Annotated in this window: 58 protein-coding genes (2 of these 58 running past the window's edge); 47 read left to right on the top strand and 11 right to left on the bottom strand. The window is 70.6% G+C overall.

Features of this window, described 5'->3' with window-relative positions; all coding sequences use genetic code 11:
* The 11 genes from secY to IPM43_06225 all read left to right on the top strand — a co-directional run.
* On the top strand, positions 1–276 hold the end of the coding sequence (secY, locus tag IPM43_06275; GenBank protein ID QQS25962.1) for a preprotein translocase subunit SecY. 1,038 nt of this gene lie to the left of the window's left edge; 276 of the gene's 1,314 nt are visible here — the last part of the coding sequence; its start codon lies beyond the left edge, outside the window; its stop codon occupies positions 274–276.
* 37 nt (positions 277–313) lie between these two features.
* A complete protein-coding gene (locus IPM43_06270; GenBank protein QQS25961.1) occupies positions 314–973 on the top strand; it encodes an adenylate kinase in 660 nt (219 codons plus the stop codon).
* A gap of 51 nt (positions 974–1,024) precedes the next feature.
* Positions 1,025–1,633 (top strand): hypothetical protein, encoded by a 609-nt coding sequence (locus IPM43_06265; protein QQS25960.1) that lies wholly within the window; start codon positions 1,025–1,027, stop codon positions 1,631–1,633.
* Between the two features lie 239 nt (positions 1,634–1,872).
* Positions 1,873–1,986 (top strand): 50S ribosomal protein L36, encoded by a 114-nt coding sequence (rpmJ, locus tag IPM43_06260; GenBank protein QQS25959.1) that lies wholly within the window; start codon positions 1,873–1,875, stop codon positions 1,984–1,986.
* Between the two features lie 40 nt (positions 1,987–2,026).
* Positions 2,027–2,407 (top strand): 30S ribosomal protein S13, encoded by a 381-nt coding sequence (gene rpsM, locus IPM43_06255; protein ID QQS25958.1) that lies wholly within the window; start codon positions 2,027–2,029, stop codon positions 2,405–2,407.
* Between the two features lie 3 nt (positions 2,408–2,410).
* Entirely contained in the window at positions 2,411–2,809 is a 399-nt protein-coding gene (rpsK, locus tag IPM43_06250) for a 30S ribosomal protein S11 (GenBank protein QQS25957.1), read from the top strand.
* 4 nt (positions 2,810–2,813) lie between these two features.
* Positions 2,814–3,431 (top strand): 30S ribosomal protein S4, encoded by a 618-nt coding sequence (gene rpsD / locus IPM43_06245; GenBank protein QQS25956.1) that lies wholly within the window; start codon positions 2,814–2,816, stop codon positions 3,429–3,431.
* A 30-nt stretch (positions 3,432–3,461) separates the two neighbouring features.
* Positions 3,462–4,394, top strand: a complete 933-nt coding sequence (locus tag IPM43_06240; GenBank protein ID QQS25955.1) for a DNA-directed RNA polymerase subunit alpha — start codon at positions 3,462–3,464, stop codon at positions 4,392–4,394.
* Between the two features lie 36 nt (positions 4,395–4,430).
* Positions 4,431–4,802, top strand: coding sequence for a 50S ribosomal protein L17 (gene rplQ / locus IPM43_06235; GenBank protein QQS25954.1), 372 nt, complete (start codon positions 4,431–4,433; stop codon positions 4,800–4,802).
* A gap of 28 nt (positions 4,803–4,830) precedes the next feature.
* Positions 4,831–5,640, top strand: a complete 810-nt coding sequence (gene truA / locus IPM43_06230) for a tRNA pseudouridine(38-40) synthase TruA (protein ID QQS25953.1) — start codon at positions 4,831–4,833, stop codon at positions 5,638–5,640.
* A 77-nt stretch (positions 5,641–5,717) separates the two neighbouring features.
* Positions 5,718–6,425, top strand: coding sequence for a response regulator transcription factor (locus IPM43_06225; protein QQS25952.1), 708 nt, complete (start codon positions 5,718–5,720; stop codon positions 6,423–6,425).
* On the opposite strand, the gene IPM43_06220 is transcribed toward IPM43_06225, so the two are convergent.
* Complete coding sequence (locus IPM43_06220; GenBank protein QQS25951.1) at positions 6,404–7,774, bottom strand: HAMP domain-containing histidine kinase; 1,371 nt, start codon at positions 7,772–7,774, stop codon at positions 6,404–6,406. The two genes, IPM43_06225 and IPM43_06220, sit on opposite strands and share 22 nt — an antisense overlap.
* A gap of 161 nt (positions 7,775–7,935) precedes the next feature.
* Here IPM43_06220 and IPM43_06215 point away from each other — a divergent pair, with 161 nt between their 5' ends.
* The 19 genes from IPM43_06215 (at position 7,936) to IPM43_06125 (ending at position 26,524) form a co-directional block, all read left to right on the top strand.
* On the top strand, positions 7,936–8,259 hold the full coding sequence (locus IPM43_06215; protein ID QQS25950.1) for a hypothetical protein: 324 nt from the start codon (positions 7,936–7,938) through the stop codon (positions 8,257–8,259).
* Positions 8,256–9,683 (top strand): trehalose-6-phosphate synthase, encoded by a 1,428-nt coding sequence (locus tag IPM43_06210; protein QQS25949.1) that lies wholly within the window; start codon positions 8,256–8,258, stop codon positions 9,681–9,683. Before IPM43_06215 ends, IPM43_06210 begins: the two co-directional genes overlap by 4 nt.
* Positions 9,680–10,441 carry a trehalose-phosphatase gene (gene otsB / locus IPM43_06205; protein QQS25948.1) on the top strand — a complete coding sequence of 254 codons (762 nt, stop codon included), beginning with the start codon at positions 9,680–9,682 and terminating at the stop codon, positions 10,439–10,441. The genes IPM43_06210 and otsB overlap by 4 nt, the downstream gene beginning before the upstream one ends.
* Positions 10,442–10,547: 106 nt before the next feature.
* A complete protein-coding gene (rplM, locus tag IPM43_06200) occupies positions 10,548–10,994 on the top strand; it encodes a 50S ribosomal protein L13 (protein ID QQS25947.1) in 447 nt (148 codons plus the stop codon).
* A 22-nt stretch (positions 10,995–11,016) separates the two neighbouring features.
* Positions 11,017–11,409, top strand: a complete 393-nt coding sequence (gene rpsI / locus IPM43_06195; GenBank protein ID QQS25946.1) for a 30S ribosomal protein S9 — start codon at positions 11,017–11,019, stop codon at positions 11,407–11,409.
* A 40-nt stretch (positions 11,410–11,449) separates the two neighbouring features.
* On the top strand, positions 11,450–12,772 hold the full coding sequence (glmM, locus tag IPM43_06190) for a phosphoglucosamine mutase (GenBank protein QQS25945.1): 1,323 nt from the start codon (positions 11,450–11,452) through the stop codon (positions 12,770–12,772).
* A 63-nt stretch (positions 12,773–12,835) separates the two neighbouring features.
* On the top strand, positions 12,836–16,282 hold the full coding sequence (locus IPM43_06185; GenBank protein QQS25944.1) for an SIS domain-containing protein: 3,447 nt from the start codon (positions 12,836–12,838) through the stop codon (positions 16,280–16,282).
* A gap of 10 nt (positions 16,283–16,292) precedes the next feature.
* Positions 16,293–16,658, top strand: coding sequence for a holo-ACP synthase (locus tag IPM43_06180; GenBank protein ID QQS25943.1), 366 nt, complete (start codon positions 16,293–16,295; stop codon positions 16,656–16,658).
* Between the two features lie 49 nt (positions 16,659–16,707).
* Positions 16,708–18,069, top strand: a complete 1,362-nt coding sequence (locus IPM43_06175; GenBank protein QQS25942.1) for an NAD(P)H-hydrate dehydratase — start codon at positions 16,708–16,710, stop codon at positions 18,067–18,069.
* On the top strand, positions 18,066–19,226 hold the full coding sequence (gene alr / locus IPM43_06170; protein QQS25941.1) for an alanine racemase: 1,161 nt from the start codon (positions 18,066–18,068) through the stop codon (positions 19,224–19,226). Before IPM43_06175 ends, alr begins: the two co-directional genes overlap by 4 nt.
* Positions 19,227–19,281: 55 nt before the next feature.
* Complete coding sequence (gene tsaE / locus IPM43_06165; GenBank protein QQS25940.1) at positions 19,282–19,785, top strand: tRNA (adenosine(37)-N6)-threonylcarbamoyltransferase complex ATPase subunit type 1 TsaE; 504 nt, start codon at positions 19,282–19,284, stop codon at positions 19,783–19,785.
* On the top strand, positions 19,779–20,480 hold the full coding sequence (gene tsaB / locus IPM43_06160; protein QQS26354.1) for a tRNA (adenosine(37)-N6)-threonylcarbamoyltransferase complex dimerization subunit type 1 TsaB: 702 nt from the start codon (positions 19,779–19,781) through the stop codon (positions 20,478–20,480). Before tsaE ends, tsaB begins: the two co-directional genes overlap by 7 nt.
* A complete protein-coding gene (gene rimI, locus IPM43_06155; GenBank protein QQS25939.1) occupies positions 20,477–21,019 on the top strand; it encodes a ribosomal protein S18-alanine N-acetyltransferase in 543 nt (180 codons plus the stop codon). The genes tsaB and rimI overlap by 4 nt, the downstream gene beginning before the upstream one ends.
* Positions 21,016–22,068, top strand: a complete 1,053-nt coding sequence (gene tsaD / locus IPM43_06150; GenBank protein QQS25938.1) for a tRNA (adenosine(37)-N6)-threonylcarbamoyltransferase complex transferase subunit TsaD — start codon at positions 21,016–21,018, stop codon at positions 22,066–22,068. Before rimI ends, tsaD begins: the two co-directional genes overlap by 4 nt.
* The gene (gene dusB / locus IPM43_06145; protein ID QQS25937.1) at positions 22,065–23,222 is read left to right on the top strand and encodes a tRNA dihydrouridine synthase DusB; all 1,158 of its coding nucleotides are present in this window, start codon (positions 22,065–22,067) and stop codon (positions 23,220–23,222) included. The genes tsaD and dusB overlap by 4 nt, the downstream gene beginning before the upstream one ends.
* Positions 23,219–23,830 carry a septum formation protein Maf gene (gene maf / locus IPM43_06140; GenBank protein ID QQS25936.1) on the top strand — a complete coding sequence of 204 codons (612 nt, stop codon included), beginning with the start codon at positions 23,219–23,221 and terminating at the stop codon, positions 23,828–23,830. The genes dusB and maf overlap by 4 nt, the downstream gene beginning before the upstream one ends.
* A gap of 140 nt (positions 23,831–23,970) precedes the next feature.
* Positions 23,971–24,264 carry a co-chaperone GroES gene (groES, locus tag IPM43_06135; GenBank protein ID QQS25935.1) on the top strand — a complete coding sequence of 98 codons (294 nt, stop codon included), beginning with the start codon at positions 23,971–23,973 and terminating at the stop codon, positions 24,262–24,264.
* Between the two features lie 4 nt (positions 24,265–24,268).
* On the top strand, positions 24,269–25,900 hold the full coding sequence (gene groL / locus IPM43_06130; GenBank protein ID QQS25934.1) for a chaperonin GroEL: 1,632 nt from the start codon (positions 24,269–24,271) through the stop codon (positions 25,898–25,900).
* A gap of 144 nt (positions 25,901–26,044) precedes the next feature.
* The gene (locus IPM43_06125) at positions 26,045–26,524 is read left to right on the top strand and encodes a hypothetical protein (protein QQS25933.1); all 480 of its coding nucleotides are present in this window, start codon (positions 26,045–26,047) and stop codon (positions 26,522–26,524) included.
* A 33-nt stretch (positions 26,525–26,557) separates the two neighbouring features.
* Here the strand turns inward: IPM43_06125 and IPM43_06120 are convergent, their stop codons facing one another.
* Positions 26,558–32,779, bottom strand: a complete 6,222-nt coding sequence (locus tag IPM43_06120) for a DUF11 domain-containing protein (protein QQS25932.1) — start codon at positions 32,777–32,779, stop codon at positions 26,558–26,560.
* Between the two features lie 316 nt (positions 32,780–33,095).
* A complete protein-coding gene (locus tag IPM43_06115; protein QQS25931.1) occupies positions 33,096–34,409 on the bottom strand; it encodes an MFS transporter in 1,314 nt (437 codons plus the stop codon).
* Between the two features lie 68 nt (positions 34,410–34,477).
* On the opposite strand from IPM43_06115, the gene IPM43_06110 reads away from it, so the two are divergent.
* Both IPM43_06110 and IPM43_06105 read left to right on the top strand, forming a co-directional pair.
* A complete protein-coding gene (locus IPM43_06110; GenBank protein ID QQS25930.1) occupies positions 34,478–34,648 on the top strand; it encodes a hypothetical protein in 171 nt (56 codons plus the stop codon).
* 59 nt (positions 34,649–34,707) lie between these two features.
* Positions 34,708–35,373, top strand: coding sequence for a CoA pyrophosphatase (locus IPM43_06105; GenBank protein ID QQS26353.1), 666 nt, complete (start codon positions 34,708–34,710; stop codon positions 35,371–35,373).
* A 25-nt stretch (positions 35,374–35,398) separates the two neighbouring features.
* Here IPM43_06105 and IPM43_06100 read toward each other — a convergent pair whose 3' ends face one another.
* Positions 35,399–36,823, bottom strand: coding sequence for an aspartate aminotransferase family protein (locus IPM43_06100; GenBank protein QQS26352.1), 1,425 nt, complete (start codon positions 36,821–36,823; stop codon positions 35,399–35,401).
* 84 nt (positions 36,824–36,907) lie between these two features.
* Here IPM43_06100 and IPM43_06095 point away from each other — a divergent pair, with 84 nt between their 5' ends.
* Positions 36,908–37,876, top strand: coding sequence for an alpha/beta hydrolase (locus IPM43_06095; protein QQS25929.1), 969 nt, complete (start codon positions 36,908–36,910; stop codon positions 37,874–37,876).
* A 9-nt stretch (positions 37,877–37,885) separates the two neighbouring features.
* Here IPM43_06095 and IPM43_06090 read toward each other — a convergent pair whose 3' ends face one another.
* Positions 37,886–38,269: a hypothetical protein gene (locus tag IPM43_06090; GenBank protein ID QQS26511.1), complete on the bottom strand. Its 384-nt coding sequence runs from the start codon at positions 38,267–38,269 to the stop codon at positions 37,886–37,888.
* On the opposite strand from IPM43_06090, the gene guaA reads away from it, so the two are divergent.
* The 4 genes from guaA (at position 38,196) to IPM43_06070 (ending at position 43,063) form a co-directional block, all read left to right on the top strand.
* Positions 38,196–39,935, top strand: a complete 1,740-nt coding sequence (guaA, locus tag IPM43_06085; GenBank protein QQS25928.1) for a glutamine-hydrolyzing GMP synthase — start codon at positions 38,196–38,198, stop codon at positions 39,933–39,935. The two genes, IPM43_06090 and guaA, sit on opposite strands and share 74 nt — an antisense overlap.
* 84 nt (positions 39,936–40,019) lie before the next feature.
* Positions 40,020–41,246: a C40 family peptidase gene (locus tag IPM43_06080; protein QQS25927.1), complete on the top strand. Its 1,227-nt coding sequence runs from the start codon at positions 40,020–40,022 to the stop codon at positions 41,244–41,246.
* A gap of 27 nt (positions 41,247–41,273) precedes the next feature.
* On the top strand, positions 41,274–42,302 hold the full coding sequence (locus IPM43_06075) for a phosphotransferase family protein (protein ID QQS26351.1): 1,029 nt from the start codon (positions 41,274–41,276) through the stop codon (positions 42,300–42,302).
* An 11-nt stretch (positions 42,303–42,313) separates the two neighbouring features.
* Positions 42,314–43,063 carry a dienelactone hydrolase family protein gene (locus tag IPM43_06070; GenBank protein QQS25926.1) on the top strand — a complete coding sequence of 250 codons (750 nt, stop codon included), beginning with the start codon at positions 42,314–42,316 and terminating at the stop codon, positions 43,061–43,063.
* Positions 43,064–43,067: 4 nt separating this feature from the next.
* Here IPM43_06070 and IPM43_06065 read toward each other — a convergent pair whose 3' ends face one another.
* The 4 genes from IPM43_06065 to yaaA are packed head-to-tail and all read right to left on the bottom strand — an operon-like array spanning position 43,068 to position 46,635.
* Positions 43,068–44,258, bottom strand: a complete 1,191-nt coding sequence (locus tag IPM43_06065; protein ID QQS26350.1) for a cytochrome P450 — start codon at positions 44,256–44,258, stop codon at positions 43,068–43,070.
* Between the two features lie 49 nt (positions 44,259–44,307).
* A complete protein-coding gene (locus IPM43_06060) occupies positions 44,308–45,096 on the bottom strand; it encodes an ABC transporter permease (protein QQS25925.1) in 789 nt (262 codons plus the stop codon).
* A gap of 7 nt (positions 45,097–45,103) precedes the next feature.
* Positions 45,104–45,862, bottom strand: a complete 759-nt coding sequence (locus IPM43_06055) for an ABC transporter ATP-binding protein (protein QQS25924.1) — start codon at positions 45,860–45,862, stop codon at positions 45,104–45,106.
* A 41-nt stretch (positions 45,863–45,903) separates the two neighbouring features.
* The gene (gene yaaA, locus IPM43_06050) at positions 45,904–46,635 is read right to left on the bottom strand and encodes a peroxide stress protein YaaA (protein QQS25923.1); all 732 of its coding nucleotides are present in this window, start codon (positions 46,633–46,635) and stop codon (positions 45,904–45,906) included.
* Positions 46,636–46,759: 124 nt separating this feature from the next.
* On the opposite strand from yaaA, the gene IPM43_06045 reads away from it, so the two are divergent.
* From IPM43_06045 to IPM43_06015, 7 genes are all read left to right on the top strand, one after another.
* Positions 46,760–46,957: a ferredoxin gene (locus IPM43_06045; protein QQS25922.1), complete on the top strand. Its 198-nt coding sequence runs from the start codon at positions 46,760–46,762 to the stop codon at positions 46,955–46,957.
* A 12-nt stretch (positions 46,958–46,969) separates the two neighbouring features.
* Positions 46,970–47,788, top strand: a complete 819-nt coding sequence (locus IPM43_06040; protein ID QQS25921.1) for a methyltransferase domain-containing protein — start codon at positions 46,970–46,972, stop codon at positions 47,786–47,788.
* Positions 47,789–47,831: 43 nt separating this feature from the next.
* On the top strand, positions 47,832–48,518 hold the full coding sequence (locus IPM43_06035) for a response regulator transcription factor (GenBank protein ID QQS25920.1): 687 nt from the start codon (positions 47,832–47,834) through the stop codon (positions 48,516–48,518).
* A gap of 4 nt (positions 48,519–48,522) precedes the next feature.
* Positions 48,523–49,899 (top strand): HAMP domain-containing histidine kinase, encoded by a 1,377-nt coding sequence (locus IPM43_06030; GenBank protein QQS25919.1) that lies wholly within the window; start codon positions 48,523–48,525, stop codon positions 49,897–49,899.
* A 75-nt stretch (positions 49,900–49,974) separates the two neighbouring features.
* The gene (locus tag IPM43_06025; protein ID QQS25918.1) at positions 49,975–50,475 is read left to right on the top strand and encodes a hypothetical protein; all 501 of its coding nucleotides are present in this window, start codon (positions 49,975–49,977) and stop codon (positions 50,473–50,475) included.
* Positions 50,476–50,600: 125 nt separating this feature from the next.
* Positions 50,601–52,868 (top strand): DNA helicase PcrA, encoded by a 2,268-nt coding sequence (gene pcrA / locus IPM43_06020; protein ID QQS25917.1) that lies wholly within the window; start codon positions 50,601–50,603, stop codon positions 52,866–52,868.
* A gap of 10 nt (positions 52,869–52,878) precedes the next feature.
* Complete coding sequence (locus IPM43_06015; protein ID QQS25916.1) at positions 52,879–53,307, top strand: flavodoxin family protein; 429 nt, start codon at positions 52,879–52,881, stop codon at positions 53,305–53,307.
* Between the two features lie 13 nt (positions 53,308–53,320).
* Here IPM43_06015 and IPM43_06010 read toward each other — a convergent pair whose 3' ends face one another.
* Positions 53,321–54,685 carry a serpin family protein gene (locus IPM43_06010; GenBank protein ID QQS25915.1) on the bottom strand — a complete coding sequence of 455 codons (1,365 nt, stop codon included), beginning with the start codon at positions 54,683–54,685 and terminating at the stop codon, positions 53,321–53,323.
* Positions 54,686–54,733: 48 nt separating this feature from the next.
* Positions 54,734–55,261 carry a hypothetical protein gene (locus IPM43_06005; protein QQS25914.1) on the bottom strand — a complete coding sequence of 176 codons (528 nt, stop codon included), beginning with the start codon at positions 55,259–55,261 and terminating at the stop codon, positions 54,734–54,736.
* Positions 55,262–55,356: 95 nt separating this feature from the next.
* Here IPM43_06005 and IPM43_06000 point away from each other — a divergent pair, with 95 nt between their 5' ends.
* The 3 genes in view from IPM43_06000 to sucD are tightly spaced (at most 3 nt apart) and all read left to right on the top strand, a layout consistent with a single transcriptional unit that may run on beyond the window.
* Positions 55,357–55,764 (top strand): cobalamin B12-binding domain-containing protein, encoded by a 408-nt coding sequence (locus IPM43_06000; protein ID QQS25913.1) that lies wholly within the window; start codon positions 55,357–55,359, stop codon positions 55,762–55,764.
* A gap of 3 nt (positions 55,765–55,767) precedes the next feature.
* Positions 55,768–56,922: an ADP-forming succinate--CoA ligase subunit beta gene (sucC, locus tag IPM43_05995; protein QQS25912.1), complete on the top strand. Its 1,155-nt coding sequence runs from the start codon at positions 55,768–55,770 to the stop codon at positions 56,920–56,922.
* 1 nt (position 56,923) lies between these two features.
* Positions 56,924–56,948, top strand: the start of a protein-coding gene (sucD, locus tag IPM43_05990; protein ID QQS25911.1) for a succinate--CoA ligase subunit alpha. 875 nt of this gene lie beyond the right edge of the window; 25 of the gene's 900 nt are visible here — the first part of the coding sequence; it begins with the start codon at positions 56,924–56,926; the stop codon falls past the right edge of the window.

The raw sequence follows: 56,948 nt of genomic DNA, 5'->3' as shown, positions 1-56,948 counted from the left end.
CAGATCCGCCGCCAGGGCGGCTTCATCCCCGGCATCCGCCCCGGCCCCCAGACCGAGCGCTACCTGGCCAAGGTGGTCAACCGGATCACCCTGCCCGGCGCGCTGTTCGTCGCTGCGATCGCGATCCTGCCCTACATCGTGCTCTGGGTGGGCGACGTGAACAGCTTCCCGTTCTCCGGCACGACCGTGCTGATCGCCGTCGGCGTGGCCCTCGAGCTGATGCGCCAGATCGACAGCCAGCTGATGTTGCGCAACTACGAGGGCTTCCTGAAGTGATCGTGCCCCGGCGGACCGACGCACGCCGGAACTGACGATGATTCCCGGTGCTCGGCTGATCATCGTGGGCCGTCAAGGCGCCGGGAAGGGCACGCAGTGCGTGCGCTTGTCGCGCCACTACGTCGTGCCCCACATCTCGACCGGCGACATGCTGCGCGCCGCGGTCAGGGAAGGGTCCGAGCTCGGTCGCACGGCGGCCGAGGTGATGGACTCCGGCAGCCTCGTGTCCGACGAGATCATGATCGGCATCGTGCGTGAGCGGCTGGGCCGCGACGACGCCCGTACCAGGGGCTACATCTTGGATGGCTTCCCGCGCACCGTCGCCCAGGCCGAGGCGCTCGACGAGATAACGGCCGAGCGTCCGATCCAGTGCGTGATCGACCTGAACGTGCCGCGCGACCTGGTGCTGCAGCGCATCTCCAGCCGGCGGGTGTGCCGCGACTGCGGCACGAACTACACGACGACCGGCAAGGAGAAGCAGCCCTGGCTGTGCGACGTGTGCGGCGGCGACGTCGTGCTGCGCGACGACGACACCCCCGACGCCGTCAACCGCCGACTCGACCTGTACGAGTCCCAGACCCGGCCGCTGATCGAGTACTACAGCCGCCGTGACCGCCTCGCGGTGATCGACGGCGTCGGTCATCCAGACGAGGTCTTCGCCCGCTTGACCGCAGCCGTCGAGGCCGCCCGCACCTAGCGCCGAGATCGGATCCGCGCCGCGCAGCCGTGCGTGGGTAAGACTTGAACGGTGAGCATTCCGCCGCCGCCCGGATCGCCTCCTCCTCCGCCGCCCGGAGCGGTACCGCCGCCACCGCCTGGCTATGGGGCGACGCCTGGCTACGCGAGCCAGCCGTACGCGCCGGGCGCGTATCCCGGCGCGCCTTACGCGCCCGGTGTCGCCCCGCCGCGCCCGCCGCGCCCGAAGGTGGTCGTCGGTGCGGTGCTCGTCGTGGTCGGCGCACTGATCTCGCTGATCGGTGTGTTCTTGCCGTGGCTCTCGGGTGCCGCCGGCGAGACGGGCAACGGGCTCGACGACTACTTGTTCGAGAACGCCGATAGCGAGCTCCAGATCATGGAGAGCCCGGGAAGGGCGGTGATCGTCGGCGCGGTGGTGCTGCTCGGTCTCGGCCTGGCGCTGCTCCTCGCCGGCCGGGTGCTGGCCGTGGCGATCATCGCCATCGTCGTCGCCGCGATCGGCGTCTTCGTCGGCCTCGGCATGCTCGGCATCGTGAGCGACACGAAGGACTTCGTAGGCGACGGCTCCATCGGCGTCGGCGCCGTGCTGCAGCCGATCGGACCCCTCGTCGCGCTCGCCGGCGCGATCGCGGCCACCGCCAAGCGACGCCGGTTCAGGTAGCGACCGACCGGTTCGACCTGGTCAGAGCGGGTCTCGGCCCGCACCGTGCCCGTGCGAGGCGCAAGGTTCCCACCCGGCGAGTTCGCCGCAGGTGGGACTTGGCGTTGCGCCGCGGGGCCGGTAGGATCGTCTCTCGGCCCATCCGGCGTCGGCGCGCCCCGACCCCGCGGCCATCAGTCGTCCCACCCACATGCGCTGTCCCTGTTCCAGGGGTCGCCGAGAAGCGAGATGTCCCCTCGATGAAGGTTCGTCCGAGCGTCAAGAAGATGTGTGAGAAGTGCAAGGTGATCCGCCGGCACGGCCGCGTCATGGTCATCTGCGAAAACCCGCGCCACAAGCAGCGCCAGGGCTGACCCCCGAAGCGCAACGGTCGAAAAGAGGAGCACCGAACGAATGGCTCGCATCGCCGGCGTCGACATCCCCCGCGAGAAGCGGCTGGAGATCGCGCTCACCTACATCTACGGGATCGGCAAGACCACCGCCCAGCGCATCTGCGCGGGTCTCGACCTCGACCCCAACACGCGGGTGCACAACCTCACCGACGACGAGGTGAACCGGATCCGCGGCTGGGTCGACCAGAACATCACCGTGGAAGGCGACCTGCGCCGTGAGGTGCAACAAGACATCCGCCGCAAGATCGAGATCGGGAGCCTGCAGGGCATTCGCCATCGCAAGGGCCTTCCCGTGCGCGGTCAGCGCACGCACACCAACGCGCGCACCCGCAAGGGCCCGAAGAAGACCGTCGCCAACAAGAAGAAGGCCGTGAGGAAGTAGACGATGGCCAAGCCGAAGCCGGGCGGTCGCCGCCCCCGCAAGCGCGAGCGCAAGAACATCACGGTGGGCGTGGCCCACATCAAGTGCTCGTTCAACAACACGATCGTCTCCATCACCGACACCGCCGGCAACGTCATCGCCTGGGCATCGGGTGGAGGCGTCGGGTACAAGGGCTCGCGCAAGAGCACACCCTTCGCCGCCCAGCTCGCCGCCGAGAAGGCTGCTCGCCAGGCGATGGAGCACGGCCTGCGGCGCGTCGAGGTCCAGGCCAAGGGCCCTGGGTCGGGGCGTGACACCGCGATCCGCTCGTTGCAGAACTCAGGGATCGAGGTGACCTCCATCAAGGACGTCACGCCGGTGCCCCACAACGGTTGCCGCAGCCCGAAGCGCAAGAGGAACTGAGTCGATGGCCCGCTACACCGGTCCCAAGGTGCGCCTGTCCCGGCGCCTGGGCACGAACATCTTCGAGAACGAAAAGGGCCGCAGGGCTCTGGAGCGACGACCGTTCCCCCCCGGGGCCCACGGTCGCACGCGTCGGCGCTCGAGTGGCAGCGAGTACCTGGTGCAGCTCCAGGAGAAGCAGAAGGCGAAGTACATCTACGGTGTGCTGGAACGTCAGTTCCGCAACACGTACGAAGAGGCGAACCGTCTCGCCGGGCCGACCGGTGAGAACCTGTTGCGCCTGCTCGAACAGCGTCTCGACAACGTGGTGTACCGCGCCGGGTGGGCGTCTTCGCGCCCCCAGGCCCGCCAGTTCGTCAGCCACGGGCTCATCCAGGTGAACGGCAAGCGCGTCAACATCCCGAGCTACCGGGTGCGCAAGGGCGAGGTCGTCTCGTTGTCGGACAAGGCCCGAGCGATGATCGTGGTCCAGCACAACATCGACGTCCTCGACCGCTCGCTGGTCGGCTGGCTCGAGGCCGGAGACGGTGCCAAGCAGGTCACTGTGCGCGACCTGCCCTCGCGCGAGCACATCGACGTGCCTGTGCGCGAGCAGCTCATCGTCGAGCTCTACTCCAAGTAAGCCCAGCAACGGATTCGAGGACCAATCGCCATGCTCGTCATCCAGCGTCCCACCGTCGAGCCCATCGACGAGGACCGCCAGGACCGTCAGCGCTTCGCCATCGGGCCGCTCGAGCCCGGTTTCGGGCACACGATCGGCAACTCGCTGCGGCGCACCCTGTTGTCGTCCATCCCCGGCGCGGCGATCACCACCGTGCGCTTCGACGACGCCCTGCACGAGTTCGACACGATCCAAGGTGTCACCGAGGACGTCACCGACATCATCTTGAACCTGAAAGACGTGGTGCTCACCTCCGAGTCCGAGGAGTCGATCACGCTGCGCATCGACGCCCGTGGCCCGACCGTCGTCACCGCCGGCGACATCAAGTGCCCGTCCGAGATCGAGATCCTGAACGGTGACCTCGTCATCGCGCATCTCAACTCCAAGGCACGTCTCGCGATCGACCTCACCGTCGAGCGCGGCCGGGGCTACCTGTCGAGCGACCGTGACGCCCAGAACCGCACCATCGGCGTGGTCCCCATCGACGCCATCTTCTCGCCGGTGCGCAGGGTGATGTTCGACGTCGAGCCGACCCGCGTCGAGCAGTCGACGAACTACGACCGCCTGGTGCTCGACATCGAGACCGACGGCTCGATCAGCCCGCGTGAGGCTCTCGCCTCGGCCGGCGCGACGTTGCGCTCTCTCGTCGATCTCGTCGCCGGCCTCTCCGACGAGCCCCAGGGGCTCGAGCTCGGCGAGGTGACGATGCCCGGGTCGGCGAGCCCCGACCTCGACCTGCCGATCGAAGACCTCGACCTCTCCGAGCGCCCCCGCAACTGCTTGAAGCGGGCGCAGATCAACTCCGTCGGTGAGCTGCTGACGAAGACCGAGGACGACCTGTTGAACATCACCAACTTCGGGCAGAAGAGCCTCGACGAGGTGAAGCAGAAGCTCGACGAGCGCGGTCTCAGCCTGCGCGGCTGACGCCCGACCACGACCCGATCCCTAAGGACCACCGCCATGCCTGCCACCCCTCGCCGTGCCCGCAACTTCGGCGGCGACGCCGCGCACCAGAAGTTGATGATGGCCAACCTCGCCGCGTCGCTCTTCGCTGCCGAGGCGATCGTCACCACCGAGGCCAAGGCGAAGGCGCTGCGCCCGATCGCGGAGAAGCTGATCACCAAGGCGAAGAAGGCCCAGGAGGGCGACTCGCTGCGGGTTCACCGGATCCGCCAGATCCAGGGCTACCTGAACGACCGCGAGATGACGGCCAAGCTCGTCGACAACGTCGCCCCCCGCTACCTCGACCGCAACGGCGGCTACCTGCGCATCTTGAAGCTCGGGCCGCGCCAGGGCGACAACGCGCCCATGGCCCGCGTCGAGCTGGTCTGAGCGCCGCGCCGGGTACCTCGCCGGCGAGATGACCTCCTCCGCCGCACCGGAGTCCGCCGAGCCCGCCGCCACCAGGCGGGCTCGCCTGCTGGTGGCCTACGACGGGGCACCGTTCCACGGGTTCGCGGAGAACCCCGGTGTCGCCACCGTGGCCGGGACCCTGCGTGAGGCGCTGGCCCTCGTCGCCCGCCGCGACGTCGAGCTGACCGGTGCCGGACGCACCGATGCCGGGGTCCACGCATGGGGACAGGTGGTCAGCGTCGACCTGCCGGCGACGATGGAGATCGACACCCTCGCGCGGCGGCTGTCGCGCATCTGCGCGCCTGCGATCGTCGTGCGCGAGGCGGCGTGGGCGCCAGAGAGCTTCGATGCACGGTTCAGCGCGTCCTGGCGTCGCTATCGGTACACGGTTCTCGCGAGCGAGGTGGCCGATCCCTTCCTTCGGGACACCGCTTGGCACGTCGCGGCGGCGCTCGATCTGCGCTCGATGCAGCTCGGCTGCGATCCCCTGATCGGCGAGCACGACTTCACCACGTTCTGCCGGCTGCCGAAAGCGGTCGTGGGTGGCAAGCCGCCGACGGCAGTGCGGCGCGTCCTGGACGCGAGGTGGGCGGAGTCGACGAGCGAACGCGGCGGCCGCCTGCTGGTGTTCGAGATCCGCGCGACGGCCTTCTGCCACCAGATGGTGCGCTCGATCGTCGGGACCCTCGTCGACATCGGGCTGGGGCGCCGCCACGCCGGCGAGGTGCTGCCCGCGATGCGGGCACGAGACCGTGCTGCCGCCGGCCAGGTGGCCCCGCCCCACGGGCTGTGCCTGTGGGAGGTCGGGTACGCGTGAGTCGGTAGGCGCCGTCTCCGGGCGCGTCGACGGTACCGTTCGACACCGCGGGCCGAAGGCAGCGAGAAGGGACCGACATGGCGAAGCTGTTGCTGGTCGAAGACGACGCTGCCTTGCGTCGCGGCCTGCGTTTCGCCCTGGAGGACGAGGGCCACGAGGTGATCGAGGCCCCCGACGCGGCGGCAGCGATGGCGGCGTTCGAGAGCGATCCCGCCGACCTGGTCCTGCTCGACCTGCGCCTGCCCGATCGGTCTGGATTCGAGGTGTGCCGCGAGATCCGCCGCGTGAGCTTCGTGCCGATCGTCATCGTCACCGCCCAAGACGACACCCACGACATGGTGGCCGGGCTGGAAGCCGGCGCCGACGACTACGTCACCAAGCCCGTATCGGCCAAGGCGCTCGCGGCCCGCGTCCGTGCCCACTTGCGCCGGGTGAGCTGGCAAGGCCTGCCCGGTTCCGAGGTGGTCGCCGGGCTCGACGCAACCCTGCTCGCCCGGGTCGACCTGGAGATCCGTGAGCTCGAAGGCGTCGTGCTGCGCCACGGCAGGCGCATCCCGCTGACGAAGACCGAGTTCCGCCTGCTGTGCGAGTTTGCCCACCACCCGAACCAGTTGCTGAGCCGCGACCAGCTGCTGGAGACCGTGTGGGGCTACGACTACGTGGGCGACGGGCGCCTCGTCGACACGCACGTGCGGCGGCTGCGCGCGAAGGTGGAAGACGATCCCGACGAGCCCTCGCTGATCGTCACCGCGCGTGGTCTCGGCTACCGGCTGTCCGTCGCCTGATCCGCGGCCGCGAGAGCAGCGCTCGGCGGCTCGTCGACGGCGAGTGAACAGACGAAGCGAGCGCCGCCGCCGGGGCGATCGGTGACTGTCAGCGTGCCGCCGAGCGCCCGCGCGTGCTGCAGCGCGATGGCCAGGCCGAGGCCCGAACCCGGTCGCCGGCGCGCGTCGTCGCCACGCGCGAAGCGCTCGAACACCCGACGGCGCTCGTTCGGCGCGACACCCGGACCGGCGTCGTCGACGACGACGAGCACCGTGTCTGCCGAGCGGTGCAACTGGATCGCGACGGCCCCGCCCCCGTGGACCTCGGCGTTGCGCAGCAGGTTGACGACGACCCGCTCCAAGCGCCGCCGGTCGATCGTCACCGGGGCACGGAGAGACTCGTCGGCGACCTCGACGACCAGGTCCGGATGCCCGTGCAGCGCGGCGAGCCTGGCCAGCAGGTCGGGGAGCACCACCGCTTCGGCGTGCGCGGCCCCGTAGCCGGCGTCGAGACGGGAGATCTCGATCAGGTCGACGACGAGGCGGTCGAAGTCGTCCACCTCCTCGACGAGCAGGTCGAGCGCTTCCTGGCCACGCTCGCCCAGCTCGTCGCGGCGTCGTTGGAGCACATCGGTGGCGGCGCGGATCGTGGCCACCGGCGTGCGCAGCTCGTGGCTGACGTCGGACGCGAACCGCTCCTCACGCGCGATCCGGCTGGTGAGCGAGTCGGCCATCGCGTTGAACGCCGTGATCAGACGGTCGAGGTCGGGATCGAGGTCGTGGGCCAGGCGGGCGTCGAGCTCGCCCTCGGTCAGGCGCTGGGCCGCTCGTGACGCGGCGCGCAGCGGCCGCAGGGCGCGCCGGGTGGACCACACCCCGAGTGCCGCGCCCCCGAGCGCGGCCACGCCGGCCCCGGCGACGAGGTTGCGCCGCAACGCCGCCAGCGACGAGTCGAGCCGGTCGAGCCGGAACAGCTCGACGTATGCGAGCGACGGACCGCCGATCGGCACCCCGACGGCGGCAAAGGGGCGGCCGTCGGCAACGAAGCGCTCCGTGTGCGCCTCGCCGGCGTCGAGGGCATCGATCAGGGCCGCCGGCAAGTCGTCGGCACCGGGGCCTTCGCCGGGCTCGACGAAGCGGCCGTCGACCCGGATCAGCACCACGGCTCCTGCCTCGCTCTCCAAGGTGGCGGCCAGCTCTGCGGCGCGGTCCGGATCGGCGGCGAGCTCGTCGGCGATCGCTCTCACGTTCGCGAAGGCCTCCCGCTCGATCGACTCCTCCCGCTGATCGATGAGGAACGAACGCACCGAGACGTACGTGACCACCGCCAGCACCGTGGCGATCAGCGCGGCCACGATTGTGCTGCTCACGGCGGCTCGGCTCTGCATGCCGAGCCGCGAGCCCCGCGGCGACGTGGTCGACTCGCTCGTCACACGATCGTCACCTTTCCGACGCGTTAGCTCGACATTGGCGTCACGTCGCTCGGACAACCTAGCCCCGGCCGGTGCCGCGACCCGGGAGGTCAAACCCCATGGTGCTGAAGGCGACAGAGGTCCACGAGCTGCTCGATCGCGCGACGCGCTCGGGTTCGATCGTCGTCGACGGTGGCGCAGGGACTTTGTCCAACTCGGGTTCGCTGCTGCGTTGCCGGGTGGTCGGTGGATGGTGGCTCGTCGACCTTCGGCGCCGCCGGCTCTGCCGCTGCGCAGAACCGCTCGACCCGACGGTGATCGCCGACCGCTACTGGGAGCGCTTCCGGCGCGTCGCGGTGTCTGCGGAGTGGGCAGTGGCTGAGCTCGTCGACGGGTTGTTCCTCCGGGCCACGGTCGCCGGCCCGGTGGCGGCTACTGCATGACGGCCGCGCCGCGGCGGCGGCCGCGACGACTGCAGCGCTCGCTGGTGCTGGCCGCGAACCGCCTGCCGGTGCAGCGTGACCTGCTTCGCCACCGTTGGGAGATCAGCCCCGGCGGCCTCGTGACCGCTCTGTCGAGCATCACCGAGCAGCACGACGTGGCCTGGGTGGGCTGGCCGGGAGAGCGCAGCCGGCGCCTCGAACCCTTCGAGCTGAAGGACAAGCTGCTCGTGCCGGTGCGTCTCGACCCGGCAGAGCTCGAGGCCTACTACGACGGGTTCTGCAACGCCACGTTGTGGCCGCTGCTCCACGACCTGCCCGTGCGGCCCCAGTACCACCGCCACTGGTGGGACCCGTACCGGGCAGTGAACGAGCGGTTCGCGGTGGAGATCGCCCGCGTCGCCGCGGCGAAGGCAGTCGTCTGGGTGCACGACTACCACCTGATGCTGGTGCCGCGCATGCTGCGTGAGATGCGCCCCGACCTGCGCATCGGGTTCTTCTTGCACGTGCCGTTCCCCGGGCCGGAGCTGTTCTTGCAGGTGCCGTGGCGCACGCAGCTGCTCGAAGGCGTGTGCGGTGCAGACCTCGTCGGCCTGCAGACCGAGCCGGACGCGCTGAACTTCGAGGAGTCCGCCGTGTTGAGCGGCGCCGTGCGGCGAAGTGCCTCGGGGATCCGCGTGGGGCGTCGCCGGGTGGAGGTGGGTGCGTTCCCGATCTCGGTCGACACGGCGAGCATCGAGGCCCAAGCCGACCGCCCGGAGATCGCCGAGCAGGCCGCGCGGCTGCGTGCCGACCTCGGTTCCCCGAAGACGGTGTTGCTCGGAATCGACCGCCTCGACTACACGAAGGGCATCTCCGTGCGGCTCTGGGCGCTGCAGGAGCTGCTCGAAGCCGGGGCGCTGTCGGGGCCCGAAGACGTCGTCTTCGTGCAGGTCGCCGTCCCGAGCCGGGAGCGACTCGGCTCCTATTCCGAGGAGCGGCGGCGCATCGCCAACTCGGTCAGCGACCTGAACGGCCGCTTCGGCAGGATCGGCCAGCCTGTCGTCCACTACCTCACCCGCAACCTCGGCTTCGACGAGCTGCTCGGCCTGTACCGGGCCGCCGACGTGATGCTCGTGACCCCGCTGAAGGACGGGATGAACCTCGTCGCGAAGGAGTACGTGGCGGCGAGCCTGCACGGCCGGGGGGTGCTCGTGCTGAGCGAGTTCGCCGGAGCGGCCCACGAGTTGCACGAGGCCGTGATCGTCAACCCCTACGACGTGGAGGGCGTGAAGCAGGCGCTGATGGCGGCGGTCGAGATGCCGGAGCAGGAACGCGCGCGCCGGATGACCGCGATGAGACGCCGGGTGGAGCGCGCCGACGTCCACGCGTGGTCGGGGGAGTTCATGGCCCGACTCGGCGGGGCAGCCTCGCCGGCGTCGCGGTGAGCGAGTCGCTCGCGGCCGCGCTCGCCAGGATCGCGGCCACGCAGTTCCTCCTCGTCGGGGTCGACTTCGACGGCACACTGGCCCCGATCGTCGCCCGCCCGGAGATGGCTCGGGCCGACAGCGACACGATGTCGGCACTCCACCGCGTGGCCGCCGCACCGGATTGCGCGGTGGCGGTGATCTCCGGGCGCCCGCTGGCCGACCTCGTCATGCGCTGTGAGGTGCCGGCGGGGGTGCGCCTCGTCGGCAGCCACGGTGCCGAGCTCGTCGGCGAGGAAGCCGACCTGCTGCCCTCCGAGCTGACCGCCCGGCGAGACCTGGTGCGCGAGCGGCTCCAGCGCCTCGCCGCCGATCTGCCCGGTTCGCTCGTCGAGCGCAAGCCGTTCGGGGCCGCCTTCCACACCCGCACCATGGCCGATCGCGACGCGGCCGGTCGTGTGCCCCTCCTCGTCGAGGGCGTCCTGGCCGACATCGCCGGGCTACATGTGCTGAGCGGGTTGGAGGTGGTCGAGGTCACCGTGGTCAGGGCCGACAAGGGAGTGGCCCTCGAGCTGCTGCGCGCCGAGCTGAGGGCGACGGCGGTGTTCTTCGTCGGCGACGACGTCACCGACGAGCGCGCTTTCGAGCGTCTCGGAGTGCACGACGTCGGCGTCAAGGTGGGCCCCGGCCCGACGGCGGCCGCGTTCCGCGTCGCCGGACGCTCCGACGTCGCTCCGCTGCTGCGTGAGCTGGCCGAGCTGCGCTCTCCCGGTGGATGACCGCCGGCGCGCCGGCGCGCTTGCCGGTTTCGCCGAGATGCCCGTATCCTTTCCCGGTTCCCGGGCGCCAGCCCCTCCGGCGGTGCCTCGCGACGAAGGAAGACGAATGCGCACGTACTCCCCGAAAGCCAGCGAGATTGAGCGCGCCTGGCACGTGATCGATGCCGACGGGCTGGTGCTCGGCCGGATGTGCACGGAGGCCGCGCGGGTGCTGCGCGGCAAGCACAAGCCGATCTTCGCGCCCCACCTCGACACCGGGGACCACGTCGTGATCGTCAACGCGGACAAGGTCGTGCTCACCGCCGGCAAGGCCGACCGCCACCTCGTCCACCGCCACAGCGGCTATCCGGGCGGGTTGAAGACCGAGACCTACGCCGAGCTGCTCGCCCGCAAGCCCGAAGACGCCGTCCGGCGGTCGGTGCGCGGCATGCTGCCCAAGGGCCCCCTCGGACGCCAGATGCTGCGCAAGCTGAAGGTGTACGCCGGTCCCGACCACCCGCACGCCGCGCAGCATCCGGTGGTGCTCGAGCTGCCCGCCGCCAAGGCCCGTTGAGCCACCCCGTACGGAGACGACGATGACCAAGCCGCTCACCCAGACCACCGGCCGCCGCAAGGAAGCCGTCGCCCGCATCCGCCTGCGCGACGGGTCGGGGCAGATCACGATCAACTCCAAGCCGATCGAGGTCTACTTCCCGACGGCTCTGCAGCGGATGACGGCCACCGAGGCGCTGCGCCTCACGGACACCGCCGAGACCTACGACGTCGACGCCACCATTCACGGCGGCGGTGTGACCGGCCAGGCCGGGGCGATGCGCCTCGCCGTCGCTCGCTCGCTCGCCGAGCTCGACCCAGAACAGCGCCCGGCGCTGAAGAAGGCCGGATTGCTCACCCGCGACGCGCGGAAGAAGGAGAGCAAGAAGTACGGCCTGAAGAAGGCCCGCAAGGCGCCGCAGTACACCAAGCGCTGACCCGAGCCACGCCGCTGTCCTCGCCCAGGCTCGCGAGCTCATGACCCTGCGCTTCGGCACCGACGGTGTCCGCGGCCTCGCCGTCGCCGAGCTGACACCCACCGACATCGTCGAGCTCGGCCGCGCCGCCGCGCGGGTGCTCGGTGGTCACCGCCTGCTGGTCGCGCGCGATCCGCGGCGCTCCGGCCCGGTGCTCGAAGGGGCGTTCTCCGCCGGTGTGGCGGCCGAGGGCGTACGAGTGGAGCTGCTCGGCGTGCTGCCCACCCCTGGCCTCGCGGTGATCGCCGCCGCGGAACGCGTGCCGGCGGCGATGATCACCGCGTCTCACAACCCCTTCGAGGACAACGGGGTGAAGCTCTTCGGCGCCGGTGGGCGCAAGCTGACCGACGCGCAGGAGCTCGCCGTCGAGCGCACCTTCGCCGAGCTCGTCCCGCCCGTGTCGCGCGGCGACGCGGTGGGCGAGATCGTGGAACGTCACGACGGGACCAGCCTTTACGAGGCGCACCTGTGCGACCGTTTCCCGGCCGGCATGCTCGCCGGCCTGCGGGTCGCCGTCGACGCCGCGAACGGAGCGATGAGCCAGGTCGCCCCGATGGTGTTGTCGCGCCTCGGCGCCGACGTCGTCGCGCTGCACGTCAGCCCGGACGGCACCAACATCAACGCCGGGTGCGGGGCGACGGCGCCGCAGTCGCTGGCTGCGGCGGTGCGTGAGCACGGGGCCGACGTCGGGCTGGCGTTCGACGGCGACGGTGACCGGGTGATCGCCGTCGATCAGCTTGGGAAGGTCGTCGACGGTGACCGGCTGATCGCGCTGTCGGCGATCGACAGGCGTGAGCGCGGCATCTTGACGCACGACACCGTCGTCGTCACCGTGATGACGAACCTCGGCTTCCACCGGGCGATGGCGGAGCGGGGGATCGCGGTGGTGACCACCCCCGTCGGGGACCGCGCGGTGCTCGAGGCGATGGAGGAGGGCGGGTTCTCGCTCGGCGGAGAGCAGAGCGGCCACGTGATCCACATCGACGAGGCGCCGACGGGCGACGGTCTGCTGGCCGGGCTGGTGCTGCTCGACCTGATGTGCCGCACCGGTTGCCCGCTCGACGAACTGGCCCAGTCGGTGATGACGTCGTACCCGCAGGTGCTCGTCAACGTGGCGGTCCGTGCTCAGCACCTCGACGTCGCGAACGCGCTGAGCGGCGAGATCGCCGCGGCCGAGCGGGAGCTCGGCGGGGAGGGGCGCATCCTCGTCAGGGCGAGCGGCACCGAACCGCTCGTGCGCGTGATGGTGGAGGCCGCCGACGATGCCACGGCCCACACGGTTGCCGCGCAGCTCGCGGCGGCCGTCCGCGAACGCCTCGGCTGAGTCGATCGCGGCGGAAGGGTCCCGACGGACCCCTGCGCCGCGGCATCGGTAGCCTCTGACGCCATGTGCGGCATCATCGCCATCCTCAGGCGTCCACCGAGCAGGCCGATGCCCGCACCCGAAGAGCTGCTCAGCCTGCTCGACCAGGCGGTGGCGGCGGCGGCGGGACCCGCGCCCGACCTGACGTCGCTCACGCGCGAAGTCACCGAGGTCGACCGGCTGCTTCACGGCGTGCCCGGGGTGCAGGTGCTCGCCGGTCGTGACGAGCTCGTCGCGGGCATCACCGCCCGGCTCGACCGCCTGGACGCCGCCGCCGGAGCCGCCGAGCGGGCGCTCGAACAGGCATCGGGTCTCGGTGCCGACGTCATCGAACAGCGCAGCAGCGAGCTGATCGCGCTCCGCGACGCGTTGTGGGCCGTGCGCCACGACCGCCTGCGCACGGCGCGCGAGGTGGCCGCGCTCGCCGGCAGCGCCTGCGGGGCCGCGGCGCTCGCCGGGTACCTGTCGGTGCAGCAGGCGCTCAGTGCCCTCGACCGTCTCGAGGTGCGCGGCCGTGACTCGGCCGGCGTGCACCTCTACGTGCACGGCCATGGGCTCCAACCCGACGACCCTGCGGTCGTCGCGCTGCTCGCCGGGCGTGATCACGATCCGCTCTTCCAGGGTGGGTCGGTGAGGCTCGTGGTCGGCGCCGGTGGTCGACTGGTGCTGAGCTTGGTGTACAAGGCGGCGGCCGAGATCGGTGAGCTCGGCGACAACACCAGGGTGCTGCGCCGGGCGATCGCCGCCGACGGGCTGCTGCGGCTCGCGCTGGCATCCCCGACGGCCGAGCTGTCCCTGGTCGGGCACACGCGCTGGGCGAGCGTCGGCATCATCTCCGAGCCGAACGCTCACCCTGTGAACAGCGACGAGCTCGGACCGATCGGCATTGGTGCGCTGCCCTACGTCGTCGGCGCGTTGAACGGCGACGTCGACAACCATTCCGACCTGAAGGTCGAGCACGAACTGCGCATCGCCGCACCGATCACGACCGATGCCAAGGTGATCCCCGCGCTCGTCGTGCGGAACCTGCCGGCCGCGAACGGCGACCTGACGGAGGCCTTCCGCCGCAGCGTGGCGAGCTTCGAGGGCTCGGTGGCGATCGCCGCCGCCGCAGCGAGCGACCCCTCGTGCCTGCTTCTCGCCCAGCGCGGCAGTGGCCAGGCCCTCTACGTCGGCCTGGCCGAGGACGCGTTCGTCGTGGCGAGTGAGCCCTACGGGCTGGTCGAGGAGACGCCGCACTACGTGCGCATGGACGGCGAGACGCCGGTCTCCCCCGACCGCCCGCAGAGCCGCGGTCAGGTGTTCGTGCTCGACGCAGCTCGCGCGGGCGAGATCGGCGGCGTGCGCCGGCTGGCTTACGACGGTACGGAGCTGCCCCTCACCGATGCCGACCTCGCGGTGGCCGAGGTGACCACCCGTGACATCGACCGCGGCGAGTTTCCGCACTACCTGTTGAAGGAGATCACCGAGTCCCCGGAGAGCCTGCGCAAGACGATCCGCGGCAAGATCGTCGAGCACGACGCCAGGCTGCGTGCGGCCGTGGGTGAGAGGGCGCTGCCCGAGGTCGTGCGCGCGCGGCTGGCCGGCGGGCACATCCGCCGGATCCGCGTCGTCGGGCAAGGCACCGCGGCCGTGGCCGGGCGCAGCATGGCGGCAGTGCTCGATGAGCTGATCGGGGGCGAGATCGACGTCGACGCGATCACCGCCACCGAGCTGTCCGGGTTCGCGTTGCAGCTCGACATGAGCGACACGCTCGTCGTAGCCGTGAGCCAGAGCGGCACCACCACCGACACCAACCGCACCGTCGACCTCGCCCGCGGCCGCGGCGCGCTCGTCCTCGGCATCGTGAACCGGCGCAACAGCGACCTGTGCGATAAGGCCCACGGAGTGCTGTTCACGAGCGACGGTCGTGACGTCGAGATGAGCGTCGCCTCGACGAAGGCGTTCTACGCGCAGGTCGCCGCCGGGGTGCTGCTGGCCTGCGCGATCTCCGAGGCCGCGGGGCTCGGTTCGGAGCAACGGCGACACGAGCTGCTGACCGCCTTGCGTTCGATGCCCGACGCGATGGTCGCCACGCTCGGCCGGCGGGACGCGATCGCGGAGGCGGCCCGCCGCAACGCACCGCACAAGCGCTACTGGGCCGTCGTCGGCAACGGCCCGAACACCATCGCCGCCCACGAGGTGCGGATCAAGCTGAGCGAGCTCTGCTACAAGTCGATCGCCTGCGACGTCACCGAGGACAAGAAGCACATCGATCTCTCGTCGGAGCCGTTGATCCTCGTTTGCGCGGCGGGACTGGTCGGCTCCACCGCCGACGACGTCGGCAAGGAGATCGCGATCTACCGCGCGCACAAGGCCACGCCGATCGTCATCGCCGACGAGGGCAACGCGCGCTTCGGCGCGGCGGCAGAGCTGCTCACCGTGCCCGCCGTAGATCCGACGCTCGCGTTCTTGCTCTCCGCGATGGTCGGGCACCTGTTCGGCTACGAGGCCGCCCTCGCCATCGACTCCCTCGCCCATCCGCTGCGCATGGCCCGGGAAGCGATCGAGCGCCGCCTCGGCACCGCCAGCGAGATGCCCGCCGACCTCGACGGGCTGCTCATCGGGCTGCGCTCCGAGCTCGCTGCGCCGCTCGAGCGCTTCCACGACGGCCTGCGCGACGGCGCCTACGACGGGCACCTCGAGGCCTCGACGGCGGTCGGGCTCACGGCACTCGCCCGCGACCTGGCGAGCGATCGCCCGCTGGAGTCGTATCAGCTCGCCTCCGGCAAGGTCGGTACCCCGACGGCCCTGCTCGACGACTTGACCACGGCGCTGACGCGAGCGATCGAACAGCTCACCCGCCCGATCGACGCCATCAAGCACCAGGCGAAGACGGTCACCGTCGGGATCTCCCGCAGCGACGAGGGCGTGCTCGACCGCGCGCTCGTGCAAGAGGTGCTGGCCGCCGGAGCGGGGCGTGACCTGCTCACCTACCGCACGCTGCGGGTGCTCGCCGACCTCGATCCCGCCGTCGACGCCGTCACCGGCTTCACCAGGTACGCGATCGGGGGAGACCCGGGCAAGCCCGGCTCCACGATCCGCATCGTCGACCGCGGCGGCCTGGCGCGTGAGGTGCCGAGCCGTGTCGAGCGCAATGCCACCCTGGTCGGCACGAAGCGCCGGGTGGCGAGCGAGCGCGAGGTTCTCGTGGCTCGCGGGCGCAGCGACGGCCGGATCGTCATCTTGGTGCCGGAGGTGAAAGGTGCCGAGTGCGTCGGCATCACCTTGTTGCACGTGAGGCTGCACGACCGGTTGGCGCCGGCGACCATGCGGGGGGTGCTGCAGGGCTACGACCGCCGCTACGACCGCTTGTTCGACTGGGTGACGGAGACCGAGGGGACGTTCCGCGACGACCTGCTCGGCGAGCTCCCCGTCGTCGACCTGTTGGTCGAGCCGATCAGCGAGATGGCCGACCACTGGTGCTCCTAGGCGGCCGGCGGTGATCGGCATCGGTGTGGATGCCGTCGACATCGCTCGCTTCCGGTTGTCGCTCGAGCGCACCCGAGGCCTGCGCGACAGGTTGTTCACGGCGCGAGAGCTGGCCGACCTCGCTTCCCGCGCGGATCCGGTGCCGGGGCTGGCGGCCCGCTTCGCGGCGCGTGAGGCGACGATGAAGGCGATGGGCCTCGGGCTCGGTGCGTTCGGCTTCCACGACGTCTCGGTCGCCCGCAGCGACCGCGGCGCGCCGCTCCTCGTAGTGGTCGGCCGCGCCGACGAGCTTGCCCGCGATCGCGGCATCACGAGCTGGCACCTGTCGATCACCCACACCGCCAGCGTCGCGATCGCCTACGTCACCGCGTCCTAGCAGCTCCCTCGCCGGAGACGCGAGCGCTCACCCGTCTACGCTCGCCGATGTGCTGCCGATCGTGACGCCGGAGGAGATGCGCGAGATCGACGCCACGTCGGGGGTGGAGACCGACGTGCTCATCGAGCGGGCAGGGGCGGCGGTCAGTCGCACCGCAGTGCGGATGATGGGTGGCACGTACGGGCGGCGCGTGGTGGTGTTGGCCGGGAAGGGCAACAACGGCCGTGACGGGCGTGTCGCCGCCCGCCGGCTCCACGACCGCGGCGTCCAAGTCAAGGTCGTCGACGCCGCAGGCCTGCCCGACCCCTTGCCCGAGTGCGACCTCGTCATCGATGCGGCTTATGGCACGGGCTTCAGCGGGGAGTGGTGCCCACCCGAGAGCGGCGACGCCAGGGTGCTCGCCGTGGACATCCCGAGCGGTGTCGACGGGCTGACCGGACACGTCGGCTCGGGTGTGCTCGGCGCCGAGCGCACGGTCACCTTCGCCGCGTTGAAGCCCGGTCTGCTCTTCCCGCCCGGCAGCTCGTACTGCGGGGTGCTCGAGCTCGCGGACATCGGCTTGGCGACGCGCCACGCGTCGGCTCACCTGGTGCAGGGCTCCGACGTCCGCGAGTGGTGGCTGCCCCGTCCGGTCGACGCCCACAAGTGGCGCGCCGGGGTGGCGATGATCGCCGGCAGCCCGGGGATGACCGGGGCGGCGCACTTGTGCGCAGACGCGGCGATGCACGCCGGGGCGGGAATCGTGCACCTCGCCGCTCCCGGGCTGTCGTTCGACCACGGCGCGCCGCAGGAGGTGGTCCGTCGCTCGCTGCCTGCGCTCGGTTGGGCAACAGACGCCCTCGGCATGCTGGACAGGTTCCGCGCGGTGGTGCTCGGCCCCGGACTCGGCCGTGACGACGGCACTGCGGCAGAGGCGCGCCGGATCGCCGTCGAGGCGCCACGCCCGCTCGTGCTCGACGGTGACGGGCTGTTCGCCGTCGCGTGGAGCGACGAGGGCGCGGGACGGCTGCTGCGCGCCAGGGTGGCGCCGACGGTGCTCACGCCCCACGACGGCGAGTACACGCTGCTCACCGGTGATCGACCGCCGGCCGACCGGATGCTCGCCGCGCGCCGGCTCGCCGCCGACACCGCGTCGGTGGTGCTGCTGAAGGGCGCGGCCAGCGTCATCGCGCACCCCGGGGGAGATGTGCTCGTGGTCGGTGTCGGCGACGAGCGCCTGGCGACGGCCGGCACCGGCGACGTCCTGGCGGGGATCGTCGGCGCGTTCTTGGCCCAGGGGATGCCCCCGTTCGAGGCCGCTGCCGCCGCTGCCTGGGTGCACGGCCAGGCCGGCCGGCTCGGCTCCCCCGTGGGTCTCGTGGCCGGCGACCTGCCCCCGCTGGTGCCGAAGGTGCTGGAGCAGCTGCAGTGACCGCTGCCGCTAAGCGGTGGGCCTGGGCCGAGATCGACCTCGACGCGGTGAGGCACAACGTCGGCGTGCTGCGTGAGGTGTCGGCGCCCGCCGAGGTGTGGGCGGTGGTCAAGGCCGACGGGTACGGCCACGGGGGGGTGGCGGTGGCCAGGGCCGCGTTGGAGGCCGGCGCGAGTGGTCTTTGCGTGGCGCTCGTCCAAGAAGGGGTCGAGCTGCGCCGGGCAGGGATCGACGCCCCCGTCCTGGTGCTGTCCGAGCAGCCCCCCGAGCAGCTCGACGAGCTGGTGCGGGAGCGCCTCGAGGCGACGGTGTACCGCCCGGGCTCGATCGCCGCTCTCGCCGCCGCGGCGCTCGCGGCCGACGTGCGCGACGTGGGGGTTCACGTGAAGATCGATACGGGCATGCACCGCGTCGGCGCCCGGCCCGAACGCGCGGTGCAGCTCGTCGAAGCCGTGCGGTCGGCGGCACCAGCACTGGCGATCAGGGGCGTCGCCACCCACCTGGCGACTGCCGACGAGCCCGGCCATCCGGCAGTCGCCGCCCAGCTCGACACGTTCGCGTCGGTGCTCGCCGGCCTCGACGCGGCCGGCCTGCGCCCACCGCTGGTGCACGTCGCCAACTCCGCCGCCGCGCTCGCCGTCCCGCAGGCGAGGTTCTCGCTGGTCCGTGCCGGGATCGCGGTGTACGGGATCGAGCCTGGCCCGGGTGTGGCCGATCGGTGCCGCGGCCTGCGCCCCGCGCTGGCGCTGAAGGCCAGGGTCTCGTGGGTGCAAAGGGTCCGTCGCGGCGAGGGGATCTCCTACGGGTTGCGCCACGTGTTCGACCGTGACACCACCGTCGCCACGGTGCCCCTCGGGTACGCCGACGGCGTCGCCCGGCGCCTGTTCGAGACCGGGGGGGCGCTGCTGGTGGGTGGCGTGCGCCGCCCGATCGTCGGGGTGGTCACGATGGACCAGTTGATGGTCGACTGCGCGGAGTCGGAGGTGGCGATCGGCGACGAGGTCGTGCTGATCGGCGCACAGGACGGCCCGCACGGTGCGGACGTGATCCGCGCCGAGGAGTGGGCCGATCGTCTCGGCACGATCGGCTACGAGATCGTCTGCGGTATCTCGCCGCGCATTCCGCGCCTCTACCTCGGCGGTGTCCAGCGCGCCTGACGCGGCGACAGCGAGAGGGCAAGGGAGCTGGCCGGGCTCGGTAGGATCCGCAGGCGTGCTCGTTCTCCGCGCGCGCTCGGTCGCCGAGACCCACGCCATTGCCGCTGCGCTGGCCGACGTCGTCGAGGAAGGCGACGTGCTGGTGCTCGCCGGCGAGATGGGCTCGGGTAAGACGGCGTTCGCCCAGGGTTTTGGCCGCGCGCTCGCCGTCGGCGAGCCGATCACCTCGCCGACGTTCACCCTCGTGCACAGCTACGACTCCGGCCGGCTCGTGCTCCACCACGCCGACCTCTACCGTCTCGACCGCATGGCCGAGGTGGCCGAGCTGGCGCTCGGCGAGCTGGTCGAAGGAGATGGGGTGCTGCTGGTCGAGTGGGGTGACGTGGCCGCCGGGGCGCTCGGCGACCACATCGAGGTGCGCCTCGTCGCCCCCGACGCCGACGAACCCGAGCTGCGCGAGGTCGTGTTGAGTGCGGTCGGGCCGGCGTTCGCGTCGCGTTGGCACCTGGTGGAGGCCGCCGTCGGGCCGTGGCTGGCAAGCGGGGACGCGCCGTGCTGATCCTCGGCATCGAGACCGCCACCGAGCGGGTGAGCGTGGCCATCGGCGGTCACGAGGGCGTGCTCGCGCTGTTCGAGGTGACCCGCGGGCGCCGGCACGCCGAGACGCTCACCCCCGCGATCGACTTCGTGTGTGGCCAGGCCGGCATCGCCCTCGACGAGGTCGGGGTCGTCGCCGTCGACCACGGCCCGGGCCTGTTCACGGGGATGCGTGTCGGCCTCGCCGCCGGGAAGGCGATCGCCCAGGCATTGCGCATCCCGATGATCGGCGTCACCAGCCTCGACCTGCTCGCCTTCCCTCTGCGCCACTGCGATCGGCTGATCGCCGCGGCGATCGACGCCCGCCGAGGCCAGCTCTTCTACGCGTTCTACCGCCAGGTCCCAGGTGGGGTGCAGCGCGTGTCGGAGCCCGCGGTCGGCAACGTCGACGACTTCGTCGCCGAACTGTTCGCGAGAGGACACGAAGTGGTGTGCGTCGGCGACGGCGCGCTGCGCTACCGCGACGAGATCGACCGTGACCTGCGGGTGGAGTTCGCGGAGCAGTACCTCGCCCACCCGTCGGCGGCGCCGCTCGTGCAACTCGCCCACGCGCAGGCGCTGCGTGAGGAGTGGGTCAACCCCTGGGAGCTGCACGCCGTCTACCTGCGCGCGCCGGATGCGCAGATCAGTTGGGTCACCCGCGAGGGCGCCCGATGAGCATCGTCAGCCGGTTCGTGCAGCGTGAGGGTCCCCAGCCGGCGGATCTGACGTTAGAGGCGATGCGCAAGCGCCACCTGCGGGCGGTGCTCGCGATCGAGCGCCAGTCGTATCCCAAGCCGTGGACGATCGGTGTGTTCCAGAGCGAGATCGACCTCGCCCGCGACGACCGGCGGTACTACGTCGTCGCCAAGCAGGCCCACGCCGTCGTCGGTTATGCCGGCCTGCTGTACTCGCCAGAGGGCGCGCACGTGACGAACATCGCCGTCGACCCGCGGTTGCGCCGCGGCGGCATCGGGCGCCGGCTGTTGCTCGACCTCGTGCGCGAGGCACGGCGCGCTCGCTGCACGTCGATGACGCTCGAGGTGCGGGTGAGCAACGTCGCCGCGCAGGAGATGTACCGCGCGTTCGGCTTCGTACCCGCCGGCATCCGCCACAACTACTACGAGAACACCGACGACGCGATCGTGATGTGGTTGCACGACATCGACAGCGACGAGTACGCGGCACGCATCGCCGAGATCGAAGCGGCCACATGAGCAGGGTGCAGCCAAGGGGTGCCAGCGGGTACGTCGGCGACGACACGATCGTGCTCGGCATCGAGACGAGCTGCGACGAGACCGCCGCGGCGCTGGTGGCGGGTGGCACCGACGTGCTGTCGAGCGTGGTCTCCTCGCAGGTCGACCTGCACGCGCAGTACGGCGGGGTGGTGCCCGAGGTGGCGAGCAGGGCGCATCTCGACCTGCTCAACCCGGTGATCGCGCGGGCGATCGTCGAAGCGGGGGCGCAGGACTCGAGCATCGGTGCCGTGGCCGCGACGATCGGACCGGGTCTGATCGGAGCGCTGCTCGTCGGGGTGTCGGCGGGGAAGGCGCTCGCGCTCACCTGGGACGTGCCGTTCGTCGGCGTCAACCACATGGAAGCCCACCTGTACGCGACGTTCCTGGAGGACCCCTCGCTGGAGCTGCCGATGGTGGTGCTGCTCGTGTCCGGGGGGCACACGATGCTCGTCGAGATGCGCGACCACGGCTCCTACCGCCTGCTCGGCCAGACCATCGACGATGCCGCCGGCGAGGCGTTCGACAAGGTGGCCCGCTTCCTCGGGCTCGGCTATCCCGGCGGCCCGGCGGTCGACAAGGCGGCGGCGGGCGGTGACCCCACCGCGATCGACTTCCCGCGGGCGATGCTGAACGACGGGTTGGACTTCAGCTTCAGCGGGCTGAAGACCTCGGTGATGAACTACGTCCGCAAGTTCCCCGAGGTGACCACTGCCGACGTGGCCGCGTCGTTCCAGGCGGCCGTCGTCGACGTGCTGGTGGCCAAGTCCCGCCGCGCCGGGCAGCAGGTGGGTGCTCGCGCCCTCGCCCTCGGCGGAGGCGTGGCCGCGAACTCGTTGCTGCGCGAGCGGTTCCTCGACGCATGCTCGGCCGACGGCCGGCAGTGTCACCTGCCGAGTCCGGCGATGTGCACCGACAACGCGGCGATGATCGCGTCGGTGGGTTGGCACCGCCTGCGCAGTGACGGACCGACGCCGCTCGACGCCGCGGCCCACCCCAACCTGTGCCTGCCGTTCGCGGTCGACCGATGAAGCCCGCGGCCGCGCTCACCATCGGCGGGTCCGGTGGCACACGGGCGATCACGGCGGCGAGCCCGGTGGTGCTCGCTCCCATGGCGGGCGTGACGAACGCTCCGTTCCGCACGCTGTGCCGGCGCTTCGGGCCCGGGCTGATCTACGTGAACGAGATGGTGATGGCCACCGCATTGGTGAACCGGAACCCGAAGACCCGCCAGATGGTCTCGTTCGGGCCCGACGAGTCGCCGCGCAGCGTCCAGCTCTACGGCAGCGACCCGGCCACGATCGGCGAAGCCGTCCGCCTGCTCTGCGCCGAGTCGGGCGTGGACCACGTCGATCTCAACTTCGGCTGCCCGGCGGCGAAGGTGACCCGTCGCGGCGGGGGAGCCGCGGTGCCGGTGAAGCGCCGGCTCCTCCGGGCCATCCTGCACGCGGCGGTGGCGGCGGCCACGCCGTACGGCGTGCCGGTGACGGCGAAGTTCCGCATGGGCATCGACGACGGCCTGCTCACGTTCCTCGACACCGGGCGGATCGCGGTCGACGAGGGTGTCGCCGCCATCGCGTTGCACGCCCGGACGGCGGCGCAGCACTACTCGGGGTCGGCGCGCTGGGAGGCGATCGGCGAGCTGAAGGCAACGGTTCCCGAGATCCCGGTGCTCGGCAACGGCGACATCTGGACCGCGGCCGACGCGGTGGAGATGATCCGCCGGACCGGCTGTGACGGCGTGGTCGTCGGGCGTGGCTGCCTCGGGAGGCCCTGGCTCTTCGCCGACCTCGTCGAGGCCCTGGCCGGTCGTCAGCCGCCGCCGCCGAGGGTCCTCGGCCAGGTCGTGCCCGTGCTCGCCGAGCACGCCCGCCTGCTGTGCGACCACCTCGGCGATCATCTCGGCATCCGCCACGTCCGCAAGCACACGTCGTGGTACCTCACCGGCTATCCGGTCGGTCCGGCCGTTCGGTGCGCGCTGTCCCAGGTGTCGAGCCTGGCCGAGCTCGACGACCACCTGGCCACGCTCGATCTTTCGTTGCCCGTCGTCCCCGGCGGCGAACGGCTGACTCGGGGGCACACCGGCGGACCGATCCGCGTCGCTCTGCCCGACGGTTACCTCGACCAGCTCGACGACGTCACACCTCCCGACGAGGAGCTGATCGCGGCGATGTCGGGCGGATGACGCCGAGCGGGCCGGCAGCGCCGGCACAGAAGGTGGTGCTCGCCTCCGCGTCGCCGCGGCGCCGGGCGCTGCTCGGCGCGATGCACGTCGACTTCGCGGTCCGTTCGGCCGACCTCGACGAGTCTGCCCTGCCGGGTGAGGACCCGCAGGCGTACGTGGCCCGTCTGGCCGCGGCGAAGGCCCTCGCCGTCGCGGACGCGCTCGGCGACCCCGAGGTGCTCGTCATCGGTGCCGACACCGCGATCGACCTCGACGGGCTCGTCCTCGGCAAGCCGGTCGACGACGCGCACGCCGAGACGATGCTGCGGCTCCTTTCGGGGAGATCGCATCGCGTGCTCACCGCCGTGGCCGTGCGTCGCCGGGGAGCCACGCAGGTGGGTGTCGAGCAGGCCACGGTCACCTTCCACGCCCTGAGCGACGAGACGATCGAGGAGTACGTGCGCTCCGGCGAACCGGCCGACGCCGCCGGCGCCTATGCGATCCAAGGACGCGGAGCCGCGCTGGTGGCTCACGTCGAGGGTCATCGCAGCACGGTGATCGGCCTGCCGGTCGGGCTGCTCGTGCGGCTCGGCCGCGTGGTCGGGGTGGACCTGGCCCCCTCCCGTTAGCACTCGCGGCCAGCGGTTGCTAACCGTCCTTCGCGTCGCGTAGCCTTGGCACTCCACCGGTTCGAGTGCTAACCGCACCGCGAGCCGGCTGAAGCATCACGAATCCGTCCCTCACGGCAAGCCAACGGAGGCTGCACCCAATGAACCTGAAGCCGCTCGATGACCGCATCGTCGTCAAGCCGAACGAGGCCGAGGAGCGCACCGCGTCCGGCCTGGTCATCCCCGACACCGCCAAGGAAAAGCCCCAGCAGGGCGAGGTGCTCGCCGTCGGCCCCGGCCGCTGGAGCGATGACGAAGGCCAGCACTTCGCGCTCGACATCTCCGTCGGCGACACCGTGCTCTACTCGAAGTACGGCGGCACCGAGGTCACCGTCGACGGCCAGGACCTGTTGATCCTGTCCAGCCGTGACGTCCTCGCGATCGTCGAGAAGTGACCGCATGGCCAAGCTGCTGAAGTTCGACGAAGAGGCACGGCGCGCGCTCGAAGCCGGGGTGAACAAGTTGGCCGACGCGGTCAAGGTCACCCTCGGGCCGAAGGGCCGCAACGTCGTGCTCGACAAGAAGTGGGGCGCTCCGACGATCACCAACGACGGTGTGTCGATCGCGAAGGAGATCGAGCTCGACGACCCGTTCGAGAACATGGGTGCCCAGCTCGTGAAGGAAGTCGCCACCAAGACCAACGACGTCGCCGGTGACGGCACCACGACGGCAACCGTTCTCGCCCAGTCGATGGTGCATCACGGCCTGCGCAACGTGGCCGCGGGAGCGAACCCGATGGGTCTGAAGCGCGGCATCGAAAAGGCGGTCCAGGCTGCAGTCGAGGCGCTGAAGGACCTTTCCAAGGACGTCGACGACAAGAACGACATCGCGAACGTGGCCACCATCTCGGCCGCCGACCCTGCCATCGGCGCGGTCATCGCCGACGCCATCGACAAGGTCGGCAAGGACGGCGTGGTCACGGTCGAGGAGTCCAACACGTTCGGCATCGAGCTTGAGTTCACCGAGGGCATGCTGTTCGACAAGGGCTACCTGTCGCCGTACTTCGTCACCGATCCTGAGCGCCAGGAAGCCGTCCTCGAGGACGCGTACCTGCTGCTGTACGGCTCCAAGATCTCGTCGGTGCAGTCGTTGCTGCCCGCGCTCGAGGCCGTGATGAAGACCGGCAAGCCGCTCGTCATCATCGCCGAAGATGTCGAGGGCGAGGCGCTCGCCACCCTCGTCGTCAACAAGATCAGGGGCACGTTCAACGCGGCCGCGGTCAAGGCCCCCGGGTTCGGCGATCGCCGCAAGGCGATGTTGCAGGACATGGCCGTGCTCACCGGCGGCCAGGTGATCTCCGAGGAGGTCGGCCTGAAGCTGGAGAACGTCACCATCGACCTGCTCGGCCAGGCCAAGCGGGTGATCATCACCAAGGACGAGACGACCGTCGTCGAGGGTGCAGGCACCGAGGACGACATCAAGGGCCGGATCGCGCAGATCAAGACCGAGATCGACAACACCGACTCCGATTGGGACCGCGAGAAGCTCCAGGAGCGGCTCGCGAAGCTCGCCGGCGGCGTGGCCGTGATCAAGGTCGGCGCAGCCACCGAGGTGGAGCTGAAGGAGAAGAAGCACCGCATCGAAGACGCGGTCTCCGCCACCCGCGCGGCCATCGAAGAAGGCGTCGTCCCCGGTGGCGGCACCGCCTTGCTGCGGGCCCGTGACTCGGTGAAGACCCTGCTCGACTCGCTGGAGGGCGACGAGGCCACCGGCGCGAAGACGGTTTGGGAGTCGCTCGAGGCCCCCGCCCGCCTGATTGCCGACAACGCCGGCATCGAAGGCGCCGTGGTGGTCGAAAAGGTGCTCGCCGAGACCGGTGCGATGGGCCTCAACGCGGCCACCGGCGAGGTCACCGACCTCGTGAAGGCCGGCATCATCGACCCCGCCAAGGTGACCCGCGCGGCACTGCAGAACGCGGCCTCGATCGCGGCACTCGTGCTCACCACCGAGTGCCTCGTGGCCGACAAGCCCGAGCCCGAGCCGGCGATGCCCGCCGGGGGCGGCATGGGCGGCATGCCGGGAATGATGTGACGCAGTAAACGTCCAGCACTTCCCCCGTTCTCGGTCGGATCAGGCGCGCTATGTGTCACAAATCCGACCGAGAACGGGGGTTTTGTCGTTATGGCCCCTGGGTGAGGCCGCTGCTGAGCCTCGCTGGGGGCCAGACTGGTGCAGGTGGCCGCTGAGCAGAAGCGATCGTTCTGGCTGCATCAACTCGCCGAGTACCTGATCGGCGCCGCGCTGGTGGTCTCGGGGCTGCAGAGCCCGACGCCGACCGTGCCCACGCTGGCCGGCGGCCTGATCTTGCTCAACGCCGCCTTCGCCGACGGCCCGCTCGGGGCGTTCAGGCTGGCCGGACGCCGCCTGCACCGAGTGCTCGACTGGATCGTCGTCGCCGTCGTGCTCGCCACCGTCGCCTGGCCAGGCGTCGAAGTCGGGACGCGGCTCGTGCAGCTCGCCATCGGCTGCGTCTATGCAGTGGTCGTCTGGCGCACCGACTACACCGTCCGCTCAGGTGTCGCGCCGGCGCCAGGCGCGCCCGGAGGGCGGTGCGAGCCCGGCCGGTCGCGGCGAGGAGATCGGCCGGGCCGCCGGACGGGCGACGGCGCGTGGCGTTCGTGCGGTCCGCAAGCGCCTCGGCTGACGGACCGCTGACGGATCTCCGACGGACCCCTGACGGACCTCGGCTCAGCTCGGGTGGCGGATCCTGCGGCGCCGATCAGCGGCGCCGACGGCCATCAGGGTCCCGATGCCGGCGAGGAGCAACCCGATCGACAAGGGCCGACCGAGATCGTTCGAGCCCGTCCCCGGCAGGGTGCCGGCTCCGCCGCTTCCAGGACCGCCCGTTCCGGGACCGCTGCCGCCGTCGTCGGGGTTGGTCGTGACGGGCGGGACGGTCGTGTCGGGCGGGTTCGTCGTGTCCGGCGGGCCAGTGGTGTCGGGCGGGCCGGTCGTGTCGGGCGGGCCAGTGGTGTCGGGCGGGTCCGTCGGATCGGGTGGGAACTCGTTGGTCACCCGGATCTCGCCCGTCGAGCGGACGGTGATCGTGCCGTCCACCGGGTTGGCGTCGGGCTCCCCACCGGACTCCACGAACGTCACCTCGGCCGCGCCGGAGTACTGCTCGGTGACCGTGCAGGTCGACCCGACGAGCACCTCGAACATCGCCACCTCGCCCGCGCCGATCGAGAACGGGGACTGCCCGCTGAGCAACGGCGCGGGGATGACCGTGCCGTTGCCGTCGCTGATGATGCACGTGATCACGAACGTGTAGACAGCGCCGGGGTCAGGCTCGTTCACGGCGGCCTTCGACACGGTGAGAACGGCCTTGTCGTAGGTGTTCGTGACGGTGATCAGGAGCTCCTGTACGCCGTCGGCATCGGCGACGACCTCCACCCCGGTCTCGTAGGAGTCGTGGTCGATCGTCACCGACGTGGCGCCGAAATCGGCCAGCTCGGTTGCCCAGCAGCGGGCCCCGAGCGGGATGAGCGCCGGTTCACCGTCCGGACCCGTCACCACACTCCCGGAGTCGCTGCGCACGGAGATCTCATGTTGGAGGACGACGACACGCTCGCCGTCCCGCTCGACCGCACACGTGACCTCGATCGCGTAGTCGCGCGCCGGCAGGTAGGTAGCGGCGGTGCCGGTGACCACCTTGTCGACGGCGATGGTGCCGGCCGAGAAGTAGTTCGCCACCTCCGCGACGGCGAGGTTCGCCTGGTCGTTCGCTTCGATCGTCACCGTCACGGGCTCGGCCACCTCGTCCGCTCCGCCACTGTCGGTCTCGGTGATGGTGCACGAGGCGCCGACCGGCAGGCCGGTCACTGGAGCAGAGCCCACCGGCGCGCCGTCCGCCGATCCCTGCACCACGACCGTCGTCGAGTAAACGTCGTCGTTGCCGTTGAAGTCACACGTCACGTCGAACTCGAACGGGCCGGCGGAGAACGCCGGCGCGCCGGGACCGCTCACCGTCTTGCGGATCACGAGCGACCCGACGACGAAATCGTTGGTCACCTCGATGGAGCCCGTCCGGTCTCCGTCGGAGGGCACCACGACCGAGCCGCTCGGCGGGTCGTAGGACACCGAGTCGGCACCGGCGAGATCGGTCTCCACGACGGTGCACACCGAGCCGACAGGGGCAGAGAGGGGCACCGTCTCGCCGGGGACGAGCTCGATGTCGATCGGGAAGCCCGACAGCGAGGTGCCGCCGAAGGTGCAGTCGACGGTTGCCGCGTACGGGCCGCCCGTGAACTCGTCCTGCGCGCCTCCGGTGACCCGCTTGCTCACCACGATCCCCCCGAACGGGAAGTCGTTGGTGACCGTGACGATCGCGACCACCGGGTTGGTCGCGCTCAGGCTGGGCTCGATCTCCACGACGACGGGGTCGTCGGACGGGGCACTCGAGATGCCACCGTTGCTGATCGTCTCCCACACCTGACAGGTCGACCCGGCGGGGATCCCGGTGACGACGCCTGGGGTGGTCGGTGTCGCGGTCACGTTGCCGGTCCGCGATCCCGCGCCGGTGCTCAGCACACACTCGTATCGGAACGTGAAGGCGAGGTCGTCGAGGGCGAGGTCGCCCGGGTTCTCGCCGATCTCCTTGACCACCCGCAAGTTGCCGTACATCGTGGCGACGCCGACCTTCAGCGGCTCGAGCGGCGGCAGTACGCGCGAACCGCTCGCGCCGACACGCGTGACCTCGGCGTGCGCGAGCGAGTTCCACGCAATCGTCGGGTCGGCGACGCGCGGGACGTCGACGGGCGCGACCATCGAGAAGTACACGTCGACCGTGCCGCCAGGGGGCAAGGGAGCGGGATCGAAGGTGGCGGCGACCCGCAGAGCGGTCGTCCCCGCGCCGGGGGGTTCCGCCCACGCGCCGGGCGCGCACGGCGGCCCGCCGAGGTACAGGTCGGCGATGCACGGACTCGACGACGAGGTGTAGCCGATCTGCGCACTGGCCGGCCCGCTGTACGTGGCCGGGCCGAGCAGCGTCGGCGCGGTGGACCACTGGGTGCCGCGGTTCGCGCCGAGCACGCCCTTGTCGCCCGGCGCCGGGAGCGTGTCGATGATGGTCATCCGCAGTGCGCTCTCGGTACCTGCGTTCTGGACGCGGAGCACGTAGTGGAACTGCTCACCGGGGTTCACCAACGCGATGCACGGGTTCGTCGTGTACGTGCGTCCGTTGGCGTTCAGCGACAGGCAGCCGGCGCCACCGACGGGCACCAGCTGAGCGGTGCGGACGTTGTACCAGCCGAGCGCGGGGTTGCCGGCGACCCACTTGCGCGACGCGAAGTTGGCGCCGGACGTGACCGTGACCTGAGCCGGGTCGGTGCAGTAGAGACCGGGGCCGAAGGCACCGTCGGTGACCTGACCGTCGGGCGACGTGCAGGCGAGGTCGTCGACGGGCGACGACGCGCCCATCGTGTTGACGATGACCTGGCCGGCCAGCACGCCCGGTTCGAGGCTGTAGCGGTAGAGGATCGTGACGGACGAGTTCGGTGGCATGTTCCACCCAGGGAACGTCCAGCGCACGAGGCCCACCCGATCGGGCTGAAGGATGTCCGCGGTCATCTCGAACACCGGGTCGGGCGGAGCCGGGTAACCGGGGGGCAGGTTCGACCACGTGACCGTGTACGGCTGGCCACCGTCACCGGCGAACGTGGGGTCGAACAGCAGCCCGGCGGGCAGCGGGTCGGACACGGTCACGTCGGGCAGATTGGCGGTGCCGTTGTTGGTGGTCGTCAGGTTGAACGTCCCGTACTGCCCGGGCGCCACCGTCGTCACCTCGGGCGTCTTGTTGACGTCGATCTTCGGATCGCCGGCCACGAAGAGCAAGTTGTCCGTCACCGGCCCGATCAGGCTCGGGTTGGCGGGATCCGGGTGGAGCTGCGTGGTGAACGCGCCGGTGGCGGTGTCGAGCAGCTCCTCGGGCAGTGGTTCGCCGCTGCTCCGCAGCGAGAGCCGCGGCACGACGTAGAAGTTGACGACGCCGGCGCAAGGCGCGGCCAGGTTTGTGCCCGGACACGGCGTCAGCACGAACCCGTCGTTCAAGGTGCTGGTGTCGCTGAACGTGAAGCGCAACCCGCGCACCTGGGCCGCCGTGACGCCGGCCGGAAGGGCAGCCGAGCTGATGGCGACCCGGTTGCCGAGGACCCACGCGCCGTTGACGAAGGCATCGACCTGGATGCGGTTCGCCCGGTCGAGCTCGATGTCGGCGGGAGGCGTGATCGAGCCGAGGCTGACGAAGTCGACGGCGTCCCAGAAGTCGGTGTCGACGTCTGTCAACTGCAGCGTCTTGGCGGTCAGGTTGCCCGTGTTCTGGATGCGCAGCGACACGGTCGCGTTCTGCGGGACGAGGCCCGGAATCCGCCTCGGCATCGTGTCGGGCGTGATCGCCTTGTTGATCACCGCGCTCTCCATCACCGGTCCCGGGTCGAGGGGCGGGCTGCAGTGGCTCTCCGCCTCGTAGTCGTCCCCAGACGCGGTGATCCCATAGCAGTTGCCCAGGGGGAGGTCGTCGGGCCCGGGCAGCTCGTTCAAGACCATCTCGACCCAGAAGTCGAACGTCTCCGTCGGGGCGAGGACGCCGATCGAAGCGCGCACGCCGATCACCTCCGGGTAGTCACCGACGGGCACGGCGCCGAGGGCTCGCCAGCCGTCCGCGGGCGTGTAGACCTCGATGGTGACCCGCCCGGCCATCGCCGCCGGGCGGATGCCGGCGCTCCTGAACTCGCCGAGCTCGAACATCGTCGTCAGCGGAGGAATGCCGCCGGGACCCACGGGCGGATCGGAGACCACCAGGTTGAACAGCGGGAGGTTGCCGTTGTTGGACGTCCGCATGCGGAACACGATCGGCTGGCCGACGGAGATCTCGGTCTGCGACGCGTCCTTGGAGCCGCCGGTGCTGGCATTGCGCGCCTCGATACCCACGTCGTCGCAAGCCGTGCCGGCGAACGCCCCGGTCGAGCCAGGGATGCCTCCGCCCGCGCCCGTGAAGCCTGCGCAGTTGTCGACGCCAGCGGTCCCGCTCCCGCTCCCGATGTCGGACTCGTCGACCAGGTCGTTGAGGTTGCCGTGCACGCCCAGCCCGGCGGTTGCGTTCGGTGCGATCGTGGCGCCGGCGTCGACGCTGGGGTCGCCGCTGTAGGTGACGGTGATCGAGGCGGCACGTGGCCCTGCGGAGGGAAGGGTGACCGTGAGCGGTCCGGGTGGCGCGTAGTCGGCCGTCGTGGACGAGTTGTCCCTGAAGGTGACGACGACGTGGGCATTGACCGCGCCCGCCGGGAAGGTGAGCCGGAACGACGCGGCATCGACCTTGTCGAACTCGTGCGGCGCGACGGGTTCGGTGATGACGATCTCGGCGATCGGGAAGGCCGAGGTGTTCCGGGCGTTCATGACCATCGATACGCCGGAGTTCTCGCCGATCACCGCGTGCTCGCCGGTGTTGGTCTGGTAGTTGCCGTTCGCGTCGGCGAAGAACGACTTCGCCGGGACGAGGCTGAGCGTCGGAGGCAGGATCTGGTAGGGCGCGCAGCCGGGTGCGCTCGTCGCCAAGGGCGGAAGGGCGGCCGGGTCGCTCGCCGAGGTGGTCGCGCAGTTGTTGATGTTGGTGGTGTTCGGGATCGTCGCGATCTCCACTCCCGTGGAGCGGACCGTGGTGCGTAGGTCGGCATCGATCGAGACCCTGGCGGTGCCACCACCGGCCACGGGGGCGATGGATCCGTCGACGGGGGCGGTGAACACGACACGCACGCCGACGACGTCGCTGGCCGGCACGCCGAGGGGGAAGGTGAGGCTGGACGGTGCCGGTGGCAAAGCGGTCCCGCCGGCGACCCACTCGGCTTCGGTGCACGGAGCGACGCTGGCGGGGCAGACGAACAGCGCGGCCTGGTCGGCTCCCGCCGGGTACTGGGTGACGGTCACACCGGTGACGTCGAGGTACTGCCACGTCGCCGACGTGGAGTCCTCGATCACCATCTGGGTGACCTCGGTGGAGGCCGACGACTGGTTGACGCCGGTCAACTGGATGGTCGTGGTGGCGTTCGGGTCGCCGGCGATGGCCGACCCATCGGTGAACGACTTCGTCGTCTGTACGGCGACGACGCGAGGGATGTTCACCTGCACCGTCGACGGATCGGTCACGGATTCGACCACGTTGCTCGCCGACATCGTCGCTTCGTTGGTGATCAGGTCGCCCGTCTCCAGGGTGGTGTTCGCCGGCAGCGTCACCTTCACGTTGAACGTGTCCCCGCCCCCTGCCTCGAGGCCGTTGCCCACCGGGTTGCTCAGCGGCTTGGTGTACCGGATCGAGAGCGTCGTCCCGTCCCAGGTGACGTCACGGAAGCCGGGGATGTCCCCGGGGATAGTCGAGGGGTCCACCACCAGGCCGGCCGGGAACGTGTCGACCACGAGCACGTCGACGCAGTCCTCTTCGATGCTCGAGCAAGTCACCTGGATCTGCCAGTCGAAGGAGTCGCCGGGTTCGACGATGCCGCGGTCGCCTTCCGTCTCGCCACCCGCGCTGTTGGTCTTGTCGATCGAGATCGTCCCCGTCGGGTCGGAGATGTTGTCGACGACAGGTGACGTGGTGGTCGTGGTCTCGTTCGCCGGAGCAGTCGTGTCGACTGTCGTGTCGTCGGGTGTCGTGTCGTCGGGTGTCGTGTCGGGAGCGGTGGTGTCGGGAGCGGTGGTGTCGGGAGCGGTGGTGTCGGGCGCCGTCGTGTCCGGGACGGTGGTGTCCGGGACGGTGGTGTCCGGCGGTGTCGATTCCGCAGGTGGGTCGGTGACGACGGGCTCCGGGGCTGCGGGCTCCGACCCCGGATCCGCGGCTGCTGCGGTGACGGGGATCAAGAGCGCGACGAGCCCGACGAGGAGCGCGCGGTGGAAGCGACGGGTGCTGCGGGGCGACGTCAATGTGTTCTCACTTCGGTGGGATGAGCCGGTGCGTCCGGGGCAATTGCGGAAATTACCCGGGGACATTCATCGACCTGGGGAACCTCGACCTTGAGGAAAGAATGTCGGCAGCCATCTCTCGAAACTGACCAAGGCTCTACCGATGGTTATTCCCCAGCGTGTCGAGGGTGATCGCCGGTCGGTCGGAGACGAAGATGTCCTGAGGCGTCGGTGTCAGGTGCAGGTCAGGTGAAGGTCAGGCGTAGGTCAAGTCTCGTCGGCAGATTGATTGCCGATTCCTCTCCTCGGAAGCGGATCGTCCGCGGCTGGCCGTTGCTCAGGCGGCGGCGCGGGCCGCTTCGATCTTGGCCGTCGTCAGTCGGGAGCGACCGAACACGAACAGCGCGAGGTGGATGAGCGCGTTGACGATCCACGTCGCTCGCAGAGCCGTGTCACGACTGGCGAAGGAGTCGACGACGAGCACCACCAGACCGCCGATGGCCGCTCCGACGGGCATCATCCCCCAGGCGAAGAACCGGTACACGCTGTTCACCCGTCCGAGCAGGTGCGCGGGGATGATCGTCTGGCGCAGGCTGACCGTGATCACGTTCCACAGGATCCCGAGCAAGGCCTCGATCGTGAAGAGGACGAAGACCACCGGCCACAGCGACGTGAACGCGATCGCCCCGGCCACTGCCGCGCAGCCGAGCAGGGTGATCGCGAGGCAGGTGCCGCTGCCGAAGCGTCGGGACAGCTCCGAGGCGACGGCGCCACCGACGATGCCGCCGAGGGCTCCGCCCATCCCGATCACCGTGAAGAGCAGCGGGCCGACGTCGAGCACCTCTTGGGCGAACAGCACGAACGTCGCGAAGCTGACCATGTTGGCGGCGTTCATCAGACCGAGGATGATCGCCATCGGGCGGAGCAGCTCGTGGCCCCACAGCCAGCGCACGCCCTCGGCGAGCTCGTGCCTCCACGATTGGGGCTCGTGGCCCTCCGGGCGCTCGGCCCGGAACGAGCCGGGAATCGACGCCACGAGCGCGGCCGCGGCGAAGAACGAAGCGGCATCGACGAAGAACGGCAGCGCGAAGGCGGCGGCGATGAGCAGCGAACCGAGGGGCGGACCGAGGAACGTGTTCGCGACCCCTTCCGCACTCCACATCCGCCCGTTCGCCCGCTCGAGCTGGTCGGGTGCGACGATCGCCGGCATGATCGTCTGGGCCGAGTTGTCGCGCAGCACCTCGGCCATGCCGAGCAGGAGCGTTGCGAGGAGCACCACCACGTAGAGGCCGCTTTCCGTGCCGACTACGTCTTCGACCTCGCCGGGGCCGGGGAGCCCGGACTGCTTGCTGAGCACCGACACCGCGACTACCGCGGTGAGCGCGCAGCGGCAGAGGTCCATCGCCACCATCGCCCGCCGCCGGTCGACGCGGTCGGTGATCACCCCCGCGGGGAGCGTGAAGACGAGCCAGGGCAGCCGCTGGGCAACCATCACGAGTGAGATCAGTACGGGGTTGCGGGTTATCGCCGAGGCCAGCCACGGGTAGGCGACCGTGGCGACGCCGTCACCGAGGTTGGTGATCACGCTGGCCCCGAACAGCCTGCGAAAGCGACTGCCGAGCCCCGAGCGGGCCTCCGAATCGACCGACATCGCCGCGCACGGTACCGGGCGACGGTGTGGCCGACAGGGTTGGGTTTGCCGGCCGTAGGCTTCCGCGCATGTCTGACTTCGAGCGCCCGGTACCCGACCTGGCCAAGCTGGTCAACGCGTGGGAGGAGTTCGAGCGCGGCGACGAGACCCCCGGCAAGGTGCTCGCCAACCTGAAGACCGCTGGCCTCGCCGACGTGTTGCGTGAGCTGGTCGCCACGGGTTGGGCGCCGCAGGGCTGACCGTGTTGCCGGAGGCGTCGGTGGCCGGCGGTGGACGTCGTCCCGGAGGCAACCAGCCGATCCCGCGCCCCCATGCCTGGCGCCCCGGCGGGCCGGCGCCGTGGGCCGGACTCGTCGGTGCCGGGGAGCTCTCCGTAGATGCCGTCGTCGCGCGGGTCGCAACGGCGAGCGCCACCGCGGGCGCCGCGGTCGCCCCGCTCCCCGACGTCCGTCGGACGGCGGTGCTGGTCGCGCTCCGCCAGGGCTCGGCCGGAGCCGAGGTACTGCTCACCCGCCGGGCACTACACCTGCGCAGTCACCGCGGTGAGATCAGCTTCCCCGGCGGACGCCTGGAGCCCGGCGAGAGCCCCACCGATGCCGCGCTGCGCGAGGCCGACGAAGAGGTGGCCCTCGACCAGGACGCGGTGCAGGTGGCCGGCGAGCTCGGGCACCTGTCCACCATGGTCACCCGCAGCCACATCGTGCCCGTCGTCGGCCGCGTCGCCGGCGCGCCCGAGCTGCGGGCGAATCCCGACGAGGTCGAGCGTGTGCTGTGGGTGCCACTGGCCGAGCTGGCGGGCGAGGACACGTACACCGAGGAGTGGTGGGGCACCCCACCCCTCGACCGGCCGATGTTCTTCTTCCACCTCGACGACGAGACGGTGTGGGGGGCGACTGCCCGCGTGCTGCACGAGCTGCTCTCGGTCGCGTTCGGCGTACTGGGGCCGCCGCCGCCGTCGTGGTGAGCGTCGTGGTGAGCGTCGTGGTGAGCTAGGCCAGGTCGCGCAGCATCTGCCATGCCGCGGCGACGTGGCGCTCCCCGGTGGTGCGACCGCCGATCGAAAAGCGCAGCACCGACCGGCCGTCGAGCGTGGTGCGCGTGAAGAGGGCTCGCCCGGTGGCGTTCGCCGCGTCGACCAGCGCATCCGTACGCGCGTCGCCGTCGGCGTCGTCGGTGCCACGCAGTCGGATGCAGAGCAGGTTGAGCGGGTGCGGGGCGACGATCTCGAAGCGGTCGTCGGCGCCGACCCACTCGGCGAGTCGTCCGGTGAGCGCCACGTGGCGGCGCAGCATGTCCTGGCTGGTGGCGACACCGTCCGTGCTGATGGTGAACCACAGCTTGAGGGCCCGGAATCGGCGCCCGAGCGGGATCTGCCAGTCGCGGTAGTCGATCGCGTTCCCGCTCTCGGCAGCCGCGGAGCGCAAGTACTCGGGCAAGATGCTGAGCGCGCCGAGCAGCGCGCCGCGGTCGGCCGTCCAGTAGAGGTCGCAGTCGAAGTTGACCCCCATCCACTTGTGGGGGTTCGTGCAGTAGCTGTCGGCGGCGTCGAGGCCGTCGTTCACCCAACGGTGTTCGGGGGCGAGCGCCGCGATGCCGCTCATCGCGGCGTCGACGTGGAGCCACATGCCTTCGGCGCGGGCCACCTCGGCGACCGCGGGCGTGGGGTCGAACGCCATCGAGCTGGTCGTGCCGCGCGTGGCACAAACGAAGAACGGCGTCAGGCCCGCCGCGCGGTCGGCCGCGACCATCTCGGCGAGAGCGTCGACGCGCATCGCGAACTGCTCGTCGTGGGGCACCACACGGATGTGGTCGGTGCCGATGCCGGCGATGCGAAGTCCCTTCTCCACACTGGAGTGCGCCTGGCTCGACGCGTAAGCGACGAGCGGGGCGATTGCGTCTCCCCCGCAGCGGTTCACCTCACCGCTCGTGGCTCGCCACCGGGCGGACAAGATCGCGGTCAGCGTCGCCTCGCTGGCCGACCCCTGGATCACGCCTCCCCCCGTCGGGCTCGTCGAGTGGAAGCGTTCGGGGAGCCCGAGCAGCTCGACCATCCAGTCGAGCATCAACGTCTCCACCTCGGTGCACGCCGGCGACGTGACCCAGCTCATGCCCTGCACGCCGAGCCCTGCCGAGAGCAGCTCGCCGAGGATGGAGGGGTACGAGGAGTTGCCCGGGAAGTACGCGAAGAAGCTCGGGTGCTGCCAGTGGGTGAGCCCGGGAATGATCACCTGGCGCACGTCGGCGAGCACCGTCTCGAACAGCTCGGGCGCCGCCGGCGGGTGCTCGGGGAGCTGCGCCCTGACGTCGCCCGGCTGCAGGGGCGCGGAGACGGGCAGTCGCTCGACCGTCTCCAAGTAGTCGGCGACGAGGTCGACGACCTCGCGCCCGTAGCGCCGGAACTCCTCCGCGGTCATCCCGGTCGGGGCGTCGCCACCACCTTCGTCCATCGGGAGCAGGTTACGACCCGACGCTCGAACCGCCGCCGGTACTGTCTGACGATGGCGCTCCCGCCGGAGATCGATCCAGAGCGGTTCGCCGTCCACGCCAGCGCGACACGCGGCTTCCGGCAGGCCTACGTTCGTCAGGGCGAGGGCGGCGTGCCGCTCTTGTGCGTGCATGGATGGCCGGAGACCAAGCGCATCTACTGGTTGGTGATCGCGCAGCTCGCGAGCGCGGGGTTCGAGGTGATCGTGCCCGACCTGCGCGGGTTCGGTGACAGCGACGTCGCTCCCGACGGGTTCCACGACGTGGCGAGCCACGCCCACGACCTCTACGCGCTCGCGCACGACGTGCTCGGCCACGAGCGTGTCGTGCTGGCCGGCGGCGACCTCGGTGGCCCGGTGATCCAGGACCTCGCGCTGCGCCATCCGTCGTTCGTCGACCGGATGGTGCTGTTCAACAGCCCGCTGCCGTACGACAAGGAGCGCATGGCCGGCATCGCCGGCACCAGGCCGGCGCGCGAGGCGAGCGACTACTTCATGCGCCAGGGGCTCGACCCCGACGCGCTGGCCGCCGAGCTGGCCACACCCGAACAGCGGCGCCGCTACATCGCGACGTTCTACACCAGCAGGTTCTGGGCCCATCCGGGCACGTTCCTCGGCACCGACGCACCAGGGGCTCTCGGCGGCAACGCCGTGGTCGACTTCCACACCGAGCCGTTCGCCGATGCCGCGAAGCTGCGCGCCTCGTTCGGCGCGTACGAGAGCACGTTCGATCCCGCCCGCAGCCTGGAGCCGGCCCTCCTCGGGCGCAACGAGCACACGCCGGCGCTGATCCTCTACGGGCCGAGCGATCACGTGATCTACCCGGCCTTCGACGAGATGGCGGCGGTGGTCTTCCCCCGCCACGTCGGGCCGTTCCGTCTGCGCGACTGCGGCCACTTCGTGCCGTGGGAGGCACCGCAGGCCTTCGTCAGCGCGACCGTCTCCTTCTGCAGCGACCTGCTCGCCCGCTCTCGCGACGGCTGAGCTGTCGCTCTAGCGGGCGTTCGCGGCGCGGCCGCGGGCGCGCACGGAGGCCACGATCCGCCAGCCGATGCCGGCCATCGCCGCGACCACCAAGCCGAACAGCACTAGCTGCAGGCTGCCGCCACGGTCGCCGGCGTGGGTCGGCTCGCGCCCGCACCCCGGCTTCGGGGCGGCGCTGATGCATTCCGACAGGTCGCGCTCGGTGTCCAAGAAGTCGTTGGTCACGATCGGGGCGACGGTGTCGATCGTCGCCACCGCCTCGGCCGCATCCTGCCCCGAGGAGGTCCACTCGGACGACGTCGCCCCCGCCGGATGCACGATGGCGGCCAGGGTGACCAGCGCGCCGAGGGCCGTCACGGTGGACAACCGCGCGCGGCTCGGGCCAGCTCTCATCGACCAAAGCGTCGCACCCGGGGCCCGGCCCGGCCAGTCGGGGGCACCCGGTGCCGGCGCGGTCGGCGTCGCTACCATCGGGGCGGTGACTGCCGCTCCGGGTGCCGACGCCTCGTCGGGCACCTTCGACACCGTCCTCGTCGTCGACTTCGGCGCCCAGTACGCGCAGCTCATCGCCCGCCGGGTACGTGAGCTGAACGTGTACTCCGAGATCGTCCCGCACACCATCACCGTTGCTGAGGTGGCGGCCCGGTCCCCCGCCGCGATCATCTTGTCCGGCGGCCCGAAGAGCGTGCACGTGGACGGCGCGCCGCTGCTCGACCCCGCGATCTACGCGGCCGGTGTGCCGATCCTTGGCATCTGCTACGGCGCGCAGCTGGTCGCCGAGCAGCTCGGCGGCGAGGTGGGTCGGGGGATGCGCGGTGAGTACGGGCGGGCCACGCTGGAGCGCATCGACGGCGGCTCGTCGTCGTTGATGACCGCCGACCTGCCCGAGCACCAGCCGGTGTGGATGAGCCACTTCGACGCGATCACCGTGGCCCCGCCCGGGTTCCGTGCCACGGCGTCCACCCCCGATGCTCCGGTGGCGGTGCTGGAGAGCGACGACCGCCGCATCTGGGGCGTGCAGTACCACCCCGAGGTCGTCCACTCCCCGTACGGGATGCAGGTGCTGCGCCGCTTCCTGCACGACCTCGCCGGTTGCCGGCCGGCGTGGACGATGGACTCGATCATCGACACCCAGGTCCGGGCGATCAGGGACCAGGTCGGCTCCGCGCGGGCGATCTGCGGGCTGTCGGGCGGCGTCGACTCGAGCGTCGCCGCGGCGCTGGTGCACCGCGCGATCGGCCACCAGCTCACCTGCGTGTACGTCGACACCGGGCTGATGCGCAAGGGCGAGAGCGAGCAGGTGGTGGAGACGTTCCGGCGTCACATGGGCATCGAGCTGATCCACGTCGACGCCGGGGATAGGTTCTTCGAGCGCCTGGCCGGGGTGATCGACCCGGAGGAGAAGCGCAAGACGATCGGCGAGCTGTTCGTGCGCGTGTTCGAGCAGCACACCGGGGGAGTGACCGACGCGGAGTACCTCGTGCAGGGCACCCTTTACCCCGACGTCATCGAGTCCGGCGGCAGCGACGGCACCGCCGCCGTGATCAAGAGCCACCACAACGTCGGCGGTCTGCCCGAGGACATGGCGCTCTCCCTCGTCGAACCGCTGCGCGCCCTGTTCAAGGACGAGGTCCGCCGCCTCGGCCACGAGCTCGGCCTGCCCGACGAGATCGTCTGGCGTCAGCCGTTCCCCGGACCCGGGTTGGGGGTGCGGATCATCGGCGAGGTGACCCCAGACAAGGTGGCCCTCCTGCAGGAGGCCGACGCGATCGTGCGCGAAGAGGTGAAGGCTGCCGGACTGGAGCGTGAAATCTGGCAGGCCTTCGCAGTGCTGCCCGACATCCGCTCCGTCGGCGTGATGGGCGACGAGCGCACGTACGCCCACCCGGTGATCATCCGGGCGGTGACGAGCGACGACGCGATGACCGCCGACTGGGCCCGGCTCCCCTACGAGTTGCTGGAGCGCATGGCCAGCCGGATCATCAACGAGGTCAGCGGCATCAACCGGGTGGCCTACGACGTCACGTCGAAGCCGCCCGGCACGATCGAGTGGGAGTGAGCAGCTCGTCTCGGTCGGGAGATGTGACATCTGCCGCCCCGCGTTCGCAACATGTTCGTAATGGTCGATAGAGTGCGGGGCACCATGTCGCGGCGACGGATACGTTTCATCGGCCTGCTTCTGGCCGCCTCGATGGCGGGCATCGTGGTCGGTGTCACACCTGGCCAGGTAGCGGCGACGAGCGTCGACGAGGCCCAGCAGCGCCTCGACGACGTCATCGCCCAGCTCGACCAGCTGGAGGAGGACGTCGACCTCTACACCGAGAAATACGTCGTCGCCGTCGACGAGAAGAACCAGCTCGACGTCGAGGTGGCCGAGGCCCAGGCCCGCATCGCGGAGAAAGAGGCCGCTCTCGCCGCGTTGGAGAGCGAGCTCAGCGCGATGGCCGTCGAGGCCTTCGTGTCCGGCGGCACCGGCGGCAGCATCACTGGGTTGCTGACACCGGGCAGCGGACCCACCGACGCGGTCAAGAAGCAGCACCTGACCGAGCTGGCGATGAGCGCCGGCGGCGACGACACCGACGAGCTCGACGCGCTCATCGACGATCTCGCCGAAGAGCGCGAGGCGCTCGAAGAGATGCTGCAGAGCGCGACAGAGCGCACCGCCGAGCTCGAGCAGCACTTGGCCGAAGCGGAGGCGAGCAAAGCGGAGCTCACCGCGGCCAGGGCCGAGGCCCAGGCCGAGTTCGGCGAGGCCTTGGACCGTGAGCAAGAGCGCCGCGAGCAAGAAAGGCTCGCTGCCGCGCAACAGATCCTGGCGCAACAAGCCGCCAACGCGCAGTCTTCCTCGCCCCCACGTGCAGGCGGCTCGTCGAGCGCGTCGGGAGACTCCGATTCGGGGTCGTCGAACGACAGCAGCGACAGCGGTGGCAGCAGCGACGACGGTGGCAGCAGTGACAGCGGTGGCAGCAGCGACGACGGTGGCAGCAGCGACAGCGGTGGCAGCGTGCCCCAACCCTCCTCGCGCGTCGGCACAGTCATCCAAGCCGCGCAGAACCAGCTCGGCGTCCCCTATCGGTATGCAGCCGAGTCGCCAGGTGTGGCGTTCGACTGCTCCGGGCTCACCAAGTACGCCTGGGGCCGCGCCGGCGTCTACCTGCCGCACCAGTCCCGCTCGCAGTACGCCTCGACGGCCCACGTGTCACAGGGCGCCGCCCAGCCAGGGGACCTGATCTTCTACTACAGCCCGATCAGCCACGTCGGCATCTACCTGGGCGGCGGTCAGCTGATCCATGCGCCGGCCACCGGTGACGTGGTGAAGATCTCCTCGGTGAGCTGGGGCAAGGTCACCGGCGTCGGCCGTCCCGGCTAGCCGCGGCTACGGTCGCCGGCCGTGCAGGTGACCCAAGGCATCGACGTCGAACGGGTCAGCTCGTGGCTCGCCGACAACGTCGCCGGGGCGGTCGCTCCGTTCGACTTCGAGCTGCTCGCCGGAGGACGCTCCAACCTGACGTTCACGGTGACCGACGCGCAGGGTGTGCGCCGCGTGCTGCGCCGGCCGCCGCTCGGGCGGGTGCTCGCCACCGCCCACGACATGGCGCGTGAGCACCGGATCATCTCCGCCGTAGGTACCACCAAGGTGCCCGTGGCGCCCGCGCTCGGCCTGTGCGAGGACACCGGGGTGAACGGGGCGCCGTTCTACGTGATGGGCTTCGTCGAGGGTGAGGTGCTCGACTCGGCCGACAAGGCGGCGCTGCTTCCCCCCGCCCTGCGTCCCGGCGCGTCCCACCACCTGATCGACGTGCTCGCCGAGCTGCACGACGTCGACGTCGACGCCGTCGGCCTCGGCGACCTCGCCCGCCGCGAGGGCTACATCGAGCGCCAGCTGAAGCGCTGGCGCACGCAGTGGGAGCAGTCGAAGACCCGCGAGTTGTCGGCGGTCGACGAGGTGGCCGGACGGCTCGCGGCGAACATCCCCGAACAGCGCGGCGTGGCGATCGTGCACGGCGACTACCGCTTCGGCAACTGCCTCACGGACGTCTCGACGGGCCGTATCGCCGCCGTGCTCGACTGGGAGCTGTGCACGCTCGGCGACCCCCTCGCCGACGTCGGCTACCTCGGCGTGTACTGGAGCGATGCCCTCGCCGGCAGCGCCGTGCGCACCAACGACCCCACTCCGGCAGGTGGGTTCCCGAAGTACGCCGACCTGGTCGCCAGGTATGCCGAGCGCACCGGCCGCGACGTGTCCGGCGTCGACTACTACGTCGCGTTCTCGTGCTGGCGACTCGCGGTCATCTCCGAAGGCGTCTACGCCCGCTACCTTCACGGCGCAATGGGGGACCAGAGCCTCGACCTCGCGCCGATGAAGGCCGGCACCGAGAACCTGGCCGAGTTGGCGCTGCACGCCGTTCAGCGCCTGGGTGCCTGAAGGGACCGGGGATGGGCGAAGACGGACTTGCCGGCTGGGAGCGCGGGTCGTTCACCGCGGCGGGGATCACCCACGACACGTACCGGCGCGGCACCGGCCCCGGCGTCGTCGTCGTGCACGAGATCCCCGGCATCACCCCCGCGGTGACCCGCTTCGCGAACGAGGTCGTCGACGCCGGGTTCACGGTGGTGATGCCGAGCCTCGTCGGCACCCCTGGCAAAGAGGTGAGCCCCGCCTACCTGGGGGCCTCCTCGGCGAAGGTGTGCATCGCCCGGGAGTTCACCACCTGGGCGCTCGGCATGACCTCGCCGGTGATCGCGTGGCTGCGCGCGCTCGGGCGCTCGCTGCACCTCGACGTCGGCGGGCCCGGCATCGGCGCCGTCGGGATGTGCTTCAGCGGGGGATTCGCGCTGGGGATGATGGTCGACGACCACCTCCTCGCCCCGGTGCTCAGCCAGCCTTCGCTGCCCTTCGCGCTGACCCGCCGGCGCGGCGCCGACCTGAACCTGTCGCCCGACGACCGCGCGGCCGTGCGACGCCGAGCGGAGTCCGGTTGTGAGGTGCTCGGGTTGCGCTTCGACGAGGATCGCCTCGTCGGCACCCGCTTCGACTCGCTGCGTGAGCTGCTCGGTGACGCGTTCGTCACCATCGAGCTGCCCTCCGGCCAGCGATCGGACCACTCGGTGCTGACCGAGCAGCGCGACGACGCGAGCGTGGGTCAGGTGCTCGACTTCCTCCGCCGCAAGCTGCTCCAGGTTTGAGCCGTCACCACCTGACCGGCATCGAGTGCACGCCGGCGATGAAGTTGGAGCGCATCCGTTCCGGCTCGCCTGCTGGGGCGAGTCGTGGCATCCGGGTGAGCACCTCGCGCAGCATGGCGGCGATCTCGAAGCGGGCGACGTGCATCCCGAGACAGAGGTGGGGGCCACCGCCGCCGAACGCGAGGTGCGGGTTCGGGTCTCGGCTCACGTCGAAGCGGTCGGGGTCGACGAACACGTCGGCGTCGCGGTTCGCGGCACCGTAGAGCATCACCAGCTTGTCTCCCGCGGCCAGGTCACGGCCGCGCACGGCGGTGTCGTGCAGCAGCGTGCGGCGCATGTAGATCACCGGGCTCGTGTAGCGCAGCATCTCCTCGACCGCCGTCGGCAGCACGCCGTCTACGTCGGCCTGCAGCTTGGCGAGCTGCTCTGGATGGTCGAAGAGGAGCTGCATCCCCGCGGCGAGCAGGTTGCGGGTGGTGTCGCCGCCCGCGTTGACGAGCAGCAGGAAGAACCAGGCGAACTCCTCGTCGGTCAGCCCGTGTTCGCCGCTGGCGTCGTCCATGGTGGCGTGCACGAGGGTGCTGGCGATGTCGTCGGAGGGGTTGGCCCTCTTCGCCGCGGCGACGGTGCCGGCGTAGGTCAACATCTCGACCAGCGCCTCCATCCTGCGCTCCAGCACCGCGGGATCGGTGGTGTGCATCAGCTCGGTCAGCTCGTACAGCCGCTCGCCGTCCTCACGGGGGATGCCCATCATCTCGGCGATCAGCCCGCTCGGCAGGCGGCCCGCGATGTCGGTGACGAAGTCGGCCTCGCCGCGCTCGATCACGTCGTCGACCACCTCGCGCGCGAGCTCGGCGATGCGCGGGGCGAGTTGTTGCGCGTTGCGCGGGGTGAAGCCACGGCTGACGAGATGCCGGAAGCGGTCGTGCTGGGGCGGGTCCATGTTCAGCATCATGAGCCGCGCCGCGCCGAGGGACATCTCGTCGGAGTCCTCCATCATCACCCCGCCCGCGTGTGAGGAGAAGGTGCGCGGTTGGCGGCTGACCGTGCGCACGTCGTCGTAGCGGCTCAGCACGAAGAAGCCCTTCGCGCGCTCGGTGTCCGGGTGCCGCCAGACCGGCGCCTCGTCGCGCAGCCACCGGTACACATCCCACGGATGGCCGTGCGCGTACGTCGCCGGATCGGTGAGGTCGATCAGCATCGGAGGTGTCGCCATCGGGCGATTGTGCTCGGTCGCACGGCCTTCAGGAGAAGCGGGTGACGAGGCCACGCTCGCGGAAGATGCGCATCATCCACACCGTGAACGCGATGCCGGCGGCGAGGAAGACGAACGATCCGAGCACTCCGGACACGATCTCGGACCAGGGCAGTGGCTGGCCGGCGAGAACCTCACGCAGCGCGCTGAAGGCATGCGTGCTGGGCAGCACCCGCGCGAGCGGCTGGAGCGGCCCGGGCAGCGCCTCGACCGGGTTGAACACACCGGACAGCGCCATCAGGATGAAGTTGCTGCCCCACACGAGGATCTCCGCACCCTGACCGAAGCGCAGCACCACGCCGATGTTCGCGATGCCCACCCCCCACCCGACGACGGTGAGGATGAACGCGATCGGGATGATCGACCAGCCGATCTCGTCCAGACCGAAGCCGAACGACACGAAGGCGGTCACCGACAGCGTCGTCAGGGCGAGCACCACCTTGGCCAGCCCGAACGTCGCGGTGCCGACCACGTACTCGATCTCGGTCACCGGGGTGGTGAGCACGTTCAGCAGGTTGCGGCTCCACGTCTCTTCCATGAAACCGGTGGCGACGGCGATCTGGCTCTGGAACAGGATGTGGAACATCAAGATGCCCGCGATCAAGTACGGGGCGCCGGCCTGAGATGTGTCGCTCTGCTGGGCGACGAACGTACCGAGGCTGCCCCACAAGATGACGTCCATCAGGGGCCAGAACGCGATGTCGAACCAACGATGCGGGGCGCGCCACAGCACATAGGCATGGCGCCTGACGACGACGCGGACGCGGTGCAGGTTCATCGCCGGCTCACCTCCCGTGCTCCGCGGCCAGCGACAAGAACACCTGCTCCAGGTCGTCGTAGCCGTAACGGCTGGCGACGGCGGCGGGCGTGTCGTCGGCGACGACGTTGCCCCTCGCGAGGAACACCACTCGCTCGGTCAGCATCTCGACCTCGCGCATGTCGTGGCTGGTCACGAGCAGAGCCGCGCCGGTGGTGGCGCAGACGTCGAGCAGGCCGAGGCGCACCTTCAGCGCGATGTCGGGGTCGAGCGAGGCCGTCGGCTCGTCGAGCACGAGCAACGCCGGGCGGTGCAGTGTCGCCTTCACGATGCCGACGAGGGTCCGCTGGCCGCTCGAGAGCTCCGAGCACAGGCGCTTCTCGAGGTGGGTGATCTCGAAGTGCTCGAGAGCGCTCGCGACCGCTCGGCGTTCGTCGCGCAGGCCGTACCAGCCGGCGAACACACGCAGTGCCTCGCCAACCTTCAGCCGCTCGGGCAGCGGTAGGTAGCCGGCCGCGAAGCCCACCTGCTCCATCGCCGCGGAGCGCCCCCGCGGCAGGCGGTGGCCGGCGATCGTGATCGTGCCGGAGTCGGGGGTCACCGCGCCGAGGAGCATCAGCAAGGTGGTCGTCTTGCCGGCACCGTTCGGCCCGAGCAGGCCGACGCGCTCGCCGGGCGCGACGACGACGTCGATGCCCTGCACGGCATCGATGCCCTTGAAGCTCTTCCGCAGGCCACGGGCTTCGAGCACAGGGCCGCGTCGGTCGAGATGGACTGGCCCCCTCATGGTCGCCAGCTTTCCACCTCTGCCGTTCGGCGCAGGTTCGATTATCCGAACGGCGCGTCGACGCGCAGCTCGTACCGCTCGTCGTGCCACGTCTCGAGGGCGCGCAGGGGGTCGCCCCTGCCGGCGAGGACGTGCCGAGCGAGCAGGCCCTTGGCCGCCTTCGCACCGTGGCCCACCGCTCGCCTGCCGCCGCGCTCGACGAAGGCCACCGTCACGTAGTGGCCGAAGCGGCTCGGCGCGGGAGTCCAGGCGGCGCCGTGCTCGGCGGGGAGCAGGTCGATCACCGTCCGACCGGTGAGCCACTCGTTGAGGGTGGCCGACAGTTGCGGTCGCCACCAGGTGGACAGCTTGCCGAGCGGCGGGAGGGACGCGGACATCTTCAACCGGTAGTCGGGCGTCGGATCGTCGAGCCGTACGGCTCCGAGCAGGCCGGACACCACCACGATCGACGCCGCGGCGCGACGCCGAGCCGCGGGGGTGAGGGTGTCGAGGTCGAGGTGCCTCCAGACGACGCCGGTGTAGCGCCCGCAGGCGGGTAGGGCGGGCGCGCCGAGGAGGGAGACGTTCGCCGACTGAGCCCGCAACAGGTGCGCGCCGGAGACGCCGAGCAGCCGCTCGTCGCCTCCGCCGCAACGAGCGAGGGCATCGACCACTTGTGCGCGCCACGGCCCGAGCGCGACGCCGAACTCGCCGTCGCCGGGGTCCCAGATGCTCTCGCCGCCGGGCGCCTTGCCCTCCGACGGCGGCAGCAGCAGGGCGAGCGGGGCGGCCACGGCGCGATTCAAGCGCGTGGCTCCGAGCGTCACCGCATCGCCGTCGCCGCGTCACCCGGGAGGGCGTGGACGGCCTTGAACGGACTACGTTGGCGAGCCGGGAACGCCGCACGAGGAGAGCACGATGAGGGTGCAGATCGACGCCGAGAAGTGCCAGGGTCACAACCGCTGCTACGCGCTCGCCCCGGAGCTGTTCGACGTCGACGACTTCGGCATCGCGCTGGTCCGCGGTGACGGTGTGGTGCCCGCCGACCTCGCCGACAGGGCTCGCCTGGCGGTCGCCAACTGCCCCGAGTACGCCGTCACCGTCGTCGAGGACTGAGCTCTCGCGCGCATGACCGACGACCCCCGGCCGCCGAACGTCACCGCGGAGGGCCAGTGGTGGGCCGACCAGCTCCAGGCCTGGGCGATCCCCGACGAGATCCTGGAGCAGGCGCCGGCGTCGCCGTGGTGCCACGACCCGGCGACGTTCGCGGTCGACGACACGTTGTCGCGAGACACCGACCAGGCGCGTCTCGCGCGCGAGCTGCTGCCTGCGGTCGGGGGTTCCGTGCTCGACGTCGGGTGCGGCGGCGGCCGGTCGTCGCTGGTGCTGGCCCCCCCGGCAGACCGCCTCGTCGGCTTCGACGAGAACCCGGCGATGCTGGCGGCCTTCGCGACCGCATGCGACGGGGTCCCCGTCGCTCACGCCGAGGTCGCCGGACGCTGGCCCGACGACGCCGACCGAGCACCCGTGGCCGACGTCGTCGTCTGCCACCACGTGCTGTTCAACGTGCCCGACATCGAGCCTTTCGTCGAGGCGCTCACCGACCACGCTCGTCTCGGCGTGGTCGTGGTCATCCCCGAGCGCCATCCGCTGGCCGCGTGGAGCCACGCGTGGAAGCACTTCTGGGGTGTCGAGCGCCCCGCCGGACCGACCGCGGACGACGCGGTGGCCGTGCTGCGCGCGCTCGGCCACGACCCCGACGTCCACGTCGCCGCCCGCCCCAGCCTGTCGCGCCACGCCGACGACGCGGCGACGCTCGTGCGCTCGGCGCGCCAGCGGCTGTGCCTGCACCCCGATCGCGACGCCGAGATCGAGGCGTACCTGGCCGATCATCCGCCGCAGTTCATGCGCGAGGTCGTGGTGCTGCGCTGGCCCGGCACCGCGTAAGGGTCACACCGCGTTCTTACGTCGTCGCGCCAGACTCGGCGCCGTGGCGAACCGGGTTCTCCTGGCCGACGACGACCGTTCGGTGCGCGAGTCGCTACAGCGCGCCCTCGCCCTAGAGGGCTACGACGTCACGGTCGCCGCCGACGGCGGGCAGGCGATCGAGGCCACCCGCAGCGCGCAGCCGGAAGTGATCGTGCTCGACGTGATGATGCCCGTGCTCGACGGGCTGACGGTGTGCAAGGTGCTACGAGCAGAAGGGGTGAAGACGCCGGTGCTGATGCTGACCGCGCGCACCGAGACCAAGGATCGTGTGGCCGGCCTCGATGCCGGCGCCGACGACTACCTGCCCAAGCCGTTCGCGCTGGAGGAGTTGCTCGCGCGGCTCCGGGCGCTGCTGCGCCGGACGCAGGTCGACGGCGCGGCCGCCTCGGCGGTGCTGCGCGTCGCCGACCTGCGCCTCGACCCGGCGGCTCGCCGCGTCTGGCGCGGCGAGCTCGAGGTCGAGCTGTCGAAGACCGAGTTCGATCTGCTCGAGCTGCTGATCCGCAACGCGGGGATCGTCCTTGGTCACTCCACCATCTACGACCGGATCTGGGGGTACGACTTCGGGCCGGATTCGAAGAACCTCGCGGTCTACATCGGGTATCTGCGCCGCAAGATCGACCTCGACGGCCTCGTGCCGCTGATCCACACGGTGCGCGGCGTCGGCTACACCGTTCGCGGGAGCTGAGCCGATGAGTCTGCGATGGAAGGTGGCGCTGGCTCTCGCACTGGTGAGCGCGGTGGCGACCGCGCTGGTCGGCGGGCTCTCGTTGCGGGCCACTCATAGCCGGTTGATGGAAGAGATCGACGAGTCGCTGTGGTCAGCCGCCGACGTGCTGATCCTGAGCCCCCGCGAGCGGCCTCGCGCCCGCGATACGGGGCCGCTCGTCATCGTTCCGGAGCGGGTCTTCGGCGTCGACCAATACGTCGTGCAGGTGCTCGACACCGGCGGGGAAGTGCTCGATGCGTCACAGGGCGTGGCGCTGCCGGTCGGGGAGGTGCAGCGCTCGCTGGCCGAGCTGGAGGCAGGCCGGGCGATCGCCACGTCGAAGGACGCCGTCGACGGCACCCGTTACCGAGTCGTCACCGTCGGCACCGAAGGCGGCGCCGTCCAGGTGGGGCGCTACCTGACCGAGACCGACCGCGTCCTCGCTTCGCTGCGGGCGCGGACCTGGTGGCTGGTCGGGGTCGTCGCGCTCGCCAGCGCCCTCGCCGGCTGGTTGCTGGCGCACGGCGTCACCAAACGCATCAGACGACTCACCGACGTCGCGGAGCAAGTGGCGGCGACCGGCGACCTCGACGTCGACACGCCGGTGTCGGGCGACGACGAGGCAGGTCGGCTCGGGCGAGCCTTCGACCGCATGCTCGACTCGCTCGCCGCGTCGCGCCAGCAGCAGCAACGCCTCGTGGAGGATGCCGGCCACGAGCTGCGCACGCCGCTCACCAGCCTGCGCACCAACCTCGACGTGCTGCGCCGGCATCCCGACCTCGCCCCCGAGATCAGGTCGCAGGTGCTCGCCGACCTCGACCGCGACGCGGGAGAGCTCGTCGCGCTCGTGGAGGAGGTGGTCGCCGTCGCCGTGGACCGCCGTGACGACGAAGCCGCCACCAGCCAGGCGCTCGGTCCCCTCGCCGAGGCCGTCGCCGACCGTGCGCGAAGGCGAACGGGCCGGGTGATCTCGGTCAGCGCCGACGAGTCGTGTGCCGTCGTGCGGCCGGCGGCAATAGAGCGCGCGATCTCCAACCTGATCGACAACGCGGCGAAGTTCGACGCGTCCGATGCAGCGATCGAGCTCGACGTGGTCGACGGTCGGATCACAGTTCGTGACCGGGGACCCGGCATCGCCGCCGGCGACCTCGACCACGTCTTCGAGCGGTTCCATCGCGCTACGGACGCACGCACCCTGCCCGGGTCGGGCCTCGGCCTCGCGATCGTGGCCGAGGTGGCCGCGGCCCACGGCGGCGAGGTGTTCGCCCGCAATCGCGACGGCGGCGGCGCCGAAGTGGGCTTCACCGTGGCCGTCGACGGCTTCTCACCAAGCTCTCACGCCCCTCCGACGGGGCGCTGACCTGCAACCCGCAACCTGAGTACTGCCGGAGCCCACCAGCGGGACCGGACGCCAACAACGAAGGAGACAGCCAACATGAAGAGCAAACGCATGGCGACCATCGGACTCGGTGTCGGCCTCGCCGTCGGTGCCGGAGCGGGACTGGTCATGACGGTGCCCGGCGGAGCCGGAGCCACTGTCCTGCCCGAGTGGGTGTCCCAGGACGACGGCACGACCACCGACGACACGACCACCGACGACACGACCACCGACGACACGACCGACGACACGACCGACGACACGACCACCGAGAGACACCGCGGTGGCCACGGCCGTCACGGCCGGTTCATGCGTGGCCTGTCGACCGCGGCCGAGACGATCGGCATCACCGAAGAGGAGCTGGCCACCGCGTTGCGCGACGGCCAGACCATCGCCGAGGTGGCCGAGGCGAACTCGGTCGATCCCCAGACGGTGATCGACGCCCTCGTCGCCGAAGCCGAGACCCGGATCACCACGATGGTCAACGAGGGCGTGTTCCCCCACCGCGACTCCTCCGCTGACTCGACCGAAGACACGACCGCGGACACGACCCCCTGACCCAAACCGCAGCTTGCGCGCCAATGTGTCAACGAACCTGCGCTCAGGGTCGTTTGGTTGACACATTGGCGCGATAGCTGCGGTTCGGGGAGAGGGTTACAGGGGGTTCGTAGACTGGCGGGGTCATGAGCACCCCGCCGCCGCTCGACGGCTTGAACCCCGACCAGCTCGACGCCGTCGTCCATCACATGGGACCGCTGCTCGTCGTCGCCGGTGCCGGATCCGGCAAGACCCGGGTCCTCACCCATCGCATCGCCCACCTGATCGGCGAGCACGGGGTGCACCCGATGCACATCCTCGCGATCACCTTCACCAACAAGGCTGCCGACGAGATGCGCCACCGGGTGAGCGCCCTCGTCGGGCCGGTGGCGAAGAAGATGTGGGTCTCCACCTTCCACGCCGCCTGCGTGCGCATCCTGCGCGCCCACGCCGACCGGCTCGGCTACCCGAAGACGTTCAGCATCTACGACCAGGCCGACGCCCAGCGCCTGACCGGCTACGTGATCCGCGACCTGGCCCTCGACCCCAAGCGGTTCACCCCACGCGGCGTCCACGCGGTGATCTCGATGTGGAAGAACGAGCTCGTCGGCCCCGACGACGCCGCGCAGCGCGCCGGGAGCATCTTCGACCGCAAGCACGCCGACATATACCGCGAGTACCAGGCCCGGCTGGTGCGTGCCGGAGCGATGGACTTCGACGACCTGTTGATGAACACCGTGCTGCTGCTGCGACGCGAGCACGACGTGCTCGCCGAGTACCAGGAGCGGTTCGAGCACATCCTCATCGACGAGTACCAGGACACGAACCTGGCCCAGAACGAGATCGTGTTGCTGCTCGGCGCGCAGCACCACAACGTGTGCGTCGTCGGTGACACCGATCAATCGATCTACCGCTTCCGCGGCGCCGACTTCCGCAACATCATGCAGTTCGAAGATGCTTTCCCGGACGTGACCACGGTGGTGCTCGACCAGAACTACCGCAGCACGCAGACCATCCTCGACGCCGCCAACGCGGTGATCGCGCAGAACCTCGGGCGCAAGCCGAAGGAGCTGTGGACCGACGCCGGACACGGCGAGCGGATCGTTCGCTACCACGCCGAGGACGAGGGCGACGAGGCCACGTTCGTCGGCCGCACGCTGATGTCACTGCACGCCGAGGGCCGGAACTGGCGGGAGACCGCGGTCTTCTACCGCACCAACGCCCAGAGCCGGGTGGTGGAAGAGGCGCTGATGCGCTTCGGCATCCCCTACAAGGTGGTCGGCGGCACCCGCTTCTACGACCGGCGTGAGGTAAAGGACGCCCTCGCCTACCTGCGCGCCGTCGTCAACCCGGCCGACGAGGTCAGCGTCAAGCGGGTGCTGAACGTCCCGAAGCGGGGTGTCGGCGAAACCAGCATCGCCAAGCTCGACGCACTGGCCACGGCAGAAGGGATCCCCTTCGTCGACGCCCTGCGCAGGGTGGACGAAGCGGGGATCACCGGCCCGGCGTCGCGAGGCGTCGAGTCGTTCGTCCGCCTGCTCGACTCGCTCAGCGCGCAGATCGGCACTGCCGGTCCCGGTGACCTGCTGCAGGCCGCGCTCGACGAGTCCGGCTACCTCGGCGAGCTCGAGGCCGAGCACTCCGTCGAGTCCGCCGGCCGGCTGGAGAACCTCGGCGAGCTGGTCGGTTCCGCACGTGAGTTCACCCAGATCGAAGAGTTCTTGCAGCAGGTGTCCCTCGTCGCCGACACCGACGACATCGACGACGACGACCAGGTGGTGCTGATGACGCTGCACTCGGCGAAGGGGCTCGAGTTCCCCGTCGTGTTCCTCGTCGGGATGGAAGAGGGCGTGTTCCCCCACATCCGTGCGCTCACCGAGCCCGACGAGCTCGAGGAGGAACGCCGGCTCGCATACGTCGGCATCACCCGCGCCCGCGAGCGCCTCTTCGTCACGCACGCGTGGAGCCGGAACCTGTTCGGATCCACGCAGTACAACCCACCCTCACGGTTCTTGGACGAGATCCCCGACGAGCTCGTCGAGCAAGTGGGCGGTGCCGGTGGTCGATCGGCTCGCCGGCTCTCCCAGCGCGCCGCCCACGACGGCTGGGGGGAGACGCCCGCGTACCGGCGCCGCGGACGTCACGGTGCCGACGACGACGCAGCCCGTGAAGCACACCGCGAACGCGTCGTCGACGCCGCGATCACGGCCGGGCGCAGGCCCTCGGTCACCCAGCCGACGAACAGCCAGCAGCTCGGGCTGCGCGTCGGCGACGACGTCGAGCACCCTGCCTTCGGCGAGGGCGTGGTGATCGAGATCCGTGGGGTCGACGACAAGGCCGAGGCCACGATCCGCTTCCGTGACGCCGGCACGAAGCACCTCGCGATGGCATGGGCTCCACTCACCAAGCTCTAGATTCGCCGCCATGAAGGCAGCACTGCTGGTGGAGAGCTTCACCGGCCACACCTGGAAGGCAGCCGAGCTGATTGGCCACAACCTGGCCGCCGACGGCTGGACGATCACGGGCCTGTCCCGCGTGAAGGAACCCGATCACGCGTCCATCCAGGCGGCCGACATCGTGCTCGTCGGCACGTGGGTGCACGGGGCCTTCGTGGTCGGTCAGTCGCCGTGGGCACTCGGGGCGATCGCCGGGCTACCGGCGATGAGCGGCAAGCAGGCGGCGGTCTTCTGCACGTTCGCGATCAACCCGGGCAAGACCCTCGACAAGATGACGGCTGCGCTCGCCGCGACCGGCGCCGACGTCGTCGGCGGCCTCGCGCTGCATCGCGCGAAGCTCGACGAGCACGCCGAGCAGTTCGCGCTGCGCCTGCTCGGCGCCGTCCCCGCCCGCTGACCGGCGACCAGGCTCAGGACGGGTCGCCGACGCGCCCGAGGAACAGCACGGTGCCGGTCGGTACGTCGCGCAGCAGGTACACGAACGGACGGTCGATCTCGAGCTCCACAGGATCGCTCGGTGCGGCGGTGGCCTCCATGCCGACCGCGGTAGCCGCCGCGGCCTCGGTGCCGGCCTCGTCGACGGTGATGTTCGCCTGGTGGACGACGAAGCCGATGAAGAGCTGTTCCTCGGCGGTCATCGCGCTGAAGTCGGCGGCGTTCGGGTCGAACGCGCTGGGCATGCCGAGCGCGGCGAGCAGCGATGTGAGCTCGGCCTTGGTCTCGATGTCGAACTTGGGCATCCCGAGGTTCACCTGGCGGCGCCCGAGCGAAGCGGCGATCTCGTCCAGAAGCCCGGAGCCGAGGCCCTGCTCCACCTCGCCGAGCGCTCCGGCGTCGGGGACGACGAGCAGCATCGCGAGCGAGCCGCCGACGTAGGGGATCTCCACCGCCTGCCAGCGCGAACCAATGGCGTGGGCGAACGAGCGCGAGGCGTGCATCATCGGCACCTGCACGGTCGCACCCGACACGGTGGTGAACGCACCTGTGACGGTGGCGTCCTCGACGAAGGGCTGCAACCACGGAGCCTTCAGGTAGACGGCGTTCACCAGCGTCAGCCGTGAGTCCGCGCTGACCGTGCCCTGCGCGAGGAGCTCGGGGATCCGGCCCTCGGTCTCGTCGTTCACCCAGGTGTTGATCGAGGCGCGCGCAGCCTCTGGATCGCCGACGTAGTCGACGAGGCGCAGCCCGGCGCCGTACTGCGCGGCGAGCAGGTCCAAGAAGGCCTCGGCCCATGCCAGGCCGTCCTGCCCCCAGAGCGAGTTGGCGATCGCGAGCCGAACGTCGGCGTCTCCGTCACCTGTGGGGAACGACCCACTGCGTTCCTCGAGGGCGGCGGTGAGCGAGTTCATCGCCGGGTGGATCGCCACTTCGGCCGGGCCGGCCTGGTCGGTGTGCAGGACGGCGTCCATCTCGTTCGCCGTGGCGCCGGCGGCACCGGCGCGCGCCATGGCAAGGGCGATCAGGATGCTGGCCGGCGAGAACACCAGGTTCGTCGTGTCGGCGGCGATCCGCTGGTACAGATCGGCGGCGAACGCGTTGACCGCACGCGCCGCGCCCGCCGCAGCCGCAGGGTCACCGGCCTCGCGCGGCACCCCCGAGCGGGCCTCACCGAAGCCAACGGCGGTGGCCGCCGTGGTAGACGTCGCGGTGTCGTCGGGGCCGGCGTCGGTGCCGTCGGTGTCGCTGGCGTCGTCGCCGCCGCACGCCTGCAACAGCGACAGGACCGCCGGCGTGGAGAGCAGGGCGATGAAGGTGCGCCGGTCGAAATTGGCCATTCGGTCGGTCTCCGATCTCTGCGGCGAGGTGTCAGCTCGAATCGGGCGTCAGCTCGAATCGGTGGTCGGTGGTGTCTCCGTGCCCGGGGTGCGGGCGCCGAGCTCGATCACGAGGCGGGTGCGATCCTCGACGACGGGGAACTCACCGTTCGTCGGTGGGGCCAGCTCGCCTACGTCGAGGGAACGACCTTCGCAGTCGGTGAAGGCGCGGCTGCCCTCGACCTGTTCCACTGCGCACGCCGCCGACCGGTCGGCCGGGTGGGCGTAGTAGAGGCGCCAGCCGCGTTCTGGGTCGTCGCCGGTGTGATCGAGGACGAGGGTGCGCTCGCCCGTGGTCGTCCCGAGGCCGGCGAAGATGATCGGGCCGTCCTCTCGGATCGAGTCCGCCCAACGTTCGACGTTGCCGACCTCGAGCCGGTCCGGGGTGAAGGTCGTCGTGGCCTCGTCCCCGCCGGCCATCAGCGCAGCCACCCCCCACAGCAGCAGCCCGAGCACGGCGAACGCCACGATCCCGGCGAGCACGGGCACGACGGCCCGGGCGAAGGGGGATCGAAATCGTGCCTCGATGCGTTGCACGTCGTCAGTCTGCCCCGAACGAAGTCCCCGCACCCATCACGTCGCGCGGGCGCAGTTGGAGGGACGAGGCCGAGGGGGAATAGGGTGCGTGACTCGTGAAGCGGCCGTATCGCGTAGTCGTGGCGAAGCCGGGTTTGGACGGCCATGACCGCGGGGCGAAGACCATCACCCGCGCGCTTCGCGACCACGGCTTCGAGGTGATCTACACCGGGTTGCACCAGACGCCCGAGCAGATCGCGGAGACCGCCCTGCAAGAAGACGTCGACGCGGTCGGGTTGTCCCTGCTCTCCGGGGCGCACCTCACCTTGTTCCCCCGGGTGCTCGAAGAGCTCGTGGCTCGCGACCTCGGCGACGTGCTCGTGTTCGGTGGCGGGGTGATCCCCGAGGCCGACGTCCAGACGCTTCGGGCGGCGGGTGTCGCGGCGATCTTCGGCCCCGGCTCGTCGCTGCGCGCGATCGCGCAGTGGCTCGAGCAGGAGCTCGATTCGAGAGAAGAGGGGTAGCAGTTGGATCTGTTCGAGTACCAGGGCAAGCAGTACTTCGCGCGCTTCGACATCCCGGTCAGCCCCGGTGGGCCCGCCGACACCGTCGACGAAGCGGTCGCCGCGGCGGAATCCGCCGGCTACCCCGTGGTGGTGAAGGCGCAGGTGCAGGTCGGAGGGCGGGGCAAGGCCGGCGGGATCAAGCTCGCGACCGACGCCGACGAGGTGCGCCTGCACGCCGGCAACATCCTCGGCATGGACATCAAGGGCCACGTCGTGAAGCGGGTGTGGATCGAGCACGCGAGCGACATCGCGCAGGAGTACTACGCCTCGTTCACGCTCGACCGCGCCGCGAAGCAGCACTTGTTGATGCTCTCGGCCGAAGGGGGCGTCGAGATCGAAGAGGTGGCCGCCCGTGATCCCGACGCGATCGTGAAGCTGCACGTGAACCCGGTCGACGGGCTGTCGCTCGCGACGGCGCGGCAGGCCGCAGTCGACGCTCGGATCCCCGAGCAGGCGCTCGAGGGCACCGCTGACATCCTCGTCAAGCTCTACCGCTGCTTCACCGAGGGCGACTGCGACCTGGCCGAGATCAACCCGCTGATCCTGAAGCCGACCGGCGAGGTGCACGCGCTCGACGCGAAGGTGAGCCTCGACTCCAACGCCGAGTTCCGCCACCCGGAGTGGGCCGAGTGGAAGGCCACCGAAGAGCTCGACGAGCGCGAGCAGCTTGCCCGCACCCACGACCTGCAGTACATCGGCCTGGAGGGAACGGTCGGCATCATCGCCAACGGCGCGGGGCTCGCGATGAGCACGCTCGACGTCGTGAACCAGGTGGGGGGCAGGGCCGCGAACTTCTTGGACGTGGGCGGCGGCGCGAACGCCGACGTCATGGCCGCGGCGCTCGAGGTGATCAACTTCGACCAGAGCGTGAAGAGCATCTTCATCAACATCTTCGGCGGCATCACCCGCGGCGAAGAGGTGGGCAAGGGGATCGTCGAGGCTCTTCGCCGGGTCGACCTGCGGGCGCCGATCGTGATCCGCCTGGATGGCACGAACGCGGAGGAAGGGCGCCGGATCATCGCCGACGCGGGCATCCCGGAGTCGAAGCTGATCTCGAAGCCGACGATGTTGGAGGCCGCCGAGGCCGCAGTAGCGATCGCCAACGGAGGCAACTGAGATGGCCATCTTCGTGAACGAGCACA

The organism is Actinomycetota bacterium (assembly GCA_016700055.1).
Classification (GTDB): Bacteria; Actinomycetota; Acidimicrobiia; order Acidimicrobiales; family Ilumatobacteraceae; genus Kalu-18.
This window is presented reverse-complemented; position numbering and strand designations above follow the sequence as displayed.

Coding starts and splice junctions, on each gene's coding strand:
- IPM43_06270 (QQS25961.1), top strand. CDS start 314: ATGATTCCCGGTGCTCGGCTGATCATCGTGGGCCGTCAAGGCGCCGGG.
- rpmJ (QQS25959.1), top strand. CDS start 1,873: ATGAAGGTTCGTCCGAGCGTCAAGAAGATGTGTGAGAAGTGCAAGGTG.
- rpsM (QQS25958.1), top strand. CDS start 2,027: ATGGCTCGCATCGCCGGCGTCGACATCCCCCGCGAGAAGCGGCTGGAG.
- rpsK (QQS25957.1), top strand. CDS start 2,411: ATGGCCAAGCCGAAGCCGGGCGGTCGCCGCCCCCGCAAGCGCGAGCGC.
- rpsD (QQS25956.1), top strand. CDS start 2,814: ATGGCCCGCTACACCGGTCCCAAGGTGCGCCTGTCCCGGCGCCTGGGC.
- IPM43_06240 (QQS25955.1), top strand. CDS start 3,462: ATGCTCGTCATCCAGCGTCCCACCGTCGAGCCCATCGACGAGGACCGC.
- rplQ (QQS25954.1), top strand. CDS start 4,431: ATGCCTGCCACCCCTCGCCGTGCCCGCAACTTCGGCGGCGACGCCGCG.
- truA (QQS25953.1), top strand. CDS start 4,831: ATGACCTCCTCCGCCGCACCGGAGTCCGCCGAGCCCGCCGCCACCAGG.
- IPM43_06225 (QQS25952.1), top strand. CDS start 5,718: ATGGCGAAGCTGTTGCTGGTCGAAGACGACGCTGCCTTGCGTCGCGGC.
- IPM43_06215 (QQS25950.1), top strand. CDS start 7,936: ATGGTGCTGAAGGCGACAGAGGTCCACGAGCTGCTCGATCGCGCGACG.
- IPM43_06210 (QQS25949.1), top strand. CDS start 8,256: ATGACGGCCGCGCCGCGGCGGCGGCCGCGACGACTGCAGCGCTCGCTG.
- rplM (QQS25947.1), top strand. CDS start 10,548: ATGCGCACGTACTCCCCGAAAGCCAGCGAGATTGAGCGCGCCTGGCAC.
- rpsI (QQS25946.1), top strand. CDS start 11,017: ATGACCAAGCCGCTCACCCAGACCACCGGCCGCCGCAAGGAAGCCGTC.
- glmM (QQS25945.1), top strand. CDS start 11,450: ATGACCCTGCGCTTCGGCACCGACGGTGTCCGCGGCCTCGCCGTCGCC.
- IPM43_06185 (QQS25944.1), top strand. CDS start 12,836: ATGTGCGGCATCATCGCCATCCTCAGGCGTCCACCGAGCAGGCCGATG.
- rimI (QQS25939.1), top strand. CDS start 20,477: ATGAGCATCGTCAGCCGGTTCGTGCAGCGTGAGGGTCCCCAGCCGGCG.
- tsaD (QQS25938.1), top strand. CDS start 21,016: ATGAGCAGGGTGCAGCCAAGGGGTGCCAGCGGGTACGTCGGCGACGAC.
- dusB (QQS25937.1), top strand. CDS start 22,065: ATGAAGCCCGCGGCCGCGCTCACCATCGGCGGGTCCGGTGGCACACGG.
- maf (QQS25936.1), top strand. CDS start 23,219: ATGACGCCGAGCGGGCCGGCAGCGCCGGCACAGAAGGTGGTGCTCGCC.
- groES (QQS25935.1), top strand. CDS start 23,971: ATGAACCTGAAGCCGCTCGATGACCGCATCGTCGTCAAGCCGAACGAG.
- groL (QQS25934.1), top strand. CDS start 24,269: ATGGCCAAGCTGCTGAAGTTCGACGAAGAGGCACGGCGCGCGCTCGAA.
- IPM43_06115 (QQS25931.1), bottom strand. CDS start 34,409: ATGTCGGTCGATTCGGAGGCCCGCTCGGGGCTCGGCAGTCGCTTTCGC.
- IPM43_06110 (QQS25930.1), top strand. CDS start 34,478: ATGTCTGACTTCGAGCGCCCGGTACCCGACCTGGCCAAGCTGGTCAAC.
- IPM43_06100 (QQS26352.1), bottom strand. CDS start 36,823: ATGACCGCGGAGGAGTTCCGGCGCTACGGGCGCGAGGTCGTCGACCTC.
- IPM43_06095 (QQS25929.1), top strand. CDS start 36,908: ATGGCGCTCCCGCCGGAGATCGATCCAGAGCGGTTCGCCGTCCACGCC.
- guaA (QQS25928.1), top strand. CDS start 38,196: ATGGCGGCCAGGGTGACCAGCGCGCCGAGGGCCGTCACGGTGGACAAC.
- IPM43_06090 (QQS26511.1), bottom strand. CDS start 38,269: ATGAGAGCTGGCCCGAGCCGCGCGCGGTTGTCCACCGTGACGGCCCTC.
- IPM43_06080 (QQS25927.1), top strand. CDS start 40,020: ATGTCGCGGCGACGGATACGTTTCATCGGCCTGCTTCTGGCCGCCTCG.
- IPM43_06070 (QQS25926.1), top strand. CDS start 42,314: ATGGGCGAAGACGGACTTGCCGGCTGGGAGCGCGGGTCGTTCACCGCG.
- IPM43_06060 (QQS25925.1), bottom strand. CDS start 45,096: ATGAACCTGCACCGCGTCCGCGTCGTCGTCAGGCGCCATGCCTATGTG.
- IPM43_06055 (QQS25924.1), bottom strand. CDS start 45,862: ATGAGGGGGCCAGTCCATCTCGACCGACGCGGCCCTGTGCTCGAAGCC.
- IPM43_06045 (QQS25922.1), top strand. CDS start 46,760: ATGAGGGTGCAGATCGACGCCGAGAAGTGCCAGGGTCACAACCGCTGC.
- IPM43_06040 (QQS25921.1), top strand. CDS start 46,970: ATGACCGACGACCCCCGGCCGCCGAACGTCACCGCGGAGGGCCAGTGG.
- IPM43_06030 (QQS25919.1), top strand. CDS start 48,523: ATGAGTCTGCGATGGAAGGTGGCGCTGGCTCTCGCACTGGTGAGCGCG.
- IPM43_06025 (QQS25918.1), top strand. CDS start 49,975: ATGAAGAGCAAACGCATGGCGACCATCGGACTCGGTGTCGGCCTCGCC.
- pcrA (QQS25917.1), top strand. CDS start 50,601: ATGAGCACCCCGCCGCCGCTCGACGGCTTGAACCCCGACCAGCTCGAC.
- IPM43_06015 (QQS25916.1), top strand. CDS start 52,879: ATGAAGGCAGCACTGCTGGTGGAGAGCTTCACCGGCCACACCTGGAAG.
- IPM43_06010 (QQS25915.1), bottom strand. CDS start 54,685: ATGGCCAATTTCGACCGGCGCACCTTCATCGCCCTGCTCTCCACGCCG.